At 59.1% G+C, this 57,671-nt stretch carries 53 protein-coding genes (2 of these 53 running past the window's edge); 33 read left to right on the top strand and 20 right to left on the bottom strand.

What is annotated here, in order from left to right; translation table 11 throughout:
- The 9 genes from H7698_RS09770 to H7698_RS09730 all read left to right on the top strand — a co-directional run.
- Positions 1-683, top strand: the 3' portion of a protein-coding gene (locus H7698_RS09770) for a chemotaxis response regulator protein-glutamate methylesterase (RefSeq protein ID WP_194691246.1). The gene continues 328 nt to the left of window position 1, outside the view; the window shows 683 of its 1,011 coding nt (coding positions 329-1,011); its start codon lies off the left edge, out of view; the stop codon is at positions 681-683.
- 48 nt (positions 684-731) lie between these two features.
- On the top strand, positions 732-1,733 hold the full coding sequence (locus H7698_RS09765; RefSeq protein WP_162440795.1) for a response regulator: 1,002 nt from the start codon (positions 732-734) through the stop codon (positions 1,731-1,733).
- A 286-nt stretch (positions 1,734-2,019) separates the two neighbouring features.
- Positions 2,020-3,115 (top strand): peptide chain release factor 2 gene (gene prfB, locus H7698_RS09760; protein WP_150630852.1). Its coding sequence is split into 2 segments (ribosomal slippage): positions 2,020-2,091 and positions 2,093-3,115, totalling 1,095 coding nucleotides; the frame shifts between segments, so codons are not numbered across the junction.
- 124 nt (positions 3,116-3,239) lie between these two features.
- Positions 3,240-4,742, top strand: coding sequence for a lysine--tRNA ligase (lysS, locus tag H7698_RS09755; RefSeq protein WP_162440796.1), 1,503 nt, complete (start codon positions 3,240-3,242; stop codon positions 4,740-4,742).
- A gap of 99 nt (positions 4,743-4,841) precedes the next feature.
- A complete protein-coding gene (locus H7698_RS09750; RefSeq protein WP_178114348.1) occupies positions 4,842-5,558 on the top strand; it encodes a TetR/AcrR family transcriptional regulator in 717 nt (238 codons plus the stop codon).
- A gap of 125 nt (positions 5,559-5,683) precedes the next feature.
- The gene (locus H7698_RS09745; RefSeq protein WP_194691245.1) at positions 5,684-6,238 is read left to right on the top strand and encodes a hypothetical protein; all 555 of its coding nucleotides are present in this window, start codon (positions 5,684-5,686) and stop codon (positions 6,236-6,238) included.
- Positions 6,239-6,273: 35 nt separating this feature from the next.
- Positions 6,274-7,551, top strand: coding sequence for a flavohemoglobin expression-modulating QEGLA motif protein (locus H7698_RS09740; protein WP_162440798.1), 1,278 nt, complete (start codon positions 6,274-6,276; stop codon positions 7,549-7,551).
- 146 nt (positions 7,552-7,697) lie between these two features.
- Positions 7,698-8,612, top strand: a complete 915-nt coding sequence (locus tag H7698_RS09735) for an alpha/beta hydrolase (protein ID WP_194691244.1) — start codon at positions 7,698-7,700, stop codon at positions 8,610-8,612.
- Positions 8,609-8,938: a hypothetical protein gene (locus tag H7698_RS09730; RefSeq protein ID WP_162440800.1), complete on the top strand. Its 330-nt coding sequence runs from the start codon at positions 8,609-8,611 to the stop codon at positions 8,936-8,938. Before H7698_RS09735 ends, H7698_RS09730 begins: the two co-directional genes overlap by 4 nt.
- A 71-nt stretch (positions 8,939-9,009) precedes the next feature.
- On the opposite strand, the gene H7698_RS09725 is transcribed toward H7698_RS09730, so the two are convergent.
- The 3 genes from H7698_RS09725 to H7698_RS09715 all read right to left on the bottom strand — a co-directional run bounded on the left by H7698_RS09725 (position 9,010) and on the right by H7698_RS09715 (position 10,987).
- A complete protein-coding gene (locus tag H7698_RS09725; RefSeq protein WP_194691243.1) occupies positions 9,010-9,798 on the bottom strand; it encodes an OmpA family protein in 789 nt (262 codons plus the stop codon).
- Positions 9,799-9,853: 55 nt separating this feature from the next.
- On the bottom strand, positions 9,854-10,267 hold the full coding sequence (locus H7698_RS09720; protein ID WP_194691242.1) for a DUF4398 domain-containing protein: 414 nt from the start codon (positions 10,265-10,267) through the stop codon (positions 9,854-9,856).
- A 375-nt stretch (positions 10,268-10,642) separates the two neighbouring features.
- Positions 10,643-10,987, bottom strand: coding sequence for a pilin assembly protein (locus H7698_RS09715; RefSeq protein WP_162440803.1), 345 nt, complete (start codon positions 10,985-10,987; stop codon positions 10,643-10,645).
- Between the two features lie 201 nt (positions 10,988-11,188).
- Between H7698_RS09715 and ppc the strand changes: the two genes are divergently transcribed.
- From ppc to H7698_RS09680, 7 genes are all read left to right on the top strand, one after another.
- On the top strand, positions 11,189-13,819 hold the full coding sequence (ppc, locus tag H7698_RS09710) for a phosphoenolpyruvate carboxylase (RefSeq protein WP_194691241.1): 2,631 nt from the start codon (positions 11,189-11,191) through the stop codon (positions 13,817-13,819).
- A 288-nt stretch (positions 13,820-14,107) separates the two neighbouring features.
- Complete coding sequence (gene adk, locus H7698_RS09705; protein WP_162440805.1) at positions 14,108-14,758, top strand: adenylate kinase; 651 nt, start codon at positions 14,108-14,110, stop codon at positions 14,756-14,758.
- 86 nt (positions 14,759-14,844) lie between these two features.
- Complete coding sequence (tsaB, locus tag H7698_RS09700) at positions 14,845-15,519, top strand: tRNA (adenosine(37)-N6)-threonylcarbamoyltransferase complex dimerization subunit type 1 TsaB (RefSeq protein WP_162440806.1); 675 nt, start codon at positions 14,845-14,847, stop codon at positions 15,517-15,519.
- 305 nt (positions 15,520-15,824) lie between these two features.
- Positions 15,825-16,130, top strand: coding sequence for a hypothetical protein (locus H7698_RS09695; protein ID WP_194691240.1), 306 nt, complete (start codon positions 15,825-15,827; stop codon positions 16,128-16,130).
- Entirely contained in the window at positions 16,130-16,990 is an 861-nt protein-coding gene (locus H7698_RS09690) for a DUF72 domain-containing protein (protein WP_194691239.1), read from the top strand. The genes H7698_RS09695 and H7698_RS09690 overlap by 1 nt, the downstream gene beginning before the upstream one ends.
- Positions 16,991-17,024: 34 nt before the next feature.
- Positions 17,025-17,846, top strand: a complete 822-nt coding sequence (locus H7698_RS09685) for an isocitrate lyase/PEP mutase family protein (RefSeq protein ID WP_194691238.1) — start codon at positions 17,025-17,027, stop codon at positions 17,844-17,846.
- A 2-nt stretch (positions 17,847-17,848) separates the two neighbouring features.
- Complete coding sequence (locus H7698_RS09680) at positions 17,849-18,544, top strand: extensin-like domain-containing protein (RefSeq protein WP_194691237.1); 696 nt, start codon at positions 17,849-17,851, stop codon at positions 18,542-18,544.
- 3 nt (positions 18,545-18,547) lie between these two features.
- On the opposite strand, the gene H7698_RS09675 is transcribed toward H7698_RS09680, so the two are convergent.
- Entirely contained in the window at positions 18,548-19,171 is a 624-nt protein-coding gene (locus tag H7698_RS09675; RefSeq protein WP_194691236.1) for an energy transducer TonB, read from the bottom strand.
- Positions 19,172-19,264: 93 nt separating this feature from the next.
- Between H7698_RS09675 and H7698_RS09670 the strand changes: the two genes are divergently transcribed.
- Positions 19,265-20,047 (top strand): class I SAM-dependent methyltransferase, encoded by a 783-nt coding sequence (locus tag H7698_RS09670; protein WP_208525653.1) that lies wholly within the window; start codon positions 19,265-19,267, stop codon positions 20,045-20,047.
- 114 nt (positions 20,048-20,161) lie between these two features.
- Here H7698_RS09670 and H7698_RS09665 read toward each other — a convergent pair whose 3' ends face one another.
- Positions 20,162-20,806, bottom strand: coding sequence for a TetR/AcrR family transcriptional regulator (locus H7698_RS09665; RefSeq protein WP_194691235.1), 645 nt, complete (start codon positions 20,804-20,806; stop codon positions 20,162-20,164).
- 93 nt (positions 20,807-20,899) lie between these two features.
- On the opposite strand from H7698_RS09665, the gene H7698_RS09660 reads away from it, so the two are divergent.
- The gene (locus tag H7698_RS09660; protein ID WP_162440122.1) at positions 20,900-22,000 is read left to right on the top strand and encodes an efflux RND transporter periplasmic adaptor subunit; all 1,101 of its coding nucleotides are present in this window, start codon (positions 20,900-20,902) and stop codon (positions 21,998-22,000) included.
- Positions 22,001-22,006: 6 nt separating this feature from the next.
- Positions 22,007-25,072, top strand: coding sequence for an efflux RND transporter permease subunit (locus H7698_RS09655; RefSeq protein WP_194691234.1), 3,066 nt, complete (start codon positions 22,007-22,009; stop codon positions 25,070-25,072).
- Between the two features lie 96 nt (positions 25,073-25,168).
- On the opposite strand, the gene H7698_RS09650 is transcribed toward H7698_RS09655, so the two are convergent.
- The 3 genes from H7698_RS09650 to plsB are packed head-to-tail and all read right to left on the bottom strand — an operon-like array spanning position 25,169 to position 28,837.
- A complete protein-coding gene (locus H7698_RS09650) occupies positions 25,169-25,858 on the bottom strand; it encodes a DUF4197 domain-containing protein (RefSeq protein WP_162440124.1) in 690 nt (229 codons plus the stop codon).
- 26 nt (positions 25,859-25,884) lie between these two features.
- On the bottom strand, positions 25,885-26,283 hold the full coding sequence (locus H7698_RS09645; RefSeq protein ID WP_194691233.1) for a YbaY family lipoprotein: 399 nt from the start codon (positions 26,281-26,283) through the stop codon (positions 25,885-25,887).
- 52 nt (positions 26,284-26,335) lie between these two features.
- Complete coding sequence (plsB, locus tag H7698_RS09640; protein ID WP_194691232.1) at positions 26,336-28,837, bottom strand: glycerol-3-phosphate 1-O-acyltransferase PlsB; 2,502 nt, start codon at positions 28,835-28,837, stop codon at positions 26,336-26,338.
- A gap of 166 nt (positions 28,838-29,003) precedes the next feature.
- On the opposite strand from plsB, the gene H7698_RS09635 reads away from it, so the two are divergent.
- Positions 29,004-29,213: a cold-shock protein gene (locus tag H7698_RS09635; RefSeq protein ID WP_150687717.1), complete on the top strand. Its 210-nt coding sequence runs from the start codon at positions 29,004-29,006 to the stop codon at positions 29,211-29,213.
- A 217-nt stretch (positions 29,214-29,430) separates the two neighbouring features.
- Here H7698_RS09635 and H7698_RS09630 read toward each other — a convergent pair whose 3' ends face one another.
- From H7698_RS09630 to H7698_RS09615, 4 genes are all read right to left on the bottom strand, one after another.
- Positions 29,431-29,808, bottom strand: coding sequence for a hypothetical protein (locus H7698_RS09630; RefSeq protein WP_162440127.1), 378 nt, complete (start codon positions 29,806-29,808; stop codon positions 29,431-29,433).
- Positions 29,809-29,890: 82 nt separating this feature from the next.
- Positions 29,891-30,700, bottom strand: coding sequence for a putative RNA methyltransferase (locus tag H7698_RS09625; RefSeq protein WP_162440128.1), 810 nt, complete (start codon positions 30,698-30,700; stop codon positions 29,891-29,893).
- Positions 30,700-31,851 carry a succinyl-diaminopimelate desuccinylase gene (dapE, locus tag H7698_RS09620; RefSeq protein ID WP_162440129.1) on the bottom strand — a complete coding sequence of 384 codons (1,152 nt, stop codon included), beginning with the start codon at positions 31,849-31,851 and terminating at the stop codon, positions 30,700-30,702. The genes H7698_RS09625 and dapE overlap by 1 nt, the downstream gene beginning before the upstream one ends.
- A gap of 272 nt (positions 31,852-32,123) precedes the next feature.
- Entirely contained in the window at positions 32,124-34,715 is a 2,592-nt protein-coding gene (locus H7698_RS09615; RefSeq protein ID WP_194691231.1) for a glycosyltransferase, read from the bottom strand.
- Positions 34,716-34,940: 225 nt separating this feature from the next.
- Between H7698_RS09615 and tcdA the strand changes: the two genes are divergently transcribed.
- The gene (gene tcdA, locus H7698_RS09610; RefSeq protein WP_162440131.1) at positions 34,941-35,759 is read left to right on the top strand and encodes a tRNA cyclic N6-threonylcarbamoyladenosine(37) synthase TcdA; all 819 of its coding nucleotides are present in this window, start codon (positions 34,941-34,943) and stop codon (positions 35,757-35,759) included.
- Positions 35,760-35,891: 132 nt separating this feature from the next.
- Here the strand turns inward: tcdA and H7698_RS09605 are convergent, their stop codons facing one another.
- The 4 genes from H7698_RS09605 to H7698_RS09590 form a co-directional block, all read right to left on the bottom strand.
- Complete coding sequence (locus tag H7698_RS09605) at positions 35,892-36,302, bottom strand: SufE family protein (RefSeq protein WP_162440132.1); 411 nt, start codon at positions 36,300-36,302, stop codon at positions 35,892-35,894.
- Positions 36,299-37,504, bottom strand: coding sequence for an aminotransferase class V-fold PLP-dependent enzyme (locus H7698_RS09600; RefSeq protein ID WP_194691230.1), 1,206 nt, complete (start codon positions 37,502-37,504; stop codon positions 36,299-36,301). The genes H7698_RS09605 and H7698_RS09600 overlap by 4 nt, the downstream gene beginning before the upstream one ends.
- A gap of 150 nt (positions 37,505-37,654) precedes the next feature.
- The gene (gene dapD, locus H7698_RS09595) at positions 37,655-38,689 is read right to left on the bottom strand and encodes a 2,3,4,5-tetrahydropyridine-2,6-dicarboxylate N-succinyltransferase (protein ID WP_162440134.1); all 1,035 of its coding nucleotides are present in this window, start codon (positions 38,687-38,689) and stop codon (positions 37,655-37,657) included.
- A 33-nt stretch (positions 38,690-38,722) separates the two neighbouring features.
- Positions 38,723-39,085: an ArsC family reductase gene (locus H7698_RS09590; RefSeq protein WP_010462846.1), complete on the bottom strand. Its 363-nt coding sequence runs from the start codon at positions 39,083-39,085 to the stop codon at positions 38,723-38,725.
- A gap of 282 nt (positions 39,086-39,367) precedes the next feature.
- On the opposite strand from H7698_RS09590, the gene H7698_RS09585 reads away from it, so the two are divergent.
- A complete protein-coding gene (locus H7698_RS09585; RefSeq protein ID WP_194691229.1) occupies positions 39,368-40,999 on the top strand; it encodes a Na+/H+ antiporter in 1,632 nt (543 codons plus the stop codon).
- Between the two features lie 8 nt (positions 41,000-41,007).
- Here H7698_RS09585 and H7698_RS09580 read toward each other — a convergent pair whose 3' ends face one another.
- The 4 genes from H7698_RS09580 to map all read right to left on the bottom strand — a co-directional run bounded on the left by H7698_RS09580 (position 41,008) and on the right by map (position 46,802).
- Positions 41,008-41,736 carry a peptidase M12 gene (locus H7698_RS09580; protein WP_194691228.1) on the bottom strand — a complete coding sequence of 243 codons (729 nt, stop codon included), beginning with the start codon at positions 41,734-41,736 and terminating at the stop codon, positions 41,008-41,010.
- Between the two features lie 165 nt (positions 41,737-41,901).
- Positions 41,902-43,101, bottom strand: a complete 1,200-nt coding sequence (gene dapC / locus H7698_RS09575; protein WP_162440137.1) for a succinyldiaminopimelate transaminase — start codon at positions 43,099-43,101, stop codon at positions 41,902-41,904.
- A gap of 157 nt (positions 43,102-43,258) precedes the next feature.
- On the bottom strand, positions 43,259-45,961 hold the full coding sequence (locus tag H7698_RS09570; RefSeq protein WP_162440138.1) for a [protein-PII] uridylyltransferase: 2,703 nt from the start codon (positions 45,959-45,961) through the stop codon (positions 43,259-43,261).
- Between the two features lie 58 nt (positions 45,962-46,019).
- Positions 46,020-46,802 carry a type I methionyl aminopeptidase gene (gene map, locus H7698_RS09565; RefSeq protein ID WP_162440139.1) on the bottom strand — a complete coding sequence of 261 codons (783 nt, stop codon included), beginning with the start codon at positions 46,800-46,802 and terminating at the stop codon, positions 46,020-46,022.
- Positions 46,803-47,175: 373 nt separating this feature from the next.
- On the opposite strand from map, the gene rpsB reads away from it, so the two are divergent.
- The 11 genes from rpsB to lpxD form a co-directional block, all read left to right on the top strand.
- A complete protein-coding gene (rpsB, locus tag H7698_RS09560) occupies positions 47,176-47,913 on the top strand; it encodes a 30S ribosomal protein S2 (RefSeq protein ID WP_003219330.1) in 738 nt (245 codons plus the stop codon).
- Positions 47,914-48,104: 191 nt separating this feature from the next.
- A complete protein-coding gene (gene tsf, locus H7698_RS09555) occupies positions 48,105-48,968 on the top strand; it encodes a translation elongation factor Ts (RefSeq protein ID WP_162440140.1) in 864 nt (287 codons plus the stop codon).
- A gap of 211 nt (positions 48,969-49,179) precedes the next feature.
- Positions 49,180-49,923 carry a UMP kinase gene (pyrH, locus tag H7698_RS09550; RefSeq protein WP_003172271.1) on the top strand — a complete coding sequence of 248 codons (744 nt, stop codon included), beginning with the start codon at positions 49,180-49,182 and terminating at the stop codon, positions 49,921-49,923.
- Positions 49,920-50,477: a ribosome recycling factor gene (gene frr / locus H7698_RS09545; protein WP_131059158.1), complete on the top strand. Its 558-nt coding sequence runs from the start codon at positions 49,920-49,922 to the stop codon at positions 50,475-50,477. The genes pyrH and frr overlap by 4 nt, the downstream gene beginning before the upstream one ends.
- A gap of 13 nt (positions 50,478-50,490) precedes the next feature.
- A complete protein-coding gene (gene uppS / locus H7698_RS09540; RefSeq protein ID WP_194691227.1) occupies positions 50,491-51,246 on the top strand; it encodes a polyprenyl diphosphate synthase in 756 nt (251 codons plus the stop codon).
- Positions 51,246-52,052, top strand: a complete 807-nt coding sequence (locus H7698_RS09535) for a phosphatidate cytidylyltransferase (protein WP_194691226.1) — start codon at positions 51,246-51,248, stop codon at positions 52,050-52,052. Before uppS ends, H7698_RS09535 begins: the two co-directional genes overlap by 1 nt.
- Positions 52,049-53,239: a 1-deoxy-D-xylulose-5-phosphate reductoisomerase gene (ispC, locus tag H7698_RS09530; protein ID WP_162440143.1), complete on the top strand. Its 1,191-nt coding sequence runs from the start codon at positions 52,049-52,051 to the stop codon at positions 53,237-53,239. The genes H7698_RS09535 and ispC overlap by 4 nt, the downstream gene beginning before the upstream one ends.
- A gap of 56 nt (positions 53,240-53,295) precedes the next feature.
- Positions 53,296-54,648, top strand: coding sequence for a sigma E protease regulator RseP (gene rseP / locus H7698_RS09525; RefSeq protein WP_162440144.1), 1,353 nt, complete (start codon positions 53,296-53,298; stop codon positions 54,646-54,648).
- 74 nt (positions 54,649-54,722) lie between these two features.
- Positions 54,723-57,098 carry an outer membrane protein assembly factor BamA gene (gene bamA / locus H7698_RS09520; RefSeq protein WP_194691225.1) on the top strand — a complete coding sequence of 792 codons (2,376 nt, stop codon included), beginning with the start codon at positions 54,723-54,725 and terminating at the stop codon, positions 57,096-57,098.
- Between the two features lie 45 nt (positions 57,099-57,143).
- Positions 57,144-57,647, top strand: a complete 504-nt coding sequence (locus tag H7698_RS09515) for an OmpH family outer membrane protein (protein WP_008028980.1) — start codon at positions 57,144-57,146, stop codon at positions 57,645-57,647.
- Positions 57,648-57,650: 3 nt separating this feature from the next.
- On the top strand, positions 57,651-57,671 hold the start of the coding sequence (gene lpxD / locus H7698_RS09510) for a UDP-3-O-(3-hydroxymyristoyl)glucosamine N-acyltransferase (RefSeq protein WP_162441000.1). The gene runs 1,035 nt beyond the window's last position; 21 of the gene's 1,056 nt are visible here — the first part of the coding sequence; its start codon is at positions 57,651-57,653; its stop codon lies off the right edge, out of view.

Genomic DNA, 57,671 nt, shown 5'->3' with positions numbered 1-57,671 from the left:
GCAACGCCCAGGAAGCGGCGGCGCCGTTATTGCGCAAGATCATGAACATTGGCTGGCTGATCGGCGACAAAGGCAACCGGGAACGTCCGGCGCCGAGTCCGCTGCGCAGTTCGGGTTCGCGGCAGCGGCTGATCGCCATTGGCTCGTCCGCGGGCGGGCCGGCTGCGCTGGAAGTGCTGTTGAAAGGGCTGCCACGGGATTTTCCGGCAGCCATTGTGCTGGTGCAGCACGTGGACCAGGTGTTTGCGGCCGGCATGGCCGAGTGGCTCAGCAGCGCCAGCGGCCTCAACGTGCGCCTGGCCCAGGAAGGCGAGCCACCGCAAAGTGGAACAGTGCTGCTGGCCGGCACCAATCATCATATTCGCTTGTTGAAAAACGGTACGCTGGCGTACACCGCCGAACCGGTCAAAGAGATTTATCGGCCCTCGATCGATGTGTTTTTCGAAAGCGTGGCCAATTACTGGAACGGTGATGCCGTCGGCGTGTTGCTCACGGGCATGGGACGCGATGGCGCGCAGGGCCTCAAGCTCATGCGCCAGCAGGGCTACCTGACGATTGCTCAGGACCAACAAAGCAGTGCGGTTTACGGAATGCCCAAGGCAGCAGCGGCTATCGACGCGGCCTCGGAAATTCGCCCACTGGACAAGATAGCGCCACGATTGCTGGAGATTTTCGCTAAATGACTATTCTTGGCAGCAATCCTGGCTTCGGCAGTACTCAGGTGATCGCACATGAATGATTTACAGCTCGACGATTTCAAGACCGATGAAAACGCCGCCATGGTGTTGTTGGTGGACGATCAGGCGATGATCGGCGAGGCCGTGCGACGTGGGTTGTCGAATGAAGAAAATATCGACTTCCACTTTTGTGCGGACCCACATCAGGCGATCGCCCAGGCGATTCGCATCAAGCCGACGGTGATCCTGCAGGATTTGGTGATGCCCGGTCTCGATGGCCTGAGCCTGGTGCGCGAGTACCGCAATCACCCGGCGACCAAGGACATTCCGATCATTGTCCTGTCGACCAAGGAAGACCCGCTGATCAAAAGCGCGGCCTTCGCGGCGGGGGCCAACGATTATCTGGTGAAGTTGCCCGACAACATCGAGCTGGTGGCGCGCATCCGCTATCACTCGCGCTCCTACATGACCCTGTTGCAGCGTGACGCGGCTTACCGCGCATTACGCGTGAGCCAGCAGCAGTTGCTTGATACCAACCTGGTCCTGCAGCGGCTGATGAACTCCGACGGCCTGACCGGACTGTCGAACCGTCGTCACTTCGATGAGTACCTGGAGCTGGAATGGCGACGCTCGTTGCGTGACCAGACTCAGCTGTCGTTGTTGATGATTGATGTGGATTACTTCAAATCCTACAACGACAGCTTCGGTCACCTGGAAGGCGATGAGGCGCTGCGCAAGGTCGCCACGTCGATTCGCGACGCCAGCTCCCGACCTTCTGACCTGCCGGCCCGTTACGGCGGTGAAGAGTTCGCGCTGGTGCTGCCCAACACTTCACCGGGTGGCGCACGACTGGTGGCGGAAAAACTCCGGCAGACCGTCGCGGCCCTGAAAATCCCTCACAACGCACCGGCAGAAGGCTCGAGCCTGACCATCAGCATCGGCCTGTCGACCATCACCCCGCAGCAGGGCAGCGATTGCCGCCAACTGATCCTGGCGGCGGACAAGGGGCTGTATGCGGCGAAGAACAATGGGCGTAATCAGGTGGGGATTGCGTAGAGATAGATGGGGAGTTTGAACTCGCTGCCCCAGACCGGGAAAATCCCCTGTGGCGAGGGGATTCATCCCCGTTGGGCTGCGAAGCGGCCCCAGCATCCGGCCAAATAGATTGAGTTGACCGGACTTGCGACTGCTGCGCAGCCGAACGGGGATGAATCCCTCACCACAGAACACCCTGCATTCGATTGAATCATTCCCCCCTAAAGCCGCCAGGCGGGCTGCCTTGACAGCCTGATTACGGTATACTCGCCGGCTTTCAAAAGTTCGCCAACGAGTGCTGCCCGCCATGGAAATCAACCCGATCCTTAACAGTATCAAGGACCTGTCCGAGCGCTCCGAAACTATTCGGGGGTATCTTTGACTACGATCAAAAGCATGAGCGTCTGACCGAAGTCAATCGCGAGCTTGAAGATCCGTCTGTCTGGAACAACCCGTCGTACGCTCAGGAACTGGGTCGCGAGCGCTCCCTGCTGGCCCAGATCGTCGAAACCCTCGACGAAATGCACAGCGGCCTGGCTGACGCCAAAGACCTGCTGCTGATGTCCGCCGAAGAAGAAGACCAGGCTGCCGTCGATGACGTCGCCGCCGAAGTCGAACGTCTGCGCGAATCCCTGGAAAAACTCGAATTCCGTCGCATGTTCAGCGGTGAGATGGACGCCAACAACGCCTACCTGGACATCCAGGCCGGCTCTGGCGGTACCGAAGCCCAGGACTGGGCCAACATCCTGCTGCGCATGTACCTGCGCTGGGCTGACAAGCGCGGTTTCGACGCGACCATCATGGAACTGTCCGCCGGTGAAGTCGCCGGGATCAAGGGCGCTACCGTGCACATCAAGGGCGAGTACGCCTTTGGCTGGTTGCGTACCGAAATCGGCGTGCACCGCCTGGTTCGCAAGAGCCCGTTCGACTCTGGCAACCGTCGCCACACCTCGTTCTCGGCTGTGTTCGTGTCGCCGGAAATCGATGACAACATCGAAATCGACATCAATCCGTCGGACCTGCGCATCGACACCTACCGCTCCTCCGGTGCCGGTGGTCAGCACGTAAACACCACCGACTCGGCCGTACGTATCACTCACGTGCCGTCCAACACCGTGGTGAGCTGCCAGAACGAACGCTCCCAGCACGCCAACAAAGACACCGCGATGAAAATGTTGCGGGCGCGCTTGTACGAGCAGGAAGTGCAGAAGCGCAACGCTGCCTCGCAAGCGTTGGAAGACACCAAGTCGGACATCGGCTGGGGTCACCAGATTCGCTCGTACGTGCTCGACGCCTCGCGGATCAAGGATTTGCGCACTAACATCGAACGCAGCGACTGCGACAAGGTGCTCGACGGCGACATCGACGAATACCTGGTGGCGAGCCTGAAGCAAGGCTTGTAAAGCATGCAGTACCGGATCGCGCTGACACAGGCGATCCCTGTGGTAACGGCGGTGCAGCATCCGACTTGCCCGCGATCCCCCGCCGAAGGCTGGGGACAACGAACCTGATGGAATATTTAAAGACATGAGCGACCAACAACTCGACCCGCAAGCCCTGCAACAGGAAGAAAACTCCCTGATCGCACTGCGCAAGGAAAAGCTGGCTGCCGAGCGCGCCAAGGGCAACGCCTTCCCGAACGACTTCCGCCGCGACAACTATTGCGATGCGCTGCAGAAGCAGTACGCGGACAAGACCAAGGAAGAGCTGGCCGAGGCTGCGATTCCGGTCAAGGTTGCCGGTCGTATCATGCTCAACCGTGGCTCGTTCATGGTGATCCAGGACATGACCGGTCGAATCCAGGTCTACGTCAACCGCAAGACCCTGTCCGAAGAAACCCTGGCCGCGGTGAAAACCTGGGACATGGGCGACATCATTGCCGCTGAAGGCACCCTGGCCCGTTCCGGCAAGGGCGACCTGTACGTCGAAATGACCAACGTGCGCCTGCTGACCAAGTCCCTGCGTCCACTTCCGGACAAGCACCACGGGCTGACCGACACCGAGCAGCGCTACCGCCAGCGTTACGTTGACCTGATCGTCAACGAAGACGTGCGCCAGACGTTTCGCGTGCGCTCGCAAGTCATTGCTCACATCCGCACCTTCCTGATGCAGCGTGACTTCCTGGAAGTGGAAACGCCGATGCTGCAAACCATTCCGGGCGGCGCGGCAGCCAAGCCGTTCGAAACCCACCACAACGCATTGGACATGGGCATGTTCCTGCGCATCGCGCCGGAGCTGTACCTCAAGCGCCTTGTGGTAGGTGGTTTTGAGAAAGTGTTCGAGATCAACCGCAACTTCCGTAACGAAGGCGTTTCGACTCGTCACAACCCTGAATTCACCATGTTGGAGTTCTACCAGGCGTACGCCGACTACGAAGACAACATGGACCTGACCGAAGAACTGTTCCGTGAGCTGGCGCAGCTGGTTCTGGGCAGCACCGACGTGCCTTACGGCGACAAGGTGTTCCACTTCGGCGAACCGTTCGTGCGTCTGTCGGTGTTCGACTCGATCCTCAAGTACAACCCTGAGCTGACCGCTGACGACCTGAACGACATCGACAAGGCTCGCGCCATCGCCAAGAAAGCCGGCGCCAAGGTGCTGGGCTTCGAAGGCCTGGGCAAGCTGCAGGTGATGATTTTCGAAGAGCTGGTCGAGCACAAGCTGGAGCAGCCGCACTTTATTACCCAGTACCCGTTCGAAGTGTCGCCGCTGGCTCGTCGCAACGACGACAACCCGAACGTCACCGACCGTTTCGAGCTGTTCATCGGTGGTCGTGAAATCGCCAACGCCTATTCCGAGTTGAACGACGCGGAAGACCAGGCCGAGCGCTTCATGGCGCAAGTAGCCGACAAGGACGCTGGTGACGACGAAGCCATGCACTACGACGCCGACTTCGTTCGCGCGCTGGAGTACGGCATGCCGCCAACGGCCGGCGAAGGTATCGGCATCGACCGTCTGGTGATGCTGCTGACCAACTCCCCGTCGATCCGCGACGTGATCCTGTTCCCGCACATGCGGCCGCAAGCGTAAGTGTTTTAGTTAAAAAGCCGCCTTTCAAGGCGGCTTTTTATTGCCTGTCTGGTACAAACGTATCAACTTGTTACTTTCATGTGAGAGGAAATACCTGTCGTGATTCGTGCAATGGCTCAAGAAGGTGCAGCGGGTATCGCCACTGCGGTCGCTGAAAGTGTTCAGTACCAGGGTCGCAAGGCCAGCCGACAGGGCAGCGAGCAGCGTCGACAGGACATTCTCGATGCGGCCATGCGCATTGTCGTGCGCGAAGGCGTGCGGGCTGTACGTCATCGAGCAGTGGCTGCTGAAGCGGGCGTGCCGTTATCGGCGACGACCTACTATTTCAAAGACATCGACGACTTGCTCACCGATACCTTCGCTCAGTATGTGGAGCGCAGCGCGGCGTTCATGGCCAAGCTGTGGGTGAACAACGAAGGCCTGCTGCGCGAGATGGTGGTCAGCGGCGACGGCAGCCCCGAGTCTCGCTCGCAGTTGGCGGATGATATTGCGCGGTTGATGGCGGACTATGTTCACCACCAATTGGTGAGCCGCCGCGAACATCTGATGGCCGAGCAGGCGTTTCGTCAGGAGGCGTTGTTGAACCCGCGCCTGGCGCAGTTGGTGCGCTCGCATCAGCAAATTCTCCTGCAGGGTACGTGTCAGCTTTTCGAGGTGCTGGGTTCACGAGAGCCACAACAGGACGCCAAGGTGTTGACGGCGATTATCGGACGGATGGAATATCAGGGCCTGCTCAACGACGCCGAGCCTGCTGCCGAAGCGGAAATGCTCGGGATTCTCAATCGTTACATGCATTTGGTATTGGCGTCGGTATAACTCTGTGGGAGCCGGGCATGCCCGCGAGGGTGATCTGACATTCACCATGGATGTCGTCTGACACACCGTCATCGCGGGCAAGCCCGGCTCCCACTGATCGGTGTTTTGTTCATAGGGAGTGTTGAATGAAAACCTGGCGTGTCGTTGTGATCGCCTTGTCGTTCCTGCTGCTCAGTGGCTGCCTGGTGACCTTCAAGGAGCCGCTGCCCGAAAGCGATCCCGCGCCTAAAGGTTTGCTTGGCAAATGGACCAGCACCAACGCCTGGGGCGAGCCGATGAACCTGGAGCTCAGCCGCCTGGGCGACAGCCGTTATCAGGCCGTCAGCTATTTCAAGGCCAAACCCAAAACCCGCGAAGCCTATGCTTTCACCGTGTCGCGCCATGGTGATCGCTGGTACCTGTCAGCTAAAGTCCCGGCGCAATTTGGCGGGCATTTCATCATTGCCGGCTTCGAACTCAACGATCAGCATGAATTGGTGGTCTACAACCTCGATCTCGATCAGATCAAACAAGCTCTGGGCCAGAAAGTCTTCAGCGGCGAAGGCTTCCAGACCGACGACGGCGAGGGAGTACTGATCGACTCCCGTATGGATCAGGTTTTCGCCTGGCTCGATGATCCGGCCAATTCCGATGTCTTCGTCGAAGCGGTGCGTTATCAGCGCCTGGCCAGAGCCAAATAAATTCAGTGTTTACGGTTTGACTACAGGAGTTTCGGGTGGACGATTACCAGCAGACGATACGCATATTGTCCGATCGCATTGTGCTGGCACAGACACCGATTCGCGTCCTCGATGCGGTCAAATGGGATGACAGCATCCGCAAGGGTTTCCTCAAGGCCAAAGGCAAGGAAATGCCGGCGGTGGACCGCGATTACTACCTTAATCGGCCGCTTTCCTTCGACTCCAGCAAAGTGAAGCTGGAGTTCCAGAACATCGAGCGCGACATCACCCGCCAGCTTGGCCAGTTCAACCCGGTCGGGCAAATCATGCGACGCATGTGCAAGGAATACCGCATGGTGGTGCGCATGCTCGAAGCACGCGGTACCGAGGATTTCGGGCTTATTTCCCAAGAGCTGTACGGCGCGGCGTCCGACGCGTTCCACGCCGGCGACCCGACCTTGTCCGATCTGGGCTTGATGCTCTCCGATTACCTGAACAATATCGACGGCCGCGGCGACCTGAAGGACGAGCCGAAAACGCTTACCGCCAAGGACGCCGTGAATTTATTGCAAACCCGGTTGAGCAAAGTGTTTGGCGAGGCCGAGGAAACCATTCGCGTATTCGAGTCCGATGGCATTGTCGCGGACGCGGCGGCGGGCGCGGATTACATCAAGATCCGCACTGACGCGATGTTCAACGAGCGTGATGTGCGTGCTCTGGAAGTCCATGAAGGTCTGGTGCATGTCGGCACCACGCTGAACGGCCTGAACCAGCCGATTTGTACCTTTCTCTCCAAGGGCCCGCCTTCTTCGACGGTGACCCAGGAAGGCCTGGCGATCCTGATGGAAATCATCACCTTCGCCTCGTACCCGAGTCGCTTGCGCAAACTGACCAACCGCACCCGCGCCATTCACATGGTGGAGGAGGGGGCCGACTTCCTGCAGGTGTACGAATTCTTCCGTGAGCAAGGCTTCGAAATGCCGGAAAGCTACGGCAACGCCAGTCGCGTGTTCCGTGGCTCGGTGCCCAACGGTTTGCCATTTACCAAAGACTTGTCCTACCTCAAGGGCTTTATCATGGTTTACAACTACATTCAGTTGGCCGTGCGCAAGGGCAAGCTTGAGCAGATTCCGCTACTGTTTTGTGGCAAGACTACGCTGGAAGACATGCGTACCCTGCGCCAGTTGGTGGATGAAGGCCTGGTGGTGCCGCCCAAGTATTTGCCTGAACAGTTCCGCGACATGAACGCGCTGTCGGCGTGGATGTGCTTCTCCAACTTCCTGAACCACCTGAGCCTGGACCGGATCGAAGCGGATTATTCCAACATCCTCTAATGATCACGAAATTCCCTGTAGGAGTGAGCCTGCTCGCGATTGCGGTTCAACATTCGACATTGATGTTGGCTGACACACCGCTATCGCGAGCAGGCTCACTCCTACAGGGTTTAGTATTTCAATCCTTTAATACGAGGTTTCAACGGATGAGAATCCTCGGCATCCTCTGCCTTCTCCTGACCCTGGGCGGTTGCAGTTCGCTGCTGTTCTATCCCGAGCCAGGCCAGCTGTTCACGCCGGAAAAAGCCAAACTCGATTACCGTGAAGTCACCCTGACCACCGCCGACGGCCTCAAGCTGAACGCCTGGTGGCTGCCCGCCAAACAAGGTGTCGAGGTCAAAGGCACGGTGCTGCACCTGCACGGCAACGGCGGCAACTTGCCGATGCACCTCGGCGGGAGCTGGTGGTTGCCTGAAGAGGGGTATCAGGTGTTGCTGGTGGACTATCGCGGTTATGGCTTGTCCGAGGGTGAGCCGAGCTTGCCGGCGATCTATCAGGACATCGATGCCGCGTTCAAATGGCTCGACCAAGCGCCCGAGGTCAAAGGTAAACCGCTGATCCTTCTCGGCCAGAGTCTCGGTGGTTCGATGGCCGTGCATTACCTGGTCCAGCACCCGGAACGCCAGAAACAACTCAAGGCGTTCGTGCTCGACGGCGTGCCCGCCAGTTACCGCAGCGTCGGCCAGTTTGCCTTGAGCACCTCCTGGCTGACCTGGGCGTTTCAGGTGCCATTGTCCTGGCTGGTGCCGGACGGTGACAGTGCGATCAACTCCATGGCTCAGCTCAATGGCGTGCCGAAACTGATCTACCACAGCATCGACGATCCGATCGTGCCCCTTTCCAACGGCATCCGACTGTATCAAGCTGCGCCGCCGCCGCGAGTGCTGCAACTGACCCGTGGCGGTCATGTGCAGACGTTCGCCGACCCGGTCTGGCGCAAAGTCATGCTGCGCTACCTTGACGATCCGCAGCATTTCAACGGCCTGCGCCGCCTGGGTGAAATCCCCAATTACCCGGCAACCCCGAATTCTGAAGATGAACCACCAGAGAGTCCGCAATGAGTGAAGAACGTAACGCCATCCCGCTGATCATCACCGGTATTTGCAGCATCCTCGGCACCGTCGCCGCCCTGTGGTGGTACGGCTACCTGCACTTCGCCAAACCCGAAGATGCGCTGCTGCTCAGCGACTTCACCATGCTCAAGACCGTGCCGGGCGAAGACTACAAGGTCTCCCTGGACCCGGCTCCGCAAGTCGCGCAGTGCATCGATGGAGTGCTGGTGCTGTTCGACACCGAGCAAAAAGGTTTGACAGGTGTGTTGATCAACGGCCAGAAAAAAGCGGTGCGGTGCATGGGGCAGGAAACGCCGCAGAAGCTGGAGCAGTAACTTCGTTTTGATCTTCAACAAAAAGCCCCGCCTGATCAGATCAGGCGGGGCTTTTAGTTACAGCGTGAGGCTTAGTTCGAGCTGACTGCCGAACGCGGGATCACTGGCTGGTTGTCGTTGGAAATGGTCACTTCCACACGACGGTTCATCGCACGACCCGACACGCTGCCGTTTTCAGCAACCGGGTATTCCTTGCCATAACCCTGGGCAACGATGCGCGCTGGATCAACGCCCATTTTCACCAGAGCCATACGCACGGAGTTGGCGCGACGCTCGGACAGCGACTGGTTGTAGCTCGCTGCACCGGTGCTGTCGGTATAGCCTTCAACAATCACCTTACGGTCCGGGTTTTCCTGGAGGAACTGCGCCAGTTTGTTGATGTTCACCAGACCGCTGGATTTCAGGTCAGCCTTGTTGGTGGCGAACAATACGTCACCGAAGGTCACCAACGTACCGCGGTCGGTTTGCTTGGCGTTCAGGCTTTCCTGCAGCTGTTTGATCTGCTGGTCGCGAGCATCCAGGCGGGCCTGGGCACGTTGGGCCGATGCGTTTTTCAGATTCGCTTCAGCCGTGCGCAGGGCGATGGTCTGCTTCGCCACTTCAACACGCTGGTTGGTCAGGTAAGCCAGCTGATCGACTGTCGATGCGTCTTCTTTATCCAGGTAAGCCTTGTTGGCCTTGTCCAGGTAGTCACTGGCGTCTTTGGTTTCCAGCGCTGCGACTTTGCTCGCTTGCGGGTTGGTCTGCAGGCCGCTGTAATTGGTGCGAGCGTTTTCCAGGTTCTGGTTCGGCGGCGTGGAGCAGGCAGCCAGTGCAACGCTTGCGGCCAGGAGAGCAGGGATCATCAATTGTTTACGCATAATAATTCGTCCTTTCTATCGATTAGAGCTTCAGGTCCGGGGTCGTGATGCGCGCTTATTGCACGGTGCGCTGACTTTCCTGACGCAGTTCCTGAACACCTTTCTGAGAGTCCTTCACAGCTTGTTCGGCTTTCATCGCCTGGGCTTTGCGTTCAGCGACGCGAGCGTCCCACTCAGCCTGTTGGGCCAGAGTTTTGGCTTCTTCGTATTTTTTGTCGTGCATGGCCAGCTCGGCTTGCTTGAGCTTGTCCTGCGCAGACTTCATTTCGACAGCGGCGAATTCGGTACCGCCAGCGCTCACGGCGCTGTTGACTGCAGATTCAGTCACGGCGAATTGTTCGGTCGGCGGGTTGCCGGCACAACCGGCCAGAACGAAGCTGGTGCCGATCGCAAGGGCAGCCATTTTCAGACCGCGCAGGTGATTGAACGAAGATTTGGCAGTGCTGGTCGTCATGGTCTTCAACTCCATTGGAATTACTCCTGAAAAACTTAAAAATCCATCCTGGGCAAGGAGCCGTACCATTCATTTGCGAGGGCTTTTGAAACGGCCGTCCCAGGTGTGGTTACAGGGTACGACCCGAGTGATTTTTCAAAAGTTCAGAAAAGATGGCCTATCGCCCGAAAATACATTGAGAGAGCCGAAAAGGCTCTAGATCGGGAACTTTGGCGGTGCGTAATGGTATCCCCAGCCTTCTTGGCGCCTGAGATAACGCAATTTTGGAGGATGTGAAAGCCAATGGGGGAGCGAGCCTGCTCGCGATAGCGGTTGTTCAGCCAACCCGTGTTTTGATTGAACTGACGCCATCGCGAGCAGGTGAACGCCCACAGGTGATGCGGGGAAAGATCAGTGTTTTTGCTCGTCGCTGCCCGATGCAAGATCGTGCAAATGCCGACGGGACAACGCGAGAAAACGCGGGGTCGGACCGACGTCTTCGTACAGTGGGTCACCTTCTTCATCGGTGGCCACGACAGTCGAACCCTTCACATACGGAAAGCTTTTTTCGAGCTCTTCCAGCGCGGCGCCGATCAACTCGCCGAGCAGTTCTTCGGGTTGGCGTTTCGGGTACATCTCGGTGATCGCCGCCAATCGGGCTGCGGCCTCCATGTCCAGATGAATCTTGTAGCCCGTATCAGTCAGACGACCTTTGGCGTTTTCTTCCCAATGCTGGGCAAGCTCGCGAATTTTCATAACGACCTCATTACGCGCCTGCTCGTGGCAGGCCGGGGAGTGTCCGCCTGTAGTCGGCGGTAAGCCGTTGTACGGCTTACTCTTCAGACTAGCTTTTACCCGGTAGGTTTAAAGTCCCTTCGTCGTTTGCTTGTAAGAACGGGTCTGGAGCGGCACTCTTGATGTTCGTGGCCGACCGGATTTTTCCCTGGAGAACTGCTGATGACCGATATTGATGCACGCTTGCGTGAGGACGTTCACCTGCTGGGTGAGCTGTTGGGCAACACCATTCGTGAGCAGTATGGGGACGGCTTCCTCGACAAGATCGAGCAGATCCGCAAGGGCGCCAAGGCGGACCGACGTGGATCGATGGACGCTGAGCTGAGCGCCAGCCTCAATCAATTGAGCGAAGACGAGCTGCTGCCGGTCGCGCGGGCTTTCAACCAGTTTCTCAATCTGGCCAACATCGCCGAGCAGTACCAACTGATTCACCGTCGCGAGGAATCGCAACCCGCGCCGTTCGAGGCTCGGGTGTTGCCGGAGCTGCTGGCTCGCTTGCGCGCCGAAGGCCACGGCGCAGAATCCCTGGCGCGGCAGTTGGGGCGACTGGAAATCGAACTGGTCCTCACGGCTCACCCGACCGAAGTCGCGCGACGCACGCTCATTCAAAAATACGACGCCATCGCCGCACAACTGGCGGCTCAGGATCATCGCGACCTGACGACTGCCGAGCGCGAGCAGATCCAGTCGAAGCTGCAGCGCCTGATCGCCGAAGCCTGGCACACCGAAGAAATCCGCCGCACGCGTCCGACGCCGGTGGACGAGGCGAAATGGGGTTTCGCGGTGATCGAGCATTCCCTTTGGCAAGCCATCCCGAACTATTTGCGCAAGGCCGACAAAGCCCTGCATGACGCCACCGGCCTGCACCTTCCACTGGAAGCGGCGCCTATCCGCTTTGCGTCGTGGATGGGCGGCGACCGCGACGGCAACCCCAATGTGACCGCTGCCGTTACCCGCGAAGTGCTGCTGCTGGCGCGCTGGATGGCGGCGGATTTGTACGTGCGCGATATCGACCATCTGGCGGCCGAGTTGTCGATGCAGCAGGCCAGTGACGCGCTCAGAGCCAAGGCCGGGGACAGCGCAGAACCTTATCGAACAGTGCTCAAGCAGTTGCGCGATCGGCTTCGCGCTACGCGTAACTGGGCACACGCTTCCTTGACGGCGACCACACCGGCAACCGCCGATGTGCTGCAAAACAATCGTGACCTGCTGGACCCGCTGGAGCTGTGCTACCAATCGCTGCATGAGTGCGGCATGGGCGTGATCGCCGACGGGCCGTTACTCGATTGCTTGCGCCGCGCGGTGACGTTCGGGTTGTTCCTGGTGCGTCTCGACGTGCGGCAGGATTCGTCACGGCACTCGGCGGCCATGACCGAAATCACCGACTACCTGGGCCTCGGTCGTTATGAAGACTGGAGCGAAGAAGAGCGCATCGCGTTCCTGATGCGTGAACTCAACAATCGGCGTCCGCTGCTGCCGGCGTATTTCAAACCGTCCGCTGACACCGCCGAAGTGCTGGCGACCTGCCGGGAAGTGGCCGCAGCGCCGGGTGCGTCGCTGGGCTCTTACGTAATCTCCATGGCGGGTGCCGCCTCCGATGTATTGGCAGTGCAACTGTTGCTCAAGGAGTCGGGCGTGTTGCGGCCGATGCGCGTGGTGCCGCTGTTCGAAACACTCGCCGACCTGGATAACGCAGGTCCCGTGATCGAAAAACTCTTGCTGCTGCCCGGCTACCGCGCACGCCTGCAAGGGCCCCAGGAAGTCATGATCGGCTACTCCGACTCGGCCAAGGATGCCGGCACCACGGCAGCGGCGTGGGCGCAGTATCGGGCGCAGGAACGGCTGGTTGATATCTGCCGCGAGCAGCAAGTGGAACTGCTGTTGTTCCACGGTCGTGGCGGCACCGTCGGACGTGGCGGGGGCCCGGCTCACGCGGCAATTCTGTCGCAGCCACCGGGTTCGGTGGCGGGGCGGTTCCGTACCACCGAGCAGGGGGAAATGATCCGTTTCAAATTCGGGCTGCCGGACATCGCCGAACAAAACCTCAATCTCTACCTGGCGGCGGTGCTGGAAGCGACCCTGTTGCCACCGCCACCACCGGAGCCTGCCTGGCGTCATTTGATGGACGAACTGGCCGCTGACGGGGTAAGCGCCTATCGCGCAGTGGTGCGGGAGAATCCGCAATTCGTCGAGTACTTCCGCCAGTCCACTCCGGAACAGGAGCTTGGACGTCTGCCTTTGGGCAGTCGACCTGCCAAGCGCCGTGCCGGTGGTATCGAAAGCCTGCGGGCGATTCCCTGGATCTTCGGCTGGACCCAGACCCGCCTGATGCTGCCGGCGTGGCTCGGCTGGGAAGCGGCGCTGAGCAAGGCGCTGGAGCGAGGCGAGGGCGAGCTGCTGGGGCAGATGCGTGAACAGTGGCCGTTCTTCCGGACCCGGATCGATATGCTGGAAATGGTCCTGGCCAAGGCGGACGCCGATATTGCCCGGTCCTACGATGAGCGCCTGGTCGAACCGGATCTGCTACCGCTGGGCGCGCATTTACGCGACCTATTGTCGCAGGCCTGCGCGGTGGTCCTGGGTCTGACCGGCCAGTCGCAGCTGCTGGCACATAGCCCCGCAACCCTCGAGTTCATTCGTTTACGCAACACGTACCTTGACCCGCTACATCTATTGCAGGCGGAACTGTTGGCCCGTTCGCGGCAGCAGGAGGTGGCGCAAGGCAGCCCGGTAGAACAGGCATTACTGGTGTCTGTGGCGGGGATTGCGGCTGGTTTGCGTAACACGGGCTAACATTTTTGCCGTGGTGTCCGACACCCGTATCGGGTGTCGGACGGCGGCATGACAGGCGTTAAAAAGTGCGGGCAGGCGACAGTTAATGATGGGGTTGCGACTTGGAGTACCGCGTCGCAAGCTCAGGTCCGGCGCGGGTTTCTCCGACTTTCGGCGGCTTGTGTGGGCAGGAACTGCTGTGTATCTTGATCAGCCTTTGGCCGTTTGGGCGGTCACGACCCTATTTTTGAGATTGGCCCCACGAGGCGAATCTGACGTTATCTATATAAAAAATTGAGGAGCACATCGATGCGCGTCATTCTGCTGGGAGCTCCCGGGGCCGGTAAAGGTACTCAGGCTAAGTTCATCACCGAGAAATTCGGCATTCCGCAAATCTCCACCGGCGACATGCTGCGTGCAGCGGTCAAGGCCGGCACCGAGCTGGGCTTGATCGCCAAAAGCGTCATGGACAGCGGTGGTCTGGTTTCAGACGACCTGATCATCAACCTGGTCAAGGAACGCATCAGCCAGGCTGATTGTGCCAACGGTTTCCTGTTCGACGGTTTCCCGCGCACCATCCCTCAGGCTGAAGCGCTGGTCAAAGCCGGCGTGGAGCTGGATCACGTGGTCGAAATCGCTGTCGACGATGAAGAAATCGTTCAGCGTATTGCCGGTCGTCGTGTTCACGAAGCCAGCGGTCGCGTGTACCACACCGTCTACAACCCGCCAAAAGTCGCGGGCAAGGACGACATCACCGGTGAAGAACTGGTACAGCGCAAGGACGACACTGAAGAAACGGTTCGTCATCGTCTGTCGGTCTACCATTCCCAGACCAAGCCACTGGTTGAGTTCTACCAGGCGCTGTCTGCCGCTACCGACGGCAAGCCGAAATACAGCCACATCGCTGGCGTCGGCTCGGTTGAAGCGATCACTGGCAAGGTGCTTGAAGCGCTGAGCTGATAACCGCTTGATCTTCTACGGCCCGCTTGCGGGCCGTAGTTGTTTATACTGGCGCACTTTTTCTGACCTCTCTTACGGAAACATCGATGAGCACCTTGCTGGCCCTGGACACCGCGACTGAAGCTTGCTCCGTTGCATTGCTGCATGACGGCAAGGTTACGAGCCATTACGAGGTGATCCCGCGCCTGCATGCGCAGAAGTTGCTACCGATGATTCAGCAATTGCTGGCTGACGCCGGAATCACGCTGCAAGCGGTTGACGCCATCGCATTCGGCCGAGGCCCTGGTGCGTTCACGGGCGTGCGCATTGCCATTGGTGTGGTGCAGGGGTTGGCGTTTGCCCTGGACCGCCCGGTGCTCCCGGTATCGAACCTGGCCGTATTGGCGCAGCGGGCCTTCCGTGAACACGGCGTGAGCCAGGTCGCGTCGGCAATCGATGCGCGGATGGATGAAGTGTATTGGGGCTGCTACCGCGAGACGGCGGGGGAGATGCGCCTGGTCGGCAACGAAGCGGTGTTGCCGCCGGAAGTTGCGGCATTGCCTGCCGATGCCAGTGGCGAATGGTTCGGCGCCGGGACCGGTTGGGGATATGCCGAGCGCATCGGCGTCAGCCTGAACGGCCAGGACGCGGGCATGTTGCCACACGCCGAAGACCTGTTGACCCTGGCGCGTTTCGCGTGGGCGCGTGGTGAGGCGATTGTGGCGGATGAGGCGCAACCGGTTTATCTGCGCGATAAGGTGGCAACACCGAAAGCGCGTTAACCTCGCGGTTCCCTGTGGCGAGAGGATTCGGCGAAACGTCGCACCACCCCATTGGGTTGCGAAGCGACCCCAGTTTTCCAAGTCGACAGGGTGGCTGGTTTACGACTGCTTCGCAGTCGAACGGGGCGGTGCGACGTTTCGCTAAATCCCCTCGCCACAAAACATTGGCAGTTTTTGCCGGTCGTCGATTTTTACCTCCCCGCTTTTAAACCTTTTGCCTTTTATGTGTTCTAGTTATCACTCGGCGGTTTGCGAAGGGCGTTGCGCGCCACTAAACTGCCATCATCGATACCGAGCATGACTTTATGCGTATAGACGGCTTCTCCTCTCAGTCCTACCCCATCAAGCGCCAACCGCGCAAAGGCACTGTGGTGGAAGACGAGACCGTTGATATCGACGGTGAGCCGGAGTTTCCCTCCGAAGAGCAACTGGCCGCCCGCGCCGCCAAAGCTTCCGCACAACGGCTGAGCAATCTCCCTGCCCGTCAGCAAGACATGCTTTACCACCGAGCCATGAGCAAAAGCGTCTCGATGGCCCTGGCCAGCTATCTCAGCACTGCCGGTTTTGTCGATTGGGATGCGGATGTGCTGGGCCTCGATTTGTACATCTGATGTTGTTGCCGTACTACCTCGGTTGCCCATCGTGGAGTGAAAGCGCCTGGCGCGACTACCTCTATCCGCAAGACGCTAAACCCGCCGAATTTCTGAATCTCTACACTCAAGTGTTCAACGCCGTGGAAGGCAATACGACTTTCTACGCGAGCCCGGCTGCCGACACCGTGCAGCGCTGGGCCGACACCATGCCTGAGCACTTTCGCTTCACCGCCAAGTTTCCCGGCGACATCAGCCACAACGGGGACCTGCGCGATCAACTGACCGCCGCTGAAACCTTCGTGCAGTTGCTCAGCCCCCTCGGTGAGCGGGTGTCGCCACTGTGGCTGCAATTGGCAAAAAGCTTCACGCCTCAACGATTGCCCGAACTGGCCGGTTTCATCGATGCGCTGGATCGACCACTGGCTGTCGAGGTGCGGCACCGGGATTTTTTCGCCAAGGGTGACGGCGAGCGCCTGCTCAATCGGCTGTTGCTGGATCGCGGTGTCGAGCGCATCTGCCTTGATCCCCGTGCACTGTTCAGTTGCACTTCGACCGATCCTTCGGTGCTGCATGCCCAATCCAAAAAGCCCAACGTCCCGACCCGTCCGGCAGCGTTCACGCAATGTCCGCAGGTACGCTTCATTGGCCACCCGCAGCTTGAGGCGAATGATTCATTCCTGGTGCCTTGGGTCGAAAAAATAGCGCAGTGGATCGAGGAAGGGCGCACGCCTAACATCTTCCTGCACACCGCCGACAATCTGCAGGCCGCGAGACTCGCATTGCGGTTTCACGCGCAACTGATGCTGCGTTTGCCTGGCTTGCCGGCGCTGCCTGAGCTATATAGAGAGCCCGCTGCGGAGCAACTTGGTTTGCTCTGAGGCGGGTTTTTCGTCCTTCTCAGGAGCCTGCCAAATGGATGCGCAAACCCTTCGAGCCCAAGCGTTCAAAGCGCTGCATGAACGTGATGGGGCTTTTGTCATTCCCAATCCGTGGGACGCCGGCTCGGCGAAAATGCTCGCCAGCCTGGGTTTCGAGGCGCTGGCGACCACCAGTGCCGGTTACGCCTTCTCCAACGCCCGCCCCGATGGCGGACTAACGCTGGACGACACCCTGGCAAACGTCCGGGCGATCGTTGCGGCGACGGACCTTCCGGTGGCGGTCGATCTGGAAAACGGCTTCGCTGACGACCCTGCTGAATGCGCGCAGAGTGTTTTGCGTGCTGCAGAGGCCGGTGCTGTCGGCGGTTCGATTGAGGACGCCACCGGGCGCGAAGACGCGCCGATCTATTGCTTTGAACACGCCGTCGCACGCGTCAAAGCTGCCGTCACCGCCGCGCGCAGTTTGCCTTTTCCTTTCATGCTGACGGCCCGGGCCGAGAACTTCCTGCATGGCAATCCCGATCTGGCAGACACGATCCTTCGCCTGCAGGCATTTGCTGAGGCGGGCGCCGACGTGTTGTATGCGCCGGGTCTGCGCAGCGCTGAAGATGTGCTGGCGGTGGTCCGTGCCGTCGCGCCGAAACCGGTCAATGTACTGATGTCCGGTGGGCTCAAATTGACGGTCGAGGAGTTGAGCGAGATGGGCGTCAAACGCATCAGCGTCGGTTCGGCACTGGCCCTGGCGGCGTATGGCGAATTTTTTCGCGCAGCCGAAGAAATCAAGACGTCAGGCACATTCGGGTTCACCTCGAGGTCCATGCCCTACGCCAAGGCCAATCAGCTGTTCAAAGGCTGACAGTGCGGTTTCGCTGGTGGCTGTTGTTGCTGCTGTTGATCATCGGTGCGGGGGCCGTGGGGGTCTGGCGTGGCTGGATCTCGCTTGCGCCGCAATGGAACCCTTGGGCGCCGCTGGACGTGAAGGCGACGCCCAATGTGTTGACCCGCTACAAACTCATGCGCCTGCGCGATGATCCCCAGCTGTGTGATCAAGCCCTCGCCAGTTCGGGCCTGCGGGTGAGTCGACAAGCCGACAGTCCCGGCGCGACCTGTCCGCTGCTCAATACCCTGCGTGTGCAGGGCGGTCAGGCGGCCCTGAGCAGCAGCTTCCTCGCGAGTTGCCGACTGGCCGTCTCGTACGCGCTGTTCGAACATCACGCCCTGCAGCCTGCGGCTCAAGCCGTCTATGGGCAGGCAGTGACGCGTGTCGACCACCTCGGCAGCTTTGCCTGCCGCAATGTCTACGGGCGCGAGAACGCTCGACGCAGTCAGCACGCATCGGCCGATGCCCTGGACATTGCCGGTTTCAAGCTGGCGGACGGTCGCTCGATCAGCGTGCTGAAGGATTGGCCGAAGGACAATCAGGATGCGCGGTTTTTACGCCAGGTCCGGGATAGCGCCTGCGAGATGTTCAGTGTGGTGTTGAGCCCGGACTACAACGCTGCCCATCGCAATCACTTTCATGTCGATGTTGGCCCGTGGTGGGTGTGTCGCTGAGGGCTATGCGGCGATGCGCAGGTTTTGCAGGACGATCGGGCGAGCCCAGCCGATATCGAAGTCAAAGTTCTTTTGCTGTTCAACCAGCTCCTGCGGCGCAAACGGCGGGAACGGTTTGTCCAGCAGATCGAGTTCGAATTCGGCGATTGGCAGGTGCAGCGCGCGCGGCTGTGGCGCCGGGCCTGGCGCTGGCAAGGGCTGGCCGGCGGTGAGCACGAGCGGTCGAACCCAGCCGCTCTCGAAGTCCTGCTGTTTCTGCTGAGCCACAACTTCGTCGTCTGGAAACGGTGGGAAGGGCTTGTCTGCCAGGTCCATCTCGAACTCGGCAATCGGCAGGAAGAGCGGCTCTGGCGGGCGTACTTCGGTGTCTTTCACGTCACATTCACGCTGGGACATGATGTGCGCCAGCAGGTCGCTGCCGACGGTAGGTTCGACCGGGCTGTCGAGGTCCACCGGTGGGAAATCCAGCGAAGCGGGCAGCACCGCCTCCTTCGACTGATCGGCCAGGGCCCGGGCAAAAAAATCCTGCCAGAGGTGACTGACGCCGCTCAGTGCTTGGGAGTTTCGCAGGCTGTAATCGCCGTAGGGCGAGATAAAACCTGTGATGGTGGGTTGAATGTCTGACATTTCTCTCGGTCGACGCTCAGCTCTGGCAAAATGCTCGATAGTTTTGTTATCGGCCGTTTTTGCCGATCATTAATTTTTTGAGCGTTTTTTCCCATGATTGAGCAACCCGCGGCCTGCCGCATTCATGTCCAAGCCCTGAGCGAGACCTATCAGCCACAGGCCGAACAATGGGCCGAGCGCCTGGACTTGCCAATGCAGGTGGATGACGCTGAGTTCGCGCTGCAGGTCGGGGAGCAGGGCTTGCAGCTTCAACAGCTGGGCCCGGACGCCCCGGGGCCGGTGCGTGTGGATTTCGTGGAAGGCGGGGCGGCCCATCGCCGGCTGTTCGGCGGCGGCACCGGGCAGATGATTGCCAAGGCAGTCGGCATCGCTCAAGGCGTGCGGCCTCGCGTGCTGGATGCCACGGCGGGCCTGGGCAAGGACGCATTCGTGCTGGCGAGCCTGGGATGCGAGATGAGCCTGATCGAACGGCAGCCATTGATCGGTGCATTGCTGGAGGACGGTCTGGTGCGCGGTGCTGAAGATTTCGACGTGGCGCCGATTGTGGCGCGCATGCGTTTGCTCAAGGGCAATTCGATCGAGGTGATGCGCAACTGGGAAGGCGAGCCGCCGCAGGTGATCTACCTCGACCCGATGTTCCCGCACCGTGAAAAAACGGCGTTGGTGAAGAAGGAAATGCGCCTGTTCCGGCCGTTGGTAGGGGACGATCCGGATGCGCCGGCCTTGCTCGAAGCGGCGTTAGCGTTAGCCAGCCATCGGGTGGTGGTCAAGCGTCCGCGCAAGGCACCGTGTATCGAGGGACCCAAGCCAAGCCATGCGCTGGACGGGAAATCGAGCCGATATGATATTTATCCGAAGAAGGCGCTGAAGTCTTAAATCGAGTCGACGCCATCGCGGGCAAGCCCGCTCCCACAAGGTCTGTGTCACACCACAGATCATTGTGGGAGCGGGCTTGCCCGCGATGGCGCCTGATCAGTCACCCAATAACTATCAGGCTGTCGACGGTCGATACGCCCGCATAAACAACCCCACCACTTCCTGCACATGGCTCTCCGCCGCATCCCCGGTCAGCGGCTCACCACAGCCATACAGCAAACGAAAATTCCCCGCGCCCTTGAGCAGGCAAAAGAAGTGCTCGGCCGCGTTGCGCGGTTTTTCGATGTGCAGCGCGCCACTCTGATCCACCTTGGCCAGCAAGCGCTCCATGCCATGCAGCATGCGCTCGGGTCCCGCTTCGAAGAAAATCAGTGAGAGTTTCGGGTCCTGGCTGCCCAGGGTCATGATCAATCGATGCAGGTTCACCGATTCATCGCTGTTGATCAGCTGATGAAAGCCGCGCGCGATGTTCAGCAGCACCTTTTCCACCGCGATGCCGTCCGGCAACTCGAAAAAATCCGGCGGTAATTGCTCCTCGCATTTGGCGACGACAGCGGCAGAGAACAGCGTTTCCTTGTCATTGAAATGGCTGTAGACCGTCAACTTCGACACGCCAGCCTCGGCTGCCACTGCGTCCATGCTGGTGTTCGCATAGCCATTGCTCAGGAACAGGATTTTCGCCGCATCGAGGATCGCCTGGCGCTTGGCCAGATCCTTGGGACGGCCCGGACCATTGGGTGCTGAAAGATTGTTCGACATTTTTCGCTTTAATACTGGACTGGTGAGTTTGCTATTAATAACATACTGGCCAGTATAATTATTCCAAGCACCATTAGCGAAAGGTCCTTCACCATGTTCCGCTATGCCTTGCCCCTCGCGTTGCCAGTCACTCTGGCTTTTTTATTGTCCGCGTGTGGGCACGAAGAGGCGCCCCAGGTCACCATCCGACCGGCCATGGTGGTGCAGCCAGAGCCATCGGCGCAGGCCATGGAGAGTTATCCCGGTGAAGTGCGGGCTCGCTACGAGCCGGAGCTGGCGTTTCGCATTGGCGGTAAAGTCAGCCGACGACTGGTCGAGGAAGGGGACCGGGTCAAGGCCGATCAGCCCTTGGCGGAACTCGATCCGCAGGACGTGCGCCTGCAACTGGAAGCCACCCGCGCCCAGGTCGCGGCGGCCGAAGCCAACCTCAACCTGGTCCGAGCCGAGCGTGATCGCTACAAGACGCTGATGGAGCGTCAGATGATCAGCCGTTCGGCGTACGACAATGCCGAAAACCTTTACCGATCCGGTGAGGCGCGTCTCAAGCAAATCAAAGCCGAATTCAACGTATCGACCAACCAGGCCAGCTACGCCGTGCTGCGTGCGCCACAGGACGGTGTGGTGGCCAAGCGCGCGGTGGAAGTCGGGCAGGTCGTGGCGGCCGGGCAAACCCTGTTCACCCTCGCCACTGATGGCGAGCGTGAAGTGCTGATCAGCCTGCCGGAGCAAAACTTTGGCCGCTTCAAGGTGGGCCAGCCGGTGTCCGTGGAACTCTGGACGCAACCGGATCAACGGTTCGCCGGACGGATCCGCGAGCTGTCGCCTGCTGCTGACCCAAGGTCGCGCACCTTTGCCGCGCGTATCGCGTTTACTGCTGGCAAGGTACCTGCCGAACTGGGTCAGAGTGCCCGGGTATTCATCCAGGCGGCGGACGTGGTGTCGCTGTCGGTGCCGCTCTCGGCGGTCACCGCGCAGGACGGTGCTACTTACGTTTGGGTACTGGGTGCCAATAACACCCTGAAAAAAACGCCGGTTCGGATCGGTGCATTCGGCGAGAAAACCGTACCGGTGCTCGAAGGCCTGAGTGTCAATGATTGGGTGGTCGCGGCCGGTGTTCATGTGCTTCACGACGGGCAGCAAGTGCGCCCGGTGGATCGCTCCAACCGTGTGGTCAATCTGGCGGACAAGGAGTAGGTCCCGATGGGTTTCAATCTTTCCGCCTGGGCGCTGCGCAATCGCCAGATCGTCCTGTTCCTGATGCTTTTGCTGGCAGTGGTCGGTGCGCTTTCCTACACCAAGCTCGGACAAAGCGAAGATCCGCCGTTCACGTTCAAGGCGATGGTGATTCGTACGAACTGGCCCGGCGCTACGGCTCAGGAAGTGTCCCGCCAGGTCACCGAGCGCATTGAAAAGAAGCTGATGGAAACCGGCGAGTACGAGCGCATCGTGTCGTTCTCCCGTCCGGGCGAATCCCAGGTGACGTTCATCGCGCGCGATTCCATGCACTCGGTGGACATTCCCGAGCTTTGGTATCAAGTCCGCAAAAAAGTGAGCGATATTCGCCATACCCTGCCGCCCGGTATTCAGGGCCCTTTCTTCAATGATGAATTCGGCACCACCTTCGGCAACATATATGCCCTGACCGGTGACGGTTTCGATTACGCCGTGCTCAAGGATTATGCGGACCGCATCCAGATCCAGCTGCAACGGGTCAAGGATGTGGGCAAGGTCGACCTGCTGGGATTGCAGGACGAGAAAATCTGGATCGAGCTGTCCAACGTCAAGCTCGCCACCCTCGGGTTGCCACTGGGGGCTGTGCAGCAAGCCCTTGAAGAGCAGAACGCGGTGTCCACTGCCGGTTTCTTCGAAACCACCAGCGAGCGATTGCAGCTACGGGTGTCGGGGAATTTTCAGACCGTCGACGAGATAAAAAACTTCCCGATCCGCGTCGCTGATCGCACGTTCCGCATCTCCGATGTGGCGGACGTGCGTCGTGGCTTCAACGATCCCCCCGCGCCGCGCATGCGCTTCATGGCGCAGGACGCCATCGGTCTGGCCGTTGCGATGAAGTCTGGCGGCGACATTCTGGTGCTGGGCAAGGCCCTGGAAGTCGAGTTCGACCGCATCCAGCAAAACCTTCCGGCGGGCATGCAATTGCGCAAAGTCTCGGACCAGCCCGCCGCCGTGAAAACTGGCGTCGGCGAGTTCATCCAGGTGCTGGTGGAGGCCTTGGCGATTGTTTTGCTGGTGAGTTTCTTCTCCCTGGGCGTGCGCACGGGCATGGTCGTGGCGCTGGCGATTCCACTGGTGCTGGCGATGACGTTTGCCTGCATGTATTACCTGGGCATCGGTCTGCACAAGATTTCCCTGGGCGCGCTGGTGCTGGCGCTGGGGTTGCTGGTGGACGATGCGATCATCGCCGTGGAAATGATGGCGATCAAAATGGAGCAGGGCTTCGACCGGATCAAGGCGGCCAGTTATGCCTGGACCAGTACTGCATTCCCGATGCTCACCGGCACCTTGATCACGGCGGCCGGTTTCCTGCCGATCGCCACCGCGCAATCGGGGACGGGCGAATACACCCGTTCGATCTTCCAGGTCGTGACCATTGCGTTGATCGCGTCATGGATCGCCGCCGTGGTGTTCGTGCCGTATCTGGGGGAAAAGCTGCTGCCGGACCTGGCGAAGATTCATGCTGCCAAACACGGTGCCGGCCAACCGGACCCTTACGGCACACCGTTCTATCAGCGCGTCAGACGCCTGGTGGAGTGGTGTGTGCGCTGGCGCAAGACCGTGATCGTGCTGACCATTGTGTTGTTTATCGGCTCCATCGCGCTCTTTCGCTTCGTGCCGCAGCAATTCTTTCCGGCATCGGGTCGTCTGGAGTTGATGGTCGATCTGAAGTTGGCCGAAGGCGCGTCGCTGAGCAACACCGCCGAGGAGGCCAAACGTCTTGAAACCCTGCTCAAGGATAAGGCCGGCATCGACAACTATGTCGCCTACGTGGGCACCGGTTCACCGCGTTTTTACCTGCCGCTGGATCAACAACTGCCGGCAGCGAGCTTCGCGCAATTTGTCGTCCTGGCCAAAACCATCGAGGAGCGCGAAAGCCTGCGCACCTGGCTGATCGAAACCCTTAACGAACAGTTCCCGGCGTTGCGCTCGCGGGTCACACGCCTGGAAAACGGTCCGCCCGTGGGCTATCCGGTGCAGTTCCGTGTGACCGGCGAACACATTGAGGAAGTCCGCGAACTGGCACGCAAAGTCGCGGCGAAGGTTCGCGAGAACCCGCATGTGGTCAACGTTCATCTGGACTGGGAAGAGCCGAGCAAAGTGGTGTACCTGAACGTCGATCAGGACCGTGCCCGGGCGCTTGGCGTCAGTACCGCGAACCTGTCGAAGTTTTTGCAAAGCTCCCTGACCGGTTCCAGTGTCAGCCAGTACCGCGAAGACAATGAATTGATCGAGATTCTGCTGCGCGGCACCTTGCACGAGCGCACCGAGTTGTCATTGCTGCCAAGCCTCGCAGTGCCCACCGACAATGGCCGCAGTGTGGCCCTGTCGCAGATCGCCACCCTGGAGTACGGCTTCGAAGAGGGCATCATCTGGCACCGCAATCGCCTGCCGAACGTGACAGTCCGCGCTGACATCTACGGCAAGGAACAACCGGCGACATTGGTTGCGCAGATCATGCCGACGCTCGATCCGATTCGCGCAGAATTGCCGGACGGCTACCTGCTGGATGTCGGCGGCACTGTGGAAGATTCTGCACGGGGGCAGAACTCGGTGAAGGCTGGCGTGCCGTTGTTCATCGTGGTCGTGCTGACGTTGCTGATGCTGCAACTGCGCAGTTTCTCTCGCACGGTGATGGTGTTCCTCACCGCGCCACTGGGACTGATCGGTGTGACCCTGTTCTTGCTGGTGTTCCGACAGCCGTTCGGGTTTGTGGCGATGCTCGGCACCATCGCGCTGTCCGGGATGATCATGCGTAACTCGGTGATTCTGGTGGACCAGATCGAGCAGGACATCGCCGCTGGTCTGAAGCCCTGGCAAGCGATCATCGAAGCCACTGTGCGACGCTTCCGGCCGATCGTGCTGACCGCGCTGGCGGCGGTGCTGGCGATGATTCCACTGTCTCGCAGCGTGTTCTTCGGGCCGATGGCAGTGGCGATCATGGGCGGCCTGATCGTGGCGACAGCATTGACGCTGTTGTTCCTGCCGGCGCTGTACGCCGCATGGTTCCGAATCAAGAAAGAAACCACCTGACCCCGTAGGAGCTGCCGCAGGCTGCGATCTTTTGATCTTGCTTTTAATAAACAAGATCAAAAGATCGCAGCCTGCGGCAGCTCCTACAGATTCGTTTTACAGCGTGCCGAAAACTTTCTTCGCCAGGCTGGTCGCAGCGGCGGCCGGGTTGTTGCGGATGGTTTCTTCCTGCTTGCCGATCATCTCGAACAAGCCGTTCAGCGCCTGCTCGGTCACGTAGCTCTCGATGTTGGCATTCTTGGCGTCCAGCACACCCAAGGTGGCCGCTTGCCCAGCGAACGAGTTGTACTGCTTGGCCAGGCCAACCTGATCGGTGGCTTGCTTGACGATGGGCAGGAACTTCGCGCGAATCTGCTCGCGGCTGGTTTTGTTGAGGTACTGAGTGGCGGAGTCGTTACCGCCGCTGAGAATGCCTTTGGCATCTTCAACACTCATTTTTTTCACGGCATCCACCAGAATCGGCTGGGCCTGGGTCACGGCCGTTTCAGCCGCTTTGTTCATGCTGGTTTCCAGCTGATCGACCTGACTGCCCATACCGAACTGTTTCATTTTGCTGGCGACTTTGCCCAGCTTGCCCGGCAGTTCGATTTTGACCTCGGGGTTGTTGCTGAACCCACCGGGCGTGCCAAGTTGTTTGACTGCCACTTGAGCACCTTGCGTCAGGGCATCCTTGAGACCGCCGGTGGCGTCTTTTTGTGACAGGTCACTGAGCGACAGCGCCAGGGCGTTGGTGCAGATCAGCAAACCTGCACACAGACCGGCGAAGCGAAGGGTGGGGCGGAGCATGGCAGCTTCCTTGTACTTGAATAGCGTTAGCGAACGGCGTCGACACGGATTTTCAACGGCTGCGGATCGCTGCCATTCAGTTGCACGGCGTGGTGTTCGGTGGTGATGAAGATCAGCTTGCCATCCACTTCGATGCGCGCACTGACCGAGTAGCGGTGGCCAGGATTGACCTGGACCGGATCGTAGCTGAGATGAAATGGCAGCGGCACCTGACCCTTGATCGGGCCTTTCTGTTCATCGAGGACAAGCGCGGGCGCGTCGGCCAGCGACACGTCCTGCAGGCTCACCGTCAGGGTCGCGTTCGGTGGCAGGGCGATGCGTTGAAGGTAGAAGACTTCGCCATCAAGGCTGGTTTTGGTGGCAGGTGTCATCGACTGACAGGCGCTCAGCAGGGTGGCGGCGGCCAAGAGAGTGAGTTTTTTCATCGGTATCTCCAATCATTGTGGGAGCGAGCAGGCTCACTCCCACACGTTTTCATCAAATCTCGGGTTGTACGGCGATCTGGTCCGCCGCATCTTCACTGCGATGCAGCGCCACCTGACGGATCGACAAGCGAATTTCCGCCGGCAGTACACGTTTCGCCGCACCCTCAGCCAATTCGCCCAGCAGCTCGTGATAGCTCAGCTTGCCGGCTTCATCGCGGCGCAAGACGTCCAGGTCCAGCATCGTCTGGATGAAGTGGCGGAACAGGCTCTTGTCGAAGAACTCGGGGGCGTTCAGCCCATGAAGGATCGACAGGCGCTGGGCCATGACCGTGCACAGGTCCTCGAGCTCTTCGGCACTGATGCTGTTCTGGCCGCTGTTGAGCAGCAGGGACACGGTCATGTAAAAGCGCTGCAGGGTCTGGGCGATGCTCTTCGACAGCAAGGTGAGCAGCACGAAATGCCGCGAACTTGGCGCAGGGCGCAGGTACACGTTGTTCTCGAAGCGCAGCAACCCTTGTTCAACGAAGGCCTCGAGCCATTGATCGACCACGGCGTCCAGCTCGTCCAGGGACCAGCGAATGAACAGTTCCGATTGCAGGTACGGATACAGCGCCCGGGTATAGCGCAGGATCTGTTCGCGGCTCATGCGTGACGCGCTCTGGAAGAAACTCGCGAGCAGCGCGGGCAGGGCAAAAATGTGCAGTACGTTGTTGCGGTAATAGGTCATCAGGACTGCATTCTGCTCGTCCAGATACAGAATTTTGCCGAGCGCATCGCTCTGCTCGGACAGCAGGTCCATGTCCTTCACATGTTCGATCAGCGCTCGTCCATCACCTTCCGGCAGGGTGGTGTGCGGCGAATATGGCACTTTGCGCAGCAGCGCCAGATAGAGGTCGAGTACCCGCGCCATGGCGCGATCGTCCAGGGCCAGGCGGGTGGTGGACAGTAAGGCCAGGGCCACCAGATTGACCGGATTGATGGCGGCCGCTTCGTTCAGGTGCTGCGCGACTTTTTCCCCGAGACGGTTGGTGGTTTCGTTGAGCCACGCCGGTTTGAATTGCGGCCCTAATTCCTGTTGGCGCCAGTCTGGCTGTTCGCTGTCGAGGAATTCCGCGAGTTTGATCGGCTCACCGAAGTTGACCGCCACCTGACCAAAGCGCTGCTTGAGGGCGCCGATGACTTTGAAGATGTCGAAGATCGATTCTTTCTTCTTGGTGGCGCCACGCAGTTCGCCCAGGTAAGTCCGGCCTTCCAGTACACGCTCGTAACCGATGTACACCGGAATAAAAACGATCGGCATGCGCGAGGAGCGCAGGAAGCTGCGCAGGGTGATCGCAAGCATCCCGGTTTTCGGTTGCAGCATGCGCCCGGTGCGCGAGCGGCCGCCTTCAACGAAGTACTCAACCGGGAAACCTTTGGTGAACAGCGTGTGCAGGTATTCGTTGAACACCGAGGTGTAGAGCGGGTTGCCCTTGAACGTACGGCGCATGAAAAACGCCCCGCCACGGCGCAAGAGACTGCCAATCACCGGCATGTTCAGGTTGATCCCGGCGGCGATGTGCGGCGGCGTCAGGCCATTGCGGAACAGCAGGTACGACAGCAGCAGGTAGTCGATATGGCTGCGGTGGCAGGGGACATAGATGACCTCGTGGCCCTGGGCGACCTTCTGCACACCTTCGATGTGGTTGACCTTGATTCCGTCGTAGATCTTGTTCCAGAACCAGCTCAGCACCACTTCGAGGAAGCGGATCGCGGTGTAGGTGTAGTCCGAGGCAATCTCGTTGCCGTAACGCAGGGCCTGCGCCTTGGCTTTTTCGGGCGAGATGTTTTCGCGCTCGGCTTCGTCGAGGATCGCCTGTTTCACCAGCGGCTGGTTGAGCAAGCCTTTGACCAGGTTGCGACGGTGGGAAATGTCGGGGCCGATCACGGCGGCTTTCAGGTTGCGAAAGTGCACCCGCAGAATGCGCTGGGCCATGCGCACGGTGCGTTCGTGGCCTTTGTTGTGATCGATCAGTTCGCGCAAATGGATCGGCGCGGAGAACTGCACGCGCGTCTTGCGCCCCAACACGATGATGCTCAGCAGGCGACGCAATCGCCCGGTGACCGCCCAGCTGTCCGCGAACAGCAGTTTCCACGGGCTCGACTCACTGTCCGGCGACTGGCCCCAGAACACGCTGACCGGAATGATCTGCGCATCTTCGGCGGCATTCTGGCTCAGGGCGCTGACCAGGCGGGTGAGGGTGGGCGGTGCGCCGCGTTTGTCCTGACGGCCAAGCCAGTCCGGTTCCGGCGTCAGGTAGAAGAACGCCGCAGGTTCCAGCAAATTGCCCACAGACACGGGTAGCACCGGGCGCGGCAGGCCGGCTTTGGTGCATTCGGTATCGACCACGGCAAGGTCGGTCAGCGAAGGGTTTTGCAGGACGTAGAACACCGGACGACTGCGGTCGAGGTTGAGGGTAAAGGACGACTGGTTGATCGTCTCCGAGCGAACCCAGAGGTACAGCAGTCGGCGCAAGGTGCCAAACACAAGACGACGGAACGGGGAGCGGGTCATACGGCTTCTGCATGAGTGAATAAAACCGAGCAGGTGCTCGGGCGGTGGATAGTGTGCCGGATTCATCGAAAATCGGCAAAAAAGCGGCTAAGTAAACTTGAGTTGAGAGTTTTTGCGTCTGTCATATACTCGCCCGCTCAACAATAAAAAGAAGGGGTACTGAGTTATGGCTGCGCGCGAGACCGGCAATGTGAAGTGGTTCAATGACGCCAAGGGCTACGGCTTTATTCAGCGCGAAGACGGGGTGGACGTGTTCGTGCACTACCGCGCGATCCGCGGCGAAGGTCACCGTTCGCTGGCTGAAGGTCAGCAGGTTGAATATGCGGTGGTGACGGGGGAGAAGGGGTTGCAGGCTGAGGATGTGGTGGGGCTGTAAACACGACCGCCCGGATCACACAAACCCACTGTGGGAGCGGGCTGTGGCGAGGGGATTTATCCCCGTTGGACTGCGAAGCAGGCCTCATGTTTTGGGGCGGCTGCGCCACCCAACGGGGCGGTGCGACGTTTCGCTGATCCCCTCGCCACGCCCCCTCCCACAATGATCTCCTTTTGGCATGTCATCAGGGTATGCCAATAGTGCGGTGTTGAAGCGCTTAAACAGTTTTCCAGGTGATCTCTTCTTCACCATCGGCACTGATGCGCATCCAGCGATCTGCGGTTTCCTCGCCTTCTTCCTCGACCCAGGTACCCGGAGCGCAACGCACTTCGACGTTCAGCGCGGCGAACGCAGCGCGGGCGCAGGCGATGTCGTCTTCCCACGGGGTCTGGTCACTTTCCAGGTACAGACTGTTCCATTTTCCGACGGCTTTCGGCAGCCAGGTGACGGGCACATTGCCTGCCTTGCACTTGTAGGTCTGGCCTTTCTGTACCCAGTCGGTGCACGGGCCCAGCGCGGCGCCGAGCCAGGCTGCGATGGCCTTGTAGTCGACGTCAGCGTCTTTCAGGTAAATCTCGATATCGGGTTGGCGCATGGATGTCCTCACTGCGGGTCTGAAAAATCCATTCGCGGATTTAGCCGGCCTCAAGCCATTGCTCAAGACCAAAAATTAAAGGTTATTGCAGCACGAAATAATCGTAGCGCATGGAAACAGTGACTTCGAACGGCTCGACCTGGTCGATGACGGCTGCCCGACGCTCAGCGCTGGCGCGCCAGCCGTGAGGTGTCATCGCCAACAGGTTCGCCCGGTCCTGACCCTTTTCCAGGGTCAGTTTGAATTCCAGGGTTTCACTGTGCTGCAGCGCCATGCCTTCCGGCACCAGCGCGAGGTGCTTGTCGTCGGTGTATTCACGGACTTCGTCGTACAGCCGCTCGCGTAATTCCATCAGATGGCCGCTGGTCGGCCCGACTTTCATCAACCCGCCACCCTGGCTCAGCAAACGCTTGGCTTCTTCCCAGTCCAGAGGACTGAAAACGCTGGCGAGAAACTGGCAACTGCCTGAAGCCAACGGTACGCGGGCCATGCTGGCGATCAACCAGGTCAACTGCGGGTTACGTTTGCAGGCGCGTTTGACCGCTTCACGGGAAATATCCAGCGCGTAGCCGTCAGCATTCGGCAAGGCCTGGGCGATTTGCGCGGTGTAGTAACCCTCGCCACAACCAATGTCCAGCCAGCGCTGCGGCGCGTACTGCGCCGCCAACTCCGCCAGACGCTTGGCCACCGGCGCGTAATGGCCGGCGTTGAGGAAATCGCGCCGGGCTTCGACCATCGCCAGGTTATCCCCAGGGTCTCGGCTGTTCTTGTGCTGCACCGGCAGCAGGTTCAGGTAACCCTGCCGCGCGCGGTCGAAACGATGGCCGGCGGGGCACGCCACGCCGTTGTCCACCGCATTCAGCGGTTCGCTGCAGATCGGGCAGGCCAGCATCAGGCGAGCAACTTGATCAGGGTCTGGTAGTAGATTTCGGTCAATACGTCGAGATCGGCGGCCAGTACGCGCTCGTTGACCTGGTGAATCGTGGCGTTGACCGGACCCAGTTCGACGACTTGCGTGCCCATGGTCGCAATGAAACGACCGTCAGACGTACCGCCGCTGGTGGACGCTTTGGTCTCGCGACCGGTGACGTCCTTGATGCTCGACGCCACGGCATCCAACAGCGCACCCGGCTCGGTCAGGAACGGCAGACCGGAGAGCGCCCAATCGACGTGCCAGTCCAGGCCGTGCTTGTCGAGGATGTCGGCGACGCGTTTCTGCAGGCCTTCAACGGTCGACTCGGTCGAGAAACGGAAGTTGAACACCGCCACCAGATCACCCGGAATCACGTTGGTGGCGCCCGTGCCGGAATTCACGTTGGAAATCTGGAAGCTGGTCGGCGGGAAGAAATCGTTGCCGTGGTCCCAATGCTCGGCGGCCAGTTCAGCCAGGGCCGGGGCGGCGAGGTGAATCGGATTTTTCGCCAGGTGCGGGTAGGCCACGTGACCTTGCACACCGCGTACGGTCAATTTGGCACCGAGGGAGCCGCGACGACCGTTCTTGACCACGTCACCGACCAGCGTGGTGCTCGACGGTTCGCCGACGATGCACCAGTCCAGACGCTCGTTGCGCGCAGCGAGGCGTTCGACCACGGCTTTGGTGCCGTGATGCGCCGGGCCTTCTTCGTCGCTGGTGATGAGGAAAGCCACGGACCCTTTATGGTCCGGGTAGTCGGTGACGAAACGCTCGGCCGCCACGGTCATGGCCGCAAGGCTGCCTTTCATGTCCGCCGCGCCTCGGCCGCAGAGCATGCCGTGCTCGTCGATCAGCGCGTTGAACGGGTCGATCTGCCAGGCCTGCACCGGGCCGGTCGGCACGACGTCGGTGTGACCGGCGAAGCACAGCACCGGGCCGTCATGTTTACCGTGAGTCGCCCAGAAGTTATCCACATCCTCGATGCGCATCGGTTCCAGCTTGAAACCGGCGTCGCCCAGGCGCTGCATCATCTGCTTCTGGCAATCGGCGTCGACCGGCGTCACGGACGGACGACGGATCAGGTCGATGGCGAGTTGAAGGGTCGGCGAAAGGTCGGCGTGGGCCGTCATGAAAAACTCCGGAAGCTGTAAATGTAGGAGCAAGCCTGTGTGGCGAGGGGACTTGCCCCCGTTCGGCTGCGAAGCAGTCGTAAAACCAGTACACGCAATTTGCTTGAGTCACCGCGATGACTGAATTTTCGGGGCGGCTTCGCCACCCAACGGGGACAAGTCCCCTCGCCACAGGTTTGCTCCTACAGGAATTGGGGCTGGGCCTGCAAAATGGCGGTTATCTTAAAGCAAAACGGCGACCATTGGCCGCCGTTTAGTGCATCTGTAGCGATTTAGACAGCCGGTGCGGTTTCGACTTCCGCCGCCGGTTTCGGCAGCGAAGACAGGAACGCCATGATCAGCGCCGCCAGATACGGCAGCGACTGTACCAGCAACATGGTCACCCAGAAGCGCATGTCGTTGCTCGGCAAGCCGTTCACCAGGAAGATTCCCAGCGCAGCGCCCCACAGCAGCATCATGATGAACACTTCTTCACGCGCCTCGGAAATCGCGACCCAAAAGCCATGATTGTCGGCGTTTTTCGGTGTGCGGAAGAACGGAATGCTGCTGGTGAAGAAACCGTACAGCACCGCTTTGGCGATGGTGTGCGACAACGCCAGCCCGGCCAGGGCTGCACAGAACGCATCCTTGAGGTTGACCCCGACCGCGCGACGGTACAGGAAGATGATCTTGCCAACCTTGAACACGAACAGCGCCAAGGGCGGGATCGCGAAAATCAGCAACGGTGGATCGACGCGCTGCGGCACGATAATCATCGCCGCGGACCACAAAAGGGCGCCCACGGTGAAGAAGATGTTCATGCCGTCGGCGACCCACGGCAACCAGCCCGCCAGGAAGTGATAACGCTGGCCGCGGGTCAGTTCGGTGTCCTTGCCGCGCAACAGACTGGCGGTGTGACGCTTGATGATCTGAATCGCGCCATAGGCCCAGCGGAAACGCTGTTTCTTGAAGTCGATAAAGGTATCGGGCATCAGCCCCTTGCCGTAGCTGGTGTGGTAATACGCCGCTGACAGGCCTTTCTCGAACACCCGCAGACCGAGCTCGGCGTCTTCACAGATGCACCAATCGGCCCAGCCCAATTCCTCCAGCACCGAGCGCCGGGTCATGGTCATGGTCCCGTGCTGGATGATCGCGTCACGGTCGTTGCGTGTGACCATGCCGATATGGAAGAAGCCTTTATATTCCGCGTAGCAGAGCTTTTTGAACGTGCTTTCGTTCTGGTCGCGATAATCCTGTGGCGATTGCACCACGGCGATTTTCGGGTCGGCGAAGTGCGGCACCATGTGCTTGAGCCAGTTCGGGTCGACGCAGTAGTCCGAGTCGATCACCGCAATCACTTCAGCATCTTTGGCGGTATGCGGGATCAGGTAATTCAGCGCGCCACCCTTGAAACCGGCCAGCGGGGCGACGTGGAAGAACTTGAAGCGCGGGCCGAGGGTTTCGCAGTAGGCCTGCACCGGTTCCCAGACCGCCGGATCCTTGGTGTTGTTATCGATGATCAGGACTTCGAAATCCGGATAGTCGAGATTGGCCAGGGCGTTGAGGGTCTGTTTGACCATCTCCGGCGGCTCGTTGTAGCAAGGCACGTGAATCGAGACTTTGGGTCTGTAATCCGAATCCCCCACTACGGGCAGGAATTCTCTTCGACGCTTGTGCGTCCAGACCGCTTCGGCCAGTTCGTGGGCCTCGGTCAGCAGCACGATAAACACACCGAGCGCACCGAGGGCCAGCAGGAACCCCACCGTCAGGCTGAACCAGGTGCTGTATTGCTGGCTGTAGTCGTAACCGATCCATACCAGCACCGAACCGCACAGGAACGCAATGAAGGTCAGGAAGGTGCGGCCCCGTTGGCGCAGGGCCGAACCGTCGATCATCAACAAGGTCAGCGAGAGCAAGGCCAGGACTGCAGAACCGATCGCCAGCACACGCCATTGCGGGATCGCTACCACCGGGCCTTCGAAGTTGAATTTCTGTTGGCGTGCGGCGTTGAACACGCCCCAGTACGCGCCTACCGAACCTTCGTCACTGGCTTTCCACGGCTGGTCGAAGGCTTCGATCACGAAGTAGTTGAAGCCTTGGCGGTTGAGTTTGTTAACCAGGGTGCGCAGGTAAATAGCCTGATCCGCCGGGCTGGCGTCGGTGCCGCCGCGCATGCGGCCGTTGCTCGGCCAGCCAACCTCCGATAGCAGCAGCGGTTTTTTCGGGAACATCTTCTTCAGGTCGCGAGCGCGATCGAGGACGAACTGGCCGGCCTTGTCCACCGGGATGAACTCCCAGTACGGCAGGACGTGGGCAGCAATCAGGTCAACGTGCTTGGCCAGTTCAGGGTGTTCTTCCCAGACGTGCCATTGCTCGGAGGTAGTCACCGGGACTTTTACGGCCGCGCGGACGCGGTCCAGAATCACGCTCAGTTCCGCGGCGGTAATTTCCTTACGGAAGATCGCCTCGTTGCCTACAACCACACGAACCACACTGCGGGAGGTGTTGGCGATTTCGATGGCACGCAGGATTTCTCGTTCATTGCGTTCCTGGTCCGGGCTGATCCAGATCCCTAGCGTCACGCGCAGGCCGAACTCTTCCGCCAGCTTGGGGATATCACCCAATGTGCCGTCTACCGAGTAAGTCCGGATGTTGTCCGTCAGCTTGCTCATGATCTCCAGATCGCGACGCATTTCCTCGTCGGTCGGGTACTGGTCTTTTTGTGGGTACTGGCCTTGCTGAAACGGCGAGTAGGAAAAGCCGGAGATCTGTTCAGGCCAGTTAGGGGCAGTGACCGGGCGATTGATCAGTGCCCAGAAGCCGGTAAACAAGGCTGCGATGGCGAGCACCACGACCAGGTTGAGTCCAAATTTACGCGATGACATGGCTATTTCAGGTTCCAAAATGGCTGTGGAACGAAGGTTTTGGCGGTGACGGGGCTGCCTAAGAGCAGGGGCGCGCATCCTACACCGGGCGTTCACTGACCGTACAGCGAACAGGGAAATGCCTGACTTTTGGCACTGCACTTTCACATAAGTTCTTACACTTGTAGCCTTAAGCTTAAAACTTGTCGCTGCGAAGCCCTATAATGCGCGCCGGTTTTTGGGGTAATGGTCATGAGTACAGAAGATCCGCGTTTTGCAGGCATCGCCCGGTTGTATGGCATCGAAGGTCTCGCACGCCTGCGCGCGGCGCATGTGGCGATCGTCGGCGTCGGCGGCGTCGGTTCCTGGGCGGCGGAAGCCATCGCGCGGTGTGGTGTGGGCGAGATTTCCCTTTTTGACCTGGACGACGTCTGTGTCAGCAACGCCAACCGGCAGCTGCATGCGCTGGACAGCACCGTGGGCAAACCCAAGGTCGAGGTCATGGCTGAGCGTCTGCGCGGGATCAACCCCGAGTGCACCGTGCATGCGGTGGCGGACTTCGTGACCCGGGAAACCATGGCCGAATACATCACGCCGAACATCGATTGCGTGATCGACTGCATCGACAGCGTGAATGCCAAGGCTGCGTTGATCGCCTGGTGCAAGCGTCGCAAGATCCAGATCATCACGACCGGTGGAGCGGGTGGGCAAATTGATCCGACGCTGATTCAAGTCTGCGACTTGAACCGCACATTCAATGACCCGCTGGCTTCGAAAGTGCGTTCAACGCTACGCCGCGATTACAACTTCTCCCGCACCGTGACCCGCCACTACAGCGTGCCGTGCGTGTTCTCGACCGAGCAACTGCGCTACCCGAAACCGGATGGCAGCATTTGCCTGCAGAAGAGTTTCGTCGGGGATGGCGTGAAGCTGGACTGCGCGGGCGGGTTTGGCGCGGTGATGATGGTGACGGCGACGTTCGGCATGGTCGCGGCGACCAAGGCTGTGGACAAGATTGTGGCAGGGGTGCGGCGGCCGGCGGATCGGGTTAAGCCTCAAGCCTGACATCGAATTCTATGCGCTCAGCCGTGTAGCAGCTGTCGAGGCACGAGGCTGCGTTGCGTGTCTCGGGGCCGCTGCGCAGCCCAACGCAGCCTCGTGCCTCGGCAGCTGCTACATACCTGGCAGCGATCGGGCCTACAGGGTTGCAGCAAGTTCATTCATTCGCTGCAGTACGGCATTGAGGCCGTTACTTCGAGACGGGGAGAGTTGCCGGCTCAACCCCAGCTGATTGAACCACTCCGGTAAATCCACCTGCTGCAGCTCTGCCGCCGACAAACCATTGACCCGAGCCAGCAACAACGCCACCAACCCGCGAATCAATCGCGCATCGCTGCTCGCCGCAAACTGCCAGTGCCCGTCGACGAGCGTAGCTACCAGCCACACCTGGCTTTCACAGCCATGCACCCGATTAGCGTCAACCGTGTCTGCATCGCTCAGTGCGGGCAGGCGGTCGCCCCATTGCATCAGCAGTCGCGCGCGTTGTTCCCAGCCAGCCGCATTCTGAAAAGTGTCCAGCGCAGTAACCGCATCAGCAGGCAAACTCATCGCAGCATCTCCAGCGCCTGATCCAGCGCCTCAAAGAAGCGTTCCAGGTCTTCGGAATCGTTGTACAGCGCCAACGACACCCTGATCGCTCCGGCCAGCTCAAAGCTTTTCAGCAAAGGCATGGCGCAGTGATGGCCTGCGCGTACGGCGATGCCTTGCTCTGTCAGCAGATGGGCCACATCGGAGTTATGCACGCCTTCGACGACAAAACTGACCAGTGCCAGCTGCGGTTTACCCAACAGGCGAATGCCGTTGCGTGCCTCAAGGCCCTTGAGCAGATACTCATGCAGCGCCGCTTCGTGGGCGGATACCGCGTCTTGATCGAGCCCGGCAAGATAATCCAGCGTCGCGCCCAGGCCAATCACGCTGGCAATCGGTGGTGTGCCCGCTTCAAAACCCAGCGGCGCCGAGCGGAAGCGGGCGTCGTGGTAATTGGCGTCCAGCACCATTTCACCGCCGAACTGCCAGGGCCGCAGCTGTTCAAGGGCTTCAGTGCGCCCGAACAGCACACCCAGGCCATCAGGTCCGTAGAGTTTGTGGCTGGAAAACACATAGAAATCGCAGCCCAGCGCCTGCACGTCATGGCGACCATGCACCACGCCTTGGGCACCGTCGACCACGGTCAGCGCATTGTGCGCCTTGGCCATGGCCAGCAACGAAGTCAACGGTTGCCAGGCGCCGAGCACATTGGACAGCTGACTGACTGCCAGCAAGCGGGTGCGTGGGTTGATCAGCTGTGCGGCGGCTGCAAGGTCAATCAAACCGTCGGCATCCAGCGGCAAGACCACCAGTTTCAGTTCACGACGCAGGGCCAGTTGCTGCCACGGCAGCAGATTGGCGTGATGCTCCAGGGCGCTGATGACAATCTCATCGCCCGGTCGGAATAAATGTTCGAGGCCATAGGCCAGGAGGTTCAGCGCAGACGTCGCGCCGTGGGTGAAGATGATTTGCCCGCATTCGCCGACATTCAGCCATTGGGCGACTTTGCTACGGCTGTCCTCGAACGCCTGGGTGGCGTGGGCGCCGGGCAGGTGTTGCGCCCGATGCACGTTGGCCGCGCCATTGGCGTAGTAATGTGCCAGAGCATCTAGCAGTGCTTGAGGTTTTTGGGTGGTGGCGGCGTTGTCCAGATAGGTCTGGTCTTGCCGTTGCAGCGCGGCGATGGCCGGAAAATCGGCGCGCCAGGGAGAGGGAATCATCATGTTATTCGAGCCCTGCTAAACATGGGCGGGGTACGCCTGACCTTGACCTTGTAGGAGCAAAGCTTGCTCGCGAAGGGGCCCTTGAAACCGCCAAAAGCTTCGCGGGCAAGCCTTGCTCCTACAGGGTGCAGGTGATCGGTTGACGCTCTGTTAGTTGTGAGCGTGCAACGCTTCGTTCAGTTCGATCGCCGATTTGTGGGTTTTGCACTCCACGGCACCGGTTTCCGAATTGCGGCGGAACAGCAGGTCCGGCTGACCAGCCAATTCGCGGGCCTTGACGACTTTGACCAACTGGTTGTTCTCGTCCAGCAGCGCGACTTTGGTGCCAGCGGTGACGTAAAGGCCCGATTCAACGGTGTTGCGGTCGCCAAGCGGGATACCGATACCGGCGTTGGCGCCGATCAGGCAGCCTTCGCCGACCTTGATCACAATGTTGCCGCCGCCCGACAAGGTGCCCATGGTCGAGCAACCGCCACCCAGGTCCGAACCCTTGCCGACGAAAACGCCAGCCGACACGCGGCCTTCGATCATGCCCGGGCCTTCGGTGCCTGCGTTGAAGTTGACGAAACCTTCGTGCATCACGGTGGTGCCTTCACCGACATAAGCGCCCAGACGAATGCGGGCGGCATCAGCGATACGCACGCCGGCCGGAACCACGTAATCGGTCATTTTCGGGAACTTATCCACCGAGAACACTTCGAGCAGTTCGCCGCGCAGACGCGCTTCAAGTTGATGCTCGGCCAGTTCGCTCAGGTCGATCGCGCCCTGGCTGGTCCAGGCCACGTTCGGCAGCAACGGGAACACACCGGCCAGGTTCAGGCCGTGTGGCTTGACCAGGCGATGGGACAGCAGGTGGAGTTTGAGGTAAGCCTCAGGCGTCGAGGTCAGTTGCGCGTCGTCGGCCAGCAGGGTGGCAACCAGCGGTTTGTGGCTTTCGGCCAGGCGGGTCAGCAGTGCGGCCTGGGTCGCGTCGACGCCTTTGGCGGCTTCAGCCAGTTGCGAGGCCTGGGCGGTGGTGAACGTGATGGCCTGGTTGCCTGCGGTGTAACCCAGAATTGGCGCAATGGCGGCTACCAGTTCGGCGGACGGATTGAGCAGTGGCTGCGCGTAAAACACTTCCAGCCATGCGCCTTGACGGTTTTGAGTGCCGACACCAAAGGCCAGGCTGAACAGGGTAGTGGACATGTGAATACCTCTAACAAAATTGAACGGGCTGGCTTACTTGAGCGCTGCCGCGTAGATATCTGGCTTGAAGCCAATCAGGGTACGGTCACCGAGATCGAGCACCGGGCGCTTGATCATCGAAGGTTGTGCGAGCATCAGTTCGATGGCTTTCGCCTGGTCGAGATCGGCTTTGCGTTCGTCGTCGAGTTTGCGAAAGGTCGTGCCTGCACGGTTCAACACCACTTGCCAGCCGTGCTCATCACACCACTGGGTCAGGTGTTCACGGTCGATACCGGCCGTTTTGTAATCATGGAAGTCATAGCTGACAGCGTGTTCATCGAGCCAGGTGCGCGCCTTTTTCATGGTGTCGCAGGCTTTGATGCCGAAAAGGTGCAACGTTTTACTTGAAACGGTCAAGGAATTGCCCCCTTTACAGGTGCTGGAAAAAAAAGGTGAAGGATTATGCCATGACCCTTCAGTTAATACCCAAAACCCTGTGGGAGTGAGCTTGCTCGCGGTGGCGATGTAACCGTCCAACATCGATATTGACTGACCCATCGCGATCGCGAGCAAGCTCGCTCGTACAGGGATATCAGACAGGCTGATACTCGCGATGCGACATTGGTACAACGGCCAGCCGCCAGTCTAAGCGGCTAATATGGCACTTCAATGCTGTCGAATGTCCGGGAACCCCGTTTTATGCAAACCGCCTATACCGTCCTGATTCTGCTGATGCTGGTGAGCGTTTCACGCCTGGTGGGGCGAGTCATCCCGCTGCCGTTACCGCTGGTGCAAATTGGCGCTGGAGCCCTGCTGGCCTGGCCGACACTGGGTTTGCATGTGGCGCTGGATCCTGAATTGTTTCTATTTTTGTTTTTGCCGCCGCTGCTGTTCTCGGACGGCTGGCGCATGCCCAAGCGTGAACTGTGGCGGCTGCGCGGGCCGATCCTGATGCTGGCCGTGGGACTGGTGCTGTTTACCGTCGTGGGCGCCGGATATTTCATTCATTGGCTGTTGCCGAGCATTCCGCTGCCGGTGGCATTCGCATTGGCGGCGGTGCTGTCACCGACAGATGCCGTGGCGGTGTCGGCGATTTCCCGTAATCGCCTGCCAACGCCGTTGATGCACATGCTGCAGGGTGAAGCGCTGATGAACGACGCCTCGGGTCTGGTGACGTTCAAGTTTGCCCTGGTCGCAGCAGTGACCGGCGTTTTCTCGTTGGCCAATGCAAGCCTGACGTTTGTTCTGGTGGCGATCGGTGGGCTGGCCGTCGGCGTGGCGCTAAGTTGGCTGGTGGGGCGTTTGCGGTCCTGGATGATTGCTCGCGGCTGGGACGACCCGGCAACGCATGTGGTGTTCATGTTGTTGCTGCCGTTTGCGGCTTACGTACTTGCTGAACGACTGGGGGCGTCGGGCATCCTGTCGGCCGTCGCGGCAGGGATGATGCAGAGCTGGCTCGACCTGTTGCCTCGGCAGACCAGCACTCGGCTGCTTAATCGTAGTGTCTGGTCATTACTGGAGTTCGCCTTCAACGGCTTGATCTTTTTGCTGTTGGGCTTGCAGTTGCCAGACATCATCAAGGCGGTGGCCAGCCATGAGACATCGTTGTGGCCAACCCTGCTTTATCGCTGCCTGGACGTCGTGGCGATATTTCTGGTGCTGCTGGTGTTGCGGTTTGTCTGGGTGCAGAGCACGTGGCGCTTTTCCGGACTGCTGCGTCGCTGGCGCGGTAAGGATGAAATGACCCAAGTGCCTACCGCCCGATCCTGCTGGTTGCTGACCGTTGGCGGAGTAAGAGGGGCGGTGACACTGGCGGGTGTGCTGTCGGTGCCAATGTTGATGGGGGGAGAGGCTTTTCCTGAGCGTGATTTGCTGATTTTCATCGCTGCCGGGGTGATTTTGCTGTCGTTGGTTGCCGCCTGCATCGCGTTGCCGCTTTTGCTGCGCGGCATTGAAGCCAGCCCTGACGACAAACGGCGCAGTGAAGTGCGTGACGCGTGGCGCAAAACGGCTGAAGCCGCGATTCAGGCGCTCGAGTCAGAGGAGGTCAATCCCCAGGATGCTGCCGAAACAGCGTTGGCGGCTGAATTGAGGGCGCGGATCATGTCCGAGTACCGGCATCAATTGGACGTGTTCAACGATTCGGCAGAAGCTCAGGCACTAGCATTCCAGATGGATTTGCTGGAGCGACGCATGAGATTGAAGGCGCTGCGAGCGCAGCGCCTGGAGTTGTACAAACTCAGCCGTCACCACCAGATTGGTGATGATGTATTGCGTGAGGTGCTTGGGGAACTGGACCTGAGTGAAGCAAACTTGGGGCAAATTAAATAATGAGCTGGTTAGAGGCGGGGATATATCGTTCTTATATTGATCTTGTCTTGTTCGCTGATTACCAGATTGTTACCTACTTGCCAGTCTCCGTAGGTGAGTTCGTTCGGAATGCTGTAGTGCATGATCGATTGTTTATCGTAGGTTCCTGTGTGAGTGCGCGGGTCTTTGCTGACGTTGAATAGATTGATATCAACGTCTGTTTTGCTCCAGCCCTGAGTGTCGCGGTAGAAGTCATAGACCTTTTCCTTGTTCCAGGGAATTCTGGCATGGGGGTGCAGATGTTCGTGCTCCAAACCCAGTACGTGACCAAACTCATGCAGTAATGTGCGCTCAAAAGACCAATGGTCCGGTTTCGATGCGACGAGCAGAGTGGGTTGATCGGGAGGTGCTATCAAGGCATCAGTACCCAGGTAGGATTCATTGTGCTTTCCACCCAGGTAAAGCCGGATGTCGGCTGGGCGATTCTTTACAAAATCGAGCGCGAGGCTATGGTGTGGGTCCCACTGTCTGATGATTCTTTCAACTCGATACTCCAGTTCGTCAGGTAGCGTTTCCATGAAGGAAACGGTCAGGGTTCGGCCATTGTCCCAAAACTTGCTGTAGGTGCCGACAGCGCGTTTGCTTCGCTTGCCGGGTGACGTGGGTTCGGCATTGTTGGGCGTTTCTTTTATCGCCATGTCATATGACGCTAGTGTACTAAGCGGTTGTATTAATTTAACGAACTGTTCGCTGTGCATAAGTTACATCCTTGTCAATTAAAACAGTCTGCCTCGTTCCAGAAGGCATGATCTTATGAAGTCAAAGTTCAGGATAGTATTGATGCGGGTAGAGGGGTGGGTGGTGTTGTAAGCTGATATTGAAGAAAGTCCCGTGTCTGCATTGCACAGCACGGGACGTGTTATTTATTGTTGGCCGGTAATGAATGCACGAATGCGCATTGCTGCCTCGACACATTCTGCCAGCGGCGCTACAAGTGCCAGGCGCACTCGGCCTGCACCTGGATTGAAACCGTCTACCTCGCGGGACAGATAAGACCCGGGCACCACGGTCACATGCTCTTCGCGGAACAGGTCGCGGCAAAACGCTTCGTCATCACCTTCAACATTTGGCCACAGGTAAAAACCACCATCGGGGCGCTGCACGTCCATGACAGGGCTCAGAATTTCCAGCACAGCGTCGTACTTCTCGCGATAGAGGTCACGGTTGGCGCGTACATGCGCTTCGTCATTCCACGCGGCAATACTGGCAAGTTGGGTCTGAACCGGCATCGCGCAGCCGTGGTAGGTGCGATACAACAGGAAGCCTTTGAGAATGTCCGCATCACCGGCCACGAAGCCCGAACGCAGGCCCGGCAGGTTGGAGCGCTTGGACAGGCTGTGGAACACCACGCAGCGTTTGAAGTCCTTGCGCCCCAGCTCCACACACGCACTGAGCAGGCCAGCCGGTGGGGTTTGCTCGTCGAAGTACAGTTCGCTGTAGCACTCGTCCGCGGCAATTATGAAATCGTATTCGTCAGCCAGGGCGATGAGTTTTTTCAGGGTGTCGACCGGAATCAACGCTCCTGTCGGGTTGCCTGGGGAGCACAGGAACAGGATCTGGCAGCGTTTCCAGATGTCCGGGGATACCGCCTCGAAATCCGGGTTGAAACCGTTTTCGTCAAGGCAGGGCAAATAGTGTGGCTTGGCTCCGGCGAGAAACGCCGCGCCTTCGTAGATCTGATAGAACGGGTTCGGACTGACGACCAGGGCGTCTTCGCCACGGTTGACGACGGTTTGCGTGAAGGCAAACAGCGCCTCCCGGGTACCGTTGACCGGCAACACGTTGCGTGCCGGGTCGAGCCAGCCAGTCGGCACGCTGAAGCGACGCTCGCACCAGGCCGTGATGGCTTCACGCAAAGCCGGTATGCCGAGGGTTGTCGGGTATACGGCCATCTGATCCAGATTGCTTGCCAAAGCCTCGGCGACGAAGCTCGGAGAACGGTGCTTGGGCTCGCCAATGGACAGGGCGATGGCGCGCTTGTCCGGGTTTGGCGTAACGCTGCCGAGCAGGGCGCGGAGCTTTTCGAAAGGGTAAGGCTGGAGCTGGTTCAGTGCGTTGTTCATGCTGGTCTCGTTCAATCCGGAAGTGACCCCTGCGGCGAGGGGATTTATCCCCGCTGGGCTGCGAAGCGGCCCTGAAAACTTTACGACTGCTTCGCAGCCGAACGGGGATAAATCCCCTCGCCACAGGGGGGCACTCCCACAGGGGGAATAGGTATTTTCAGATGCTGATGCGCGACAGTTTGATATCGGATTCCTGATTGACGGTCAGTTGTTCCACGATTGCATCCTGCAAGCGGCTGCACAGCAACGGATCCGACAACGGCTGGTTGTTCGCGTCCGTGATAAAGAACACGTCTTCCACGCGCTCCCCCAGGGTGGCGATCTTGGCGTTCTGCAGGGACAGGTCGAATTCCAGAAAGATCGTACCGATCCGTGCCAACAGGCCAGGACGGTCCGGCGCGCTGAGTTCCAGCACCGTCACCGGACGCTGGGCATCGTTATGAATCGTCACCTGAGGCGCAAACGCAAAGTGCTTCAGTTGTCGCGGCACCCGTCGCTGGATGATGGTCGGGTAGTCGTCCGGGTTGCGCAGGGCTTCGGTCAGGCCTTCGCGAATCTGTTTGACCCGTGCAGGATTGTCGCCGATCGAGTCGCCATCAGTGTCAAGCACGATGTAGGTGTCGAGGGTGAACTGGCTGCTGGAGGTAATGACTCGGGCGTCATGAATGTTCAGGTTGAGCTGGTCCATCGCTGCCACGGTCACGGCGAAGAAGTCGTGCTGGTCCGGTGCATAAATGAAGATCTGCGTGCCGCCCTCGAATTCGCGCTGGGTGGTTTCCTTGATCAGTACGAGTGGCCCGCCATCAGCCGGCTGCTGGAGGATCGCGTCACTGTGCCAGGCAACATCGCCGGCAGTGTGGCGCAGAAAATAGTCGTCACCCAATTGTGCCCACAGCTGTTCGACATCGTCCGGATCGGTGCCGCCGCGGACCAGAATATCCAGGGCGGCGCTTTGGGTCTGGCGGATCTGCTCTTCGCGATCCACCGGGTTTTCCAGGCCACGGCGCAAGGCGCGCTTGGTTTCGGTGTAGAGCTGGCGCAACAGGCTCGCGCGCCAGGAGTTCCACAGCGTCGGATTAGTGGCGTTGATGTCCGCAACGGTCAACACGTACAGGTAATCCAGGTGGGTTTCATCACCGATGATCTGGGCGAAGTCGTGGATCACTTGCGGGTCGGACAAGTCCTTGCGCTGGGCGGTTGTCGACATCACCAGATGGTTCTGCACCAGCCAGACGATGAGCCGGCTGTCCCACAACGGCAACTGATGGCGCTGGCAAAAGGCCTCGGCATCCACCGCGCCGATTTCGGAGTGGTCGCCATGGCGGCCTTTGCCAATATCGTGGTACAGCCCGGCCAGGTAGATCAGCTCTGGTTTTGGCAGCTTGCCCATGAGTTTGCTGGCCAGCGGGAATTTTTCAGACACCTGCGTGTACTGCAATTTACGCAGGTGTTTGATGAGATTCAGGGTGTGGGCGTCGACCGTATAGATGTGAAACAGGTCGTGCTGCATCTGCCCGACAATGAAGCCGAACTCTGGTAGATAACGCCCGAGGATGCCGTAACGGTTCATCCGGCGCAGGTTGCGATGAATGCCGATCTTGCATTTGAACAGCTCGATAAACAGGCTGGTGTTGCGGATGTCGTTACGGAAATCGTCATCGATCAGGTGGCGGTGTTCACGCAGCAGACGAATGGTGTCTGCACGCACGCCTTTGATTTCCGGCTGCTGGGCCATCAGCACGAAGATTTCCAGCATCGCGAAGGGGGTGCGGCGGAAAACGTTGTCGTTGCGGGCCTCGATGTAGCCGTCGTGCAGTTGGAACCGCGAGTTGATCGGCTGCGGTGGCGCTTCGTCTTCCGGTGCGAGGATGACTTCCTCGAAGTGCTGGATGATCAGGTCGCTGAGCTGGGCAATGCTCATCACCACCCGATAATACTGCTGCATGAAGTTTTCAATGGCTTGCTTGGCGTCATCGCCCTCGAAACCCAGCAACCCGGCAATGGAGCGCTGGTGATCGAACAGCAGGCGGTCCTCGGAGCGACCCGCGAGCATGTGCAGGGCGTAACGGACTTTCCACAAGAACTCCTGGGAAGAAGCCAGCAAGGCGTTTTCGCTTTCAACCAGAAAACCCTCGCCTGCCAGTGCGCGCAGGTTCAAGGTGCCGTATTCGCGGCGGGCGACCCAGAGAATCGTCTGAATATCGCGCAAGCCGCCGGGGGAGCCTTTGACGTTGGGTTCCAGGTTGTATTCGGTATCGTTGTACTTGTGGTGGCGGGCTTTTTGCTCGGCGCGTTTGGCCAGGAAAAAGTCCTTGCTCGGCCACATGTGCGCGGTGCTGGTGACGTCCAGCATGCGCTGGCGCAATCGCTCGGGACCGCAGATCGTGCGGCTTTCCATCAGGTTGGTGACCACCGTCAGGTCGGCGCGGGCCTCGACGGCGCACTCGTCGACTGATCGAACGCTCTGGCCGACTTCCAGGCCGATGTCCCACAGCAGCGTCAGGAATCGCTCGATGGAGTCACGGAAAACTTCGTGGTCGGCGCTGTCTAGCAGGATCAGCAGGTCGATGTCGGAATAGGGGTGAAGCTCTCCCCGGCCGTAGCCGCCGACCGCAATTAGCGCGATGTCGGCGTCTTCGCTCCAGTTGAACTGTTCCCAGGCCTTTTGCAGGATGTTATCGACGAACCAGGCGCGATCCTCGATCAGCCGGCGAATGTCCCGGCCGCTGCGAAAGCGCCCGTCGAGTACCTCGCGGGCTTGGCGGATCGCCTTCTTGAAGGCGGCGATAGGGCTTGCCTTCAGGGCCAGTTCAGCCTGGAACTGGCCGCGGTCGAAGAGTTCTGGATCCACCTGCGGCATTGATTGGCTTTCCTGTTTGTAAGACTAAGCGCTAAGGCTGAGCGCGATGCGGCCCTTATTAAGCCGAAACGCGCGGGATGGTGTCATCGGCGCGCAGGGTGAAAATCTCGTAACCGGTTTCGGTCACCGCCAGGGTGTGTTCCCACTGGGCCGAAAGCTTGCGGTCCTTGGTGATCGCGGTCCAGCCGTCGCCCAACACTTTGGTGTCGGCCTTGCCCTGGTTGATCATCGGTTCGATGGTGAAGGTCATGCCGGCTTTCAGCTCCATGCCGGTGCCCGCGCGGCCGTAGTGCAGAATCTGCGGTTCTTCGTGGAACACCTTGCCGATGCCGTGGCCGCAGAACTCGCGGACCACCGAAAAGCCATTCTTCTCGGCATGCTTCTGTATCACTTCGCCGATATCCCCGAGACGGCAGCCAGGCTTGACGATTTCAATGGCCTTGTACATGCATTCCTGGGTGATCTGCGACAGGCGCTCGGCCCAGAGGGGGACCGTGCCGACGTGGAACATGCGGCTGGTGTCGCCGTGGTAGCCGTCCTTGATCACGGTGACGTCGATGTTAAGCGTGTCGCCATCCTTGAGCGGTTTCTCGTTCGGGATCCCGTGGCAGACCACGTGATTGATCGAGGTGCAGATAGACTTCGGATAGCCTTTATAGTTGAGCGGGGCAGGGATGGCTTGCTGCACATTGACGATGTAGTCGTGGCAGATGCGGTCCAGCTCTTCGGTCGTGACACCCGGCTTGACATGTTCGGCAATCATTTCGAGCACGTCGGCGGCCAGTTTGCCGGCGACACGCATCTTTGCGATGTCCTCTGGGGTCTTGAGGGTGACGGTCATACAGGCTCTCTCTGCGCTCGACGGCGCTTAACTAATTCGGAATGGGCGGTGCGCGATCAATCTTCGCAGCCCTTAAAAACGCGATTCTAACAGACGACCAGCGCATATCTGAGCCTCTGTGCATCGCATCTGTCTATAGATGGGCGCATTCTTGAGCGATTCCAAGGGGCGAATAAAGGCGTGCGTCAGGATTTGAGAATCCGGGTTCCGTTTTTTGCAACCTTATGATATAAAATGCGCCGCTTTCCGGGGATACCCCGAAGAGCTTAAATCCACACACGTGTCGACACGATGACCTGGGTGCCTTCAGCTGATGCTGCTGGTTGGTCATTGGGATACGTGGAGGCCAAACCCGACTTATTAAGGAACTATCATGTCCCAAGTCAACATGCGCGATATGCTGAAGGCCGGTGTGCACTTCGGTCACCAAACCCGTTACTGGAACCCGAAAATGGGTAAATACATTTTCGGCGCGCGTAACAAGATCCACATCATCAACCTTGAAAAAACCCTGCCAATGTTCAACGAAGCTCTGACTTTCGTAGAGCGTCTGGCCCAGGGCAAAAACAAGATTCTGTTCGTCGGCACCAAGCGTTCCGCTGGCAAGATCGTTGCTGAAGAAGCAGCACGTTGCGGTTCGCCGTACGTCGATCACCGCTGGTTGGGCGGCATGCTGACCAACTTCAAAACCATCCGTGCTTCCATCAAGCGTCTGCGTGACCTTGAAGTGCAAGCCGAAGACGGTACTTTCGCCAAGCTGACCAAGAAAGAAGCGCTGATGCGCACTCGCGATCTTGAGAAGCTCGATCGTTCCCTGGGTGGTATCAAGGACATGGGCGGTCTGCCAGACGCACTGTTCGTTATCGACGTTGATCACGAGCGCATCGCGATCACCGAAGCCAACAAGCTGGGCATCCCGGTTATCGGCGTAGTCGATACCAACAGCAGCCCGGAAGGCGTTGACTACATCATCCCAGGCAACGATGACGCAATCCGCGCTATCCAGCTGTACATGGGTTCGATGGCTGACGCTGTAATCCGTGGTCGCAACCACGTTGCTGGCGGCACCGAGCAGTTCGTTGAAGAAGCTCCGGTAGCTGCAGCTGAGTAATTGACGCCTTGGCGTTGACTCAGTAAGCAAAAAGGGGGCTTGGCCCCCTTTTTGCCACCTCGAAAACCATCTGTCAGCGGCGCAGCTACAGCATTTGTAACGTGCAGCAGCTAACACGGTGGTTCGGGAAGAATTGAACGCCCGTTCGATCGGGTGGAATGGTTGAAAACCTATCCAAGAGGAATTTTGAAATGGCAGAGATTACTGCAGCGTTGGTCAAAGAACTGCGCGAGCGTACCGGCGAAGGCATGATGGATTGCAAAAAGGCCTTGACCAAGGCTGGCGGCGACATCGAGAAAGCCATTGATGACATGCGTGCTTCGGGCGCCATCAAAGCTGCCAAGAAAGCTGGCAACGTTGCCGCTGAAGGCGCAATCGCACTTAAAGAAGACGGCAAATCGGCCGTTCTGCTGGAAGTGAACTCGCAGACCGACTTCCTGGCTTTGCAGGACGATTTCAAGGCATTTGTTGCTTCCAGCGTTGAAAAAGCGTTCGCTGACAAGCTGACTGACGTCGCTCCGCTGATCGCCGCTCAAGAAGCCGATCGTCTGGTTCTGGTCGGCAAGGTTGGCGAAAACGTCAACATCCGTCGTCTGGCACGCGTCGAAGGTGACGTTGTTGGTGGTTACCTGCACGGCAACAAGATCGGTGTTGTGGTTGCCCTTAAAGGCGGCAGCGTCGAGCTGGCCAAAGACATCGCCATGCACGTAGCGGCGACCAACCCTGAATTCCTGCTGCCATCGGAAGTTTCCGCTGAAGCGGTCGAGCGTGAGAAGGGCGTGTTCCTGACCCTCAACGCTGACAAGATCGCCGGCAAGCCGGAAAACATCGTTGAAAACATGGTTAAAGGTCGTATCAGCAAGTTCCTGGCTGAAGCGAGCCTGGTTGAGCAGGCGTTCGTCAAGAACCCTGAAATCAAGGTTGGCGAACTGGCCAAGAAAGCCGGTGCTGAAATCGTTTCCTTCACCTACTTCAAAGTAGGCGAAGGCATCGAGAAGCCGGTCGACAACTTCGCTGAAGAAGTTGCTGCCCAGCTGGCTGCCGCCAAGCAATAAGACAGTTTTTAACTGTCGCCCTGAAGAGGCTGCCCGCTCACGCGCGCAGCCTCTTTTCAGATGGGGCACCAATTTTTTATTGGTTTCCCTTTGGAACTGGCTTACAAAGCCATGTTCCGATGGCGCTGAAGCAGCGCCACGCTAGAGTGAACGCCAGCTGAAAACAGCTCGCAAAGAATTTTTTTAAAATACGCCGCAGGAGAGATTCGCAATGGCTCAGCAGGGCAGTGGTTATCAGGCTCGCTATAAACGCATTCTACTCAAGCTTAGCGGCGAGGCCTTGATGGGCTCGGAAGAGTTCGGGATTGATCCCAAGGTGCTGGACCGCATGGCGCTGGAAGTTGGCCAACTGGTCGGCATCGGCGTCCAGGTCGGTCTGGTAATTGGCGGCGGCAACCTGTTCCGCGGTGCAGCGCTGAGCGCGGCCGGCATGGATCGGGTCACCGGCGACCACATGGGCATGCTGGCCACTGTGATGAACGCCCTGGCCATGCGCGACGCGCTGGAACGTGCCAATATCTCGGCCATCGTAATGTCGGCCATCTCCATGGTAGGCGTGACCGATCACTACGATCGTCGCAAAGCCATGCGCCATCTGAACGCCAAAGAAGTCGTCATTTTTGCGGCAGGTACCGGTAATCCGTTCTTCACCACGGATTCGGCAGCGTGCTTGCGTGCTATCGAAATCGATGCTGATGTCGTGCTCAAGGCGACCAAGGTCGATGGCGTCTACACCGCTGACCCATTCAAAGATCCGCATGCCGAGAAGTTCGATCATCTGACCTACGATGAAGTGCTGGATCGCAAGCTGGGCGTGATGGATTTGACAGCGATTTGCCTGTGCCGCGACCACAAGATGCCGCTGCGCGTATTTAATATGAACAAGCCCGGCGCCCTGCTGAACATCGTGCATGGCGGAGCTGAAGGGACCCTGATCGAGGAAGGCCAACAATGATCAACGAAATCAAGAAAGACGCTCAAGAGCGCATGCAGAAATCCCTGGACTCTCTGAACCATGCATTTGGTCAGATTCGTACCGGCAAGGCTCACCCAAGCATTCTGGGTAGCGTGATGGTCCCGTACTACGGTGCAGACACTTCCATCACCCAAGTAGCCAACATTACGGTAAAAGACTCCCGGACCCTTCAGGTCGTGGCGTTTGAGCGCAACATGCTCGCGGCGGTCGACAAGGCAATCCAGAGCGCCGGTTTGAACCTCAATCCGACCAACCTGGGTGAGTTGCTGTTGATCTCCATGCCTGCCCTGACTGAAGAAACCCGTAAGGGCTTCACCAAGCAGGCCCGCAGCGCCGCAGAAGATGCTCGTGTTGCTGTGCGCAACATTCGTCGCGATGCGCTTGGCGATCTCAAGAAACTGGTCAAGGACAAGGAAATCAGCGAAGACGAAGAACGTCGTGCTGCTGCCGATATCCAGAAGCTCACCGATAAGGCTGAGGCTGATATCGACGCGGCGACCAAGCAGAAAGAAGCGGACCTGATGGCCGTATAAGGGTCACGTTTTCATGGAAAAGACTAAGCAGACTGCACCCTTCGCGGTGCCGCGCCATGTCGCGATTATCATGGATGGTAATAACCGCTGGGCGAAAAAACGCTTTTTGCCCGGTGTCGCCGGGCATAAAGCGGGTGTTGACGCGGTTCGTGCGGTGATTGAGGTGTGTGCCGAGGCGAAGGTCGAGGTTCTGACCCTGTTCGCCTTCTCCAGCGAGAACTGGCAGCGCCCTGCAGATGAGGTCAGCGCCTTGATGGAGTTATTCTTCAAGGCGTTGCGTCGCGAGGCCAAGCGCCTCAACGACAACAACATCAGTTTGCGCATCATTGGTGACCGCTCGCGCTTCCATCCAGAGCTTCAGGCCGCCATGCGCGAGGCTGAAGCGATGACGGTGGGCGGCAACCGGCTCGTTCTGCAAATCGCTGCCAACTACGGTGGCCAGTGGGATATCGCCCAAGCGGCGCAGCGTCTGGCGCGTGAAGTTCAGGCAGGTCATCTGCGTCCGGAAGACATTACGCCGGATCTGCTGCAGACCTGTTTGGCTACAGGCGATCAGCCGATGCCTGACTTGTGCATTCGTACGGGTGGCGAACATCGCATCAGTAACTTCCTGCTGTGGCAGCTGGCGTACGCTGAGCTGTACTTCTCCGACCTGTTCTGGCCGGACTTCAAACACGACGCCATGCGCAAAGCGCTGGCCGATTTCGCTTCGCGCCAGCGCCGCTTCGGTAAAACGAGCGAGCAGGTTGAAGCTGGAGCCCGGGCTTAATGCTTAAACAACGAATCATCACAGCACTGATCCTGCTTCCTATTGCCCTGTGCGGCTTCTTCCTCCTTGAAGGTTCCGGTTTTGCGCTGTTTATCGGCCTGGTCGTGACTTTGGGCGCGTGGGAATGGGCTCGGCTGGCGGGCTTCGAGGAGCAGCCGATTCGCGTTGCCTATGCGGCGGTCGTCGCGGTGATGCTGTTCTTTATGCACATATTGCCCGGGCTGGCGCCATGGGTGTTGGGCGCTTCGGTGCTGTGGTGGGGGGTTGCGACCTACCTGGTGCTGACGTATCCACGTTCCAGCGGCCATTGGGCCAGTGCAGCCAGCAAGCTGGTGATCGGCTTGCTGGTGCTGTTGCCGGCTTGGCAAGGCTTGATCCTGATCAAACAGGAGCCTTTGGGGAACTGGCTGATCATGGCGGTCATGGTGTTGGTCTGGGGTGCTGATATCGGTGCCTATTTCTCCGGGCGTGCCTTTGGTAAGCGCAAGCTGGCACCACAGGTCAGCCCTGGCAAGAGTTGGGAAGGTGTCTACGGCGGCCTGGCGCTCAGCCTGGTGATTACCGCCATCGTCGGTCTTGTTCGCGACTGGACGGTGGCGGAGCTGCTCAAAGGCTTGGTGGGTGCCGCTGTGATCGTGTTTATCTCTGTCGTGGGTGACCTGACCGAGAGCATGTTCAAGCGCCAGTCCGGGATCAAGGACAGCAGTAACCTGCTGCCCGGTCACGGGGGTGTACTGGATCGCATCGACAGTCTGACCGCGGCTATTCCATTGTTTGCGGTGTTGTTGTGGATGGCGGCACCGTGAGCCGCCCACAACTGATTACTGTCCTGGGCGCGACGGGTTCGATTGGTCTGAGCACGCTCGACGTCATTGCCCGTCATCCTGATCGATTCCAGGTGTTTGCCTTGAGCGGGTTCACTCGTTTGAGTGAGTTGCTGGCGCTGTGTATCAAGCATTCACCTCGGTTTGCCGTGGTGCCTGAGGTCGCTGCAGCTCGCACTCTGCAGGATGATCTTCGTGCTGCTGGCCTGTCGACACGCGTGCTGGTCGGCGAGGAAGGCTTGTGTCAGGTGGCCTCCGATCCAGAAGTGGACGCGGTCATGGCTGCAATCGTCGGTGCCGCGGGGTTGCGTCCGACCCTGGCGGCGGTCGAAGCCGGCAAGAAAATCCTGCTGGCCAATAAAGAAGCACTGGTGATGTCCGGTGCTCTGTTCATGCAGGCTGTGCGCAAGAGCGGGTCGGTGCTGTTGCCGATCGACAGCGAGCACAATGCGATCTTCCAGTGCATGCCGCGAGATTTCGCTCGTGGCCTGGGGCAGGTAGGTGTTCGTCGGATTTTGCTGACAGCGTCGGGCGGACCGTTCCGCCAGACGCCGCTCGCCGAATTGGTCCACGTCACGCCGGAACAAGCCTGCGCCCATCCTAACTGGTCCATGGGTCGCAAGATTTCCGTGGATTCGGCCAGCATGATGAACAAGGGGCTCGAGCTGATCGAAGCCTGCTGGTTGTTCGACGCCAAGCCGTCCCAGGTAGAAGTGGTGATTCACTCGCAGAGCGTGATTCATTCGTTGGTCGATTACATCGATGGGTCGGTACTGGCGCAGTTGGGCAATCCTGATATGCGCACGCCGATCGCCAACGCGCTGGCCTGGCCGGAGCGCATCGACTCGGGCGTGGCGCCGCTGGATCTGTTTGCCATTGGACGCCTGGATTTTCAGGCGCCCGATGAAGAGCGTTTCCCGTGCCTGCGCCTTGCGCGTCAGGCGGCAGAGGCGGGCGATAGTGCGCCAGCCATGCTGAACGCGGCGAATGAAGTGGCTGTCGCGGCGTTTCTCGATGGGCGGGTTCGTTACCTGGAAATCGCGAGTATCATCGAAGAAGTCTTGAATCTGGAACCTGTCGTTGCGGTGAATGATCTCGAGGCAGTGTTCACGGCAGACGCCAAGGCGCGTGTGCTGTCAGAACAATGGTTGAGTCGTCACGGGCGGTAGCAAGTGTTGCTTTACGCGGGTCCATGCAGCACTGAACAGGAATGCGGAGAAAGTAAATGAGCGCGCTCTATATGATTGTCGGCACCCTGGTAGCGTTGGGTGTGCTGGTCACCTTCCACGAGTTCGGCCATTTCTGGGTCGCGCGTCGTTGTGGCGTAAAAGTGCTGCGTTTCTCCGTAGGCTTCGGTATGCCGCTGCTGCGCTGGCACGATAAGCAGGGTACGGAATTTGTGGTTGCCGCCATTCCCCTGGGTGGCTACGTCAAGATGCTGGATGAGCGCGAAGGCGAAGTGCCAGCCGATCAGCTCGATCAATCCTTCAATCGCAAAACCGTACGCCAGCGCATCGCTATTGTCTCTGCGGGCCCGATAGCCAACTTCTTGTTGGCGATGTTTTTTTTCTGGGTGCTTGCCATGCTGGGCAGCGACCAGGTGCGCCCGGTCATCGGTGGCGTCGAGTCGGGGAGCATCGCCGCCAAGGCGGGTCTGGCCGCAGGTCAGGAAATTGTTGCCATTGATGGCGAGCCGACTTCCGGTTGGGCCGCGGTCAATCTGCAATTGGTGCGCCGACTGGGGGAAAGTGGTTCGCTGCAGTTACTGGTCCGCGACCAGGGCTCCACGGCTGATTCGCCTCGTGAGCTCGTGCTGGATAAGTGGCTGAAGGGTGCCGATGAGCCTGATCCGATTCGCTCGTTGGGTATTCGTCCGTGGCGTCCAGCGTTGCCGCCGGTATTGGCAGAAATCGACCCGAAAGGCCCGGCACAGGCCGCTGGCCTGAAGACTGGCGATCGATTGCTGGCCCTTGACGGCAAATCGTTCGATGACTGGCAGCAAGTGGTTGATACCGTTCGCTTGCGTCCTGATGCCAAAATCCTGCTGCGCGTCGAGCGCGACGGTGCTCAAATCGACGTCCCTGTTACTCTCGCGGCTCGCGGCGAGAGCAAGGCGCCGAGCGGCTACCTCGGGGCGGGGGTGAAGGCTGTCGATTGGCCACCAGAGATGATCCGTGAAGTCAGTTTCGGTCCTCTGGCCGCGATTGGGGAGGGAGCTCGACGCACCTGGACCATGAGCGTACTGACCCTCGATTCGCTAAAGAAAATGTTGTTCGGTGAGCTCTCGGTAAAAAACTTGAGTGGACCGATAACCATTGCTAAAGTGGCGGGCGCTTCTGCCCAGTCGGGCGTCGCTGATTTCCTGAATTTCCTTGCTTATCTGAGTATTAGCCTGGGTGTTCTGAATTTGTTGCCCATTCCGGTACTGGATGGGGGGCATTTGTTGTTTTATCTGATCGAGTGGGCGCGTGGTCGCCCCCTTTCGGATCGGGTGCAGGGTTGGGGGATACAGATCGGCATCAGTTTGGTGGTCGGGGTGATGTTGCTCGCTCTGGTCAATGATTTGGGTCGTCTGTAACACTTCGCTGAATTGCGAATCTGCCGCATTTTGCGGCAGTTTGTTTATTGCCAGTTGGAATAAGAAAGGACTTCATGAAACGTCTGCTGCTAACTGCGGTTCTCACCGTATTGATGATCGCCGAAGTTCACGCCGAGTCCTTCACTATCTCTGATATTCGCGTCAATGGCCTCCAGCGGGTCTCCGCGGGTAGCGTCTTTGGTGCCTTGCCGTTGAACGTCGGCGAGCAGGCGGACGATCGTCGCCTGGTGGAATCCACTCGTGCGTTGTTCAAAACCGGTTTCTTTCAAGATATCCAGCTGGGCCGCGATGGCAACGTCCTGGTCATCACGGTAGTCGAGCGTCCGTCGGTCGCCAGTATCGAGATCGAAGGCAACAAGGCGATCTCCACTGAAGACCTGATGAAGGGCCTCAAGCAGTCCGGTCTGGCTGAAGGCGAGATCTTCCAGCGTGCCACCCTCGAAGGCGTGCGTAACGAGCTGCAGCGTCAATACGTCGCTCAGGGCCGTTACTCGGCGACCGTTGATACCGAAGTGGTGCCGCAGCCGCGCAACCGTGTCGGGCTGAAGGTCAACATCAACGAAGGTACTGTCGCAGCTATCCAGCACATCAACGTGGTGGGTAACACCGTCTTCCCGGATGAAGACCTGATCGACCTCTTCGAACTCAAGACGACCAACTGGCTCTCGTTCTTCAAGAACGATGACAAGTATGCTCGCGAAAAGCTGTCCGGCGACCTGGAGCGTCTGCGTTCCTACTACCTGGACCGCGGCTATATCAACATGGATATCGCTTCGACCCAGGTGTCCATTACCCCGGACAAGAAGCACGTCTACATCACCGTTAACGTCAACGAAGGCGAGAAATACACCGTTCGTGACGTCAAGTTGAGCGGTGACCTGAAAGTCCCTGAAGACCAGGTCAAGTCGCTCCTGCTGGTACAGAAAGGCCAGGTGTTCTCGCGCAAGCTGATGACCACCACGTCCGAGTTGATCACGCGTCGCCTGGGTAACGAGGGTTATACCTTCGCCAACGTCAACGGCGTACCGGTGCCTCACGACGATGATCACACCGTCGACATCACCTTCGCGGTCGATCCGGGCAAGCGTGCTTACGTGAACCGCATCAACTTCCGCGGTAACACCAAGTCGGAAGACGAAGTGCTGCGTCGTGAAATGCGTCAGATGGAAGGGGGCTGGGCTTCGACCTACCTGATCGACCAATCCAAGACCCGCCTTGAGCGTCTGGGCTTCTTCAAGGAAGTCAACGTCGAAACGCCAGCTGTGCCAGGTGTCGACGATCAGGTTGATGTGAACTACAGCGTTGAAGAACAGGCTTCCGGTTCGATTACCGCCAGTGTCGGTTTCGCACAGAGCGCCGGTTTGATCCTCGGCGGTTCGATCACCCAGAACAACTTCCTGGGTACCGGTAACAAGGTCAGCATCGGCTTGACCCGCAGTGAATACCAGAGCCGTTATAACTTCGGTTATGTCGACCCGTACTGGACCACTGATGGCGTGAGTCTGGGTTACAACGCTTTCTATCGCACCACTGACTATGACGAGCTCGAAACTGACATCGCCAGCTATGCGGTAGACAGCCTCGGTGCCGGCGTGAGCGTGGGTTACCCGATCAGCGAGACTTCGCGCCTGACCTTCGGCCTCACCGCGCAGCAAGACACCATCAAGACCGGTGTCTACACCGTTGATGAAATCTTCGACTTCGTGAACAAGGAAGGCGACAAGTACCTGAACTTCAAGGCGTCGGCCGGCTGGTCCGAGTCGACCCTGAACAAGGGTGTGCTGGCTACCCGTGGTCGTTCCCAGAGCCTGACCCTGGAAACCACTACGCCTGGCAGTGACCTGTCGTTCTTCAAGCTCGATTACCGCGGCCAGTTGTTCCAGCCGCTGAGCGAAAACTACACCATGCGCCTGCACACCGAATTGGGTTATGGCGACGGTTACGGTTCGACCGATGGCTTGCCATTCTATGAAAACTACTATGCTGGTGGTTTCAACTCGGTTCGTGGTTTCAAGGACAGCACTCTGGGTCCTCGCAGTACACCGAGTCGTGGCCGGAACCCGGGTACTGCCGAAGATCCGGATCAGGATCCGCTGCCGTTCGGTGGTAACGTCCTGATCCAGGGTGGCGTGGAACTGCTGTTTCCACTGCCGTTCGTCAAGGATCAACGCTCGCTGCGGACTTCGGTCTTCTGGGACGTGGGTAACGTGTTCGATTCGCAGTGCAAGGACACCACCAATGCTGATGGCTCGCCGTCCAGTACCAAGTGCAACGACATCAGCCTGAGCAACATGGCCAGTTCCGTTGGTGTCGGTGTGACCTGGGTCACAGCACTGGGTCCGTTGAGCTTCGCCCTGGCAATGCCAGTGAAGAAACCGGATGACGCTGAAACTCAAGTGTTCCAATTCTCCCTCGGCCAGACGTTCTAAGCGTCTGACCCAAGATAACGACAATGGATTTTGTAGGAGTGCATCGTGCGTAAGTTGACTCAATTGGTTCTCCTGGCGACCGTACTGGTAGCAGGTCCGGCTTTTGCCGACATGAAAATCGCCGTTCTGAACTATCAAATGGCACTGCTGGAATCCGACGCGGCCAAGAAATACGCCGTGGATGCCGAGAAGAAGTTCGGTCCTCAACTGACCAAACTCAAGACTCTGGAAAGCAGCGCCAAGGGCATTCAGGATCGTCTGATGGCCGGTGGTGACAAAATGCAGCAAGGCGAGCGTGAGCGCCTGGAACTTGAATTCAAGCAAAAGGCCCGTGACTTCCAGTTCCAGTCCAAGGAATTGAACGAAGCCAAAGCCGTTGCGGACCGTGAAATGCTGAAGCAGCTCAAGCCGAAACTGGACAGCGCTGTGGAAGAAGTCATCAAGAAAGGTGCTTTTGACCTGGTCTTCGAGCGTGGTGCAGTGATTGATGTCAAACCTCAGTACGACATCACTCGCCAGGTCATCGAGCGCATGAATCAGCTGAAGTAATCCATGACAGCGACTATCAAGCTC

The organism is Pseudomonas sp. p50(2008) (assembly GCF_015351605.1).
Classification (GTDB): Bacteria; Pseudomonadota; Gammaproteobacteria; order Pseudomonadales; family Pseudomonadaceae; genus Aquipseudomonas.
Note: the sequence above shows the minus strand (reverse complement) of the source record. Positions and strands in the feature narration are given on the sequence as shown.

Coding starts and splice junctions, on each gene's coding strand:
- H7698_RS09765 (WP_162440795.1), top strand. CDS start 732: ATGAATGATTTACAGCTCGACGATTTCAAGACCGATGAAAACGCCGCC.
- lysS (WP_162440796.1), top strand. CDS start 3,240: ATGAGCGACCAACAACTCGACCCGCAAGCCCTGCAACAGGAAGAAAAC.
- H7698_RS09745 (WP_194691245.1), top strand. CDS start 5,684: ATGAAAACCTGGCGTGTCGTTGTGATCGCCTTGTCGTTCCTGCTGCTC.
- H7698_RS09735 (WP_194691244.1), top strand. CDS start 7,698: ATGAGAATCCTCGGCATCCTCTGCCTTCTCCTGACCCTGGGCGGTTGC.
- H7698_RS09730 (WP_162440800.1), top strand. CDS start 8,609: ATGAGTGAAGAACGTAACGCCATCCCGCTGATCATCACCGGTATTTGC.
- H7698_RS09725 (WP_194691243.1), bottom strand. CDS start 9,798: ATGCGTAAACAATTGATGATCCCTGCTCTCCTGGCCGCAAGCGTTGCA.
- H7698_RS09720 (WP_194691242.1), bottom strand. CDS start 10,267: ATGGAGTTGAAGACCATGACGACCAGCACTGCCAAATCTTCGTTCAAT.
- H7698_RS09715 (WP_162440803.1), bottom strand. CDS start 10,987: ATGAAAATTCGCGAGCTTGCCCAGCATTGGGAAGAAAACGCCAAAGGT.
- ppc (WP_194691241.1), top strand. CDS start 11,189: ATGACCGATATTGATGCACGCTTGCGTGAGGACGTTCACCTGCTGGGT.
- adk (WP_162440805.1), top strand. CDS start 14,108: ATGCGCGTCATTCTGCTGGGAGCTCCCGGGGCCGGTAAAGGTACTCAG.
- tsaB (WP_162440806.1), top strand. CDS start 14,845: ATGAGCACCTTGCTGGCCCTGGACACCGCGACTGAAGCTTGCTCCGTT.
- H7698_RS09695 (WP_194691240.1), top strand. CDS start 15,825: ATGCGTATAGACGGCTTCTCCTCTCAGTCCTACCCCATCAAGCGCCAA.
- H7698_RS09690 (WP_194691239.1), top strand. CDS start 16,130: ATGTTGTTGCCGTACTACCTCGGTTGCCCATCGTGGAGTGAAAGCGCC.
- H7698_RS09685 (WP_194691238.1), top strand. CDS start 17,025: ATGGATGCGCAAACCCTTCGAGCCCAAGCGTTCAAAGCGCTGCATGAA.
- H7698_RS09675 (WP_194691236.1), bottom strand. CDS start 19,171: ATGTCAGACATTCAACCCACCATCACAGGTTTTATCTCGCCCTACGGC.
- H7698_RS09670 (WP_208525653.1), top strand. CDS start 19,265: ATGATTGAGCAACCCGCGGCCTGCCGCATTCATGTCCAAGCCCTGAGC.
- H7698_RS09665 (WP_194691235.1), bottom strand. CDS start 20,806: ATGTCGAACAATCTTTCAGCACCCAATGGTCCGGGCCGTCCCAAGGAT.
- H7698_RS09660 (WP_162440122.1), top strand. CDS start 20,900: ATGTTCCGCTATGCCTTGCCCCTCGCGTTGCCAGTCACTCTGGCTTTT.
- H7698_RS09655 (WP_194691234.1), top strand. CDS start 22,007: ATGGGTTTCAATCTTTCCGCCTGGGCGCTGCGCAATCGCCAGATCGTC.
- H7698_RS09650 (WP_162440124.1), bottom strand. CDS start 25,858: ATGCTCCGCCCCACCCTTCGCTTCGCCGGTCTGTGTGCAGGTTTGCTG.
- H7698_RS09645 (WP_194691233.1), bottom strand. CDS start 26,283: ATGAAAAAACTCACTCTCTTGGCCGCCGCCACCCTGCTGAGCGCCTGT.
- plsB (WP_194691232.1), bottom strand. CDS start 28,837: ATGACCCGCTCCCCGTTCCGTCGTCTTGTGTTTGGCACCTTGCGCCGA.
- H7698_RS09635 (WP_150687717.1), top strand. CDS start 29,004: ATGGCTGCGCGCGAGACCGGCAATGTGAAGTGGTTCAATGACGCCAAG.
- H7698_RS09630 (WP_162440127.1), bottom strand. CDS start 29,808: ATGCGCCAACCCGATATCGAGATTTACCTGAAAGACGCTGACGTCGAC.
- H7698_RS09625 (WP_162440128.1), bottom strand. CDS start 30,700: ATGCTGGCCTGCCCGATCTGCAGCGAACCGCTGAATGCGGTGGACAAC.
- dapE (WP_162440129.1), bottom strand. CDS start 31,851: ATGACGGCCCACGCCGACCTTTCGCCGACCCTTCAACTCGCCATCGAC.
- H7698_RS09615 (WP_194691231.1), bottom strand. CDS start 34,715: ATGTCATCGCGTAAATTTGGACTCAACCTGGTCGTGGTGCTCGCCATC.
- tcdA (WP_162440131.1), top strand. CDS start 34,941: ATGGTCATGAGTACAGAAGATCCGCGTTTTGCAGGCATCGCCCGGTTG.
- H7698_RS09605 (WP_162440132.1), bottom strand. CDS start 36,302: ATGAGTTTGCCTGCTGATGCGGTTACTGCGCTGGACACTTTTCAGAAT.
- H7698_RS09600 (WP_194691230.1), bottom strand. CDS start 37,504: ATGATGATTCCCTCTCCCTGGCGCGCCGATTTTCCGGCCATCGCCGCG.
- dapD (WP_162440134.1), bottom strand. CDS start 38,689: ATGTCCACTACCCTGTTCAGCCTGGCCTTTGGTGTCGGCACTCAAAAC.
- H7698_RS09585 (WP_194691229.1), top strand. CDS start 39,368: ATGCAAACCGCCTATACCGTCCTGATTCTGCTGATGCTGGTGAGCGTT.
- H7698_RS09580 (WP_194691228.1), bottom strand. CDS start 41,736: ATGCACAGCGAACAGTTCGTTAAATTAATACAACCGCTTAGTACACTA.
- dapC (WP_162440137.1), bottom strand. CDS start 43,101: ATGAACAACGCACTGAACCAGCTCCAGCCTTACCCTTTCGAAAAGCTC.
- H7698_RS09570 (WP_162440138.1), bottom strand. CDS start 45,961: ATGCCGCAGGTGGATCCAGAACTCTTCGACCGCGGCCAGTTCCAGGCT.
- map (WP_162440139.1), bottom strand. CDS start 46,802: ATGACCGTCACCCTCAAGACCCCAGAGGACATCGCAAAGATGCGTGTC.
- rpsB (WP_003219330.1), top strand. CDS start 47,176: ATGTCCCAAGTCAACATGCGCGATATGCTGAAGGCCGGTGTGCACTTC.
- tsf (WP_162440140.1), top strand. CDS start 48,105: ATGGCAGAGATTACTGCAGCGTTGGTCAAAGAACTGCGCGAGCGTACC.
- pyrH (WP_003172271.1), top strand. CDS start 49,180: ATGGCTCAGCAGGGCAGTGGTTATCAGGCTCGCTATAAACGCATTCTA.
- frr (WP_131059158.1), top strand. CDS start 49,920: ATGATCAACGAAATCAAGAAAGACGCTCAAGAGCGCATGCAGAAATCC.
- uppS (WP_194691227.1), top strand. CDS start 50,491: ATGGAAAAGACTAAGCAGACTGCACCCTTCGCGGTGCCGCGCCATGTC.
- H7698_RS09535 (WP_194691226.1), top strand. CDS start 51,246: ATGCTTAAACAACGAATCATCACAGCACTGATCCTGCTTCCTATTGCC.
- rseP (WP_162440144.1), top strand. CDS start 53,296: ATGAGCGCGCTCTATATGATTGTCGGCACCCTGGTAGCGTTGGGTGTG.
- bamA (WP_194691225.1), top strand. CDS start 54,723: ATGAAACGTCTGCTGCTAACTGCGGTTCTCACCGTATTGATGATCGCC.